47 protein-coding genes (2 of these 47 only partly in view) are annotated in these 56,723 nt (G+C 70.1%); 21 read left to right on the forward strand and 26 right to left on the reverse strand.

Going from position 1 to position 56,723, the window contains the following annotated elements:
* The 5 genes in view from ACF8O7_RS18505 to ACF8O7_RS18525 are tightly spaced (at most 59 nt apart) and all read left to right on the forward strand, a layout consistent with a single transcriptional unit that may run on beyond the window.
* On the forward strand, positions 1-491 hold the 3' portion of the coding sequence (locus ACF8O7_RS18505) for a MaoC family dehydratase (RefSeq protein WP_126311596.1). It extends 403 nt beyond the left edge of the window; the window shows 491 of its 894 coding nt (coding positions 404-894); its start codon lies beyond the left edge, outside the window; the stop codon is at positions 489-491.
* Positions 492-542: 51 nt separating this feature from the next.
* Positions 543-1,340 (forward strand): enoyl-CoA hydratase/isomerase family protein, encoded by a 798-nt coding sequence (locus ACF8O7_RS18510; protein ID WP_012202133.1) that lies wholly within the window; start codon positions 543-545, stop codon positions 1,338-1,340.
* Positions 1,337-2,638, forward strand: coding sequence for an acetyl-CoA hydrolase/transferase family protein (locus tag ACF8O7_RS18515; protein ID WP_061287496.1), 1,302 nt, complete (start codon positions 1,337-1,339; stop codon positions 2,636-2,638). The genes ACF8O7_RS18510 and ACF8O7_RS18515 overlap by 4 nt, the downstream gene beginning before the upstream one ends.
* 59 nt (positions 2,639-2,697) lie before the next feature.
* A complete protein-coding gene (locus ACF8O7_RS18520; protein ID WP_013800084.1) occupies positions 2,698-3,906 on the forward strand; it encodes an acetyl-CoA C-acetyltransferase in 1,209 nt (402 codons plus the stop codon).
* 10 nt (positions 3,907-3,916) lie between these two features.
* The gene (locus ACF8O7_RS18525) at positions 3,917-4,132 is read left to right on the forward strand and encodes a hypothetical protein (RefSeq protein ID WP_047474923.1); all 216 of its coding nucleotides are present in this window, start codon (positions 3,917-3,919) and stop codon (positions 4,130-4,132) included.
* An 11-nt stretch (positions 4,133-4,143) separates the two neighbouring features.
* Here the strand turns inward: ACF8O7_RS18525 and ACF8O7_RS18530 are convergent, their stop codons facing one another.
* The 3 genes from ACF8O7_RS18530 to ACF8O7_RS18540 are packed head-to-tail and all read right to left on the reverse strand — an operon-like array spanning position 4,144 to position 7,423.
* Entirely contained in the window at positions 4,144-5,151 is a 1,008-nt protein-coding gene (locus tag ACF8O7_RS18530) for a tripartite tricarboxylate transporter substrate binding protein (RefSeq protein WP_017406636.1), read from the reverse strand.
* Positions 5,148-6,167, reverse strand: a complete 1,020-nt coding sequence (locus ACF8O7_RS18535) for an NADPH:quinone oxidoreductase family protein (RefSeq protein WP_017406637.1) — start codon at positions 6,165-6,167, stop codon at positions 5,148-5,150. The genes ACF8O7_RS18530 and ACF8O7_RS18535 overlap by 4 nt, the downstream gene beginning before the upstream one ends.
* Before the next feature lie 32 nt (positions 6,168-6,199).
* Positions 6,200-7,423, reverse strand: coding sequence for a CaiB/BaiF CoA-transferase family protein (locus ACF8O7_RS18540; RefSeq protein ID WP_016450251.1), 1,224 nt, complete (start codon positions 7,421-7,423; stop codon positions 6,200-6,202).
* A 99-nt stretch (positions 7,424-7,522) separates the two neighbouring features.
* On the opposite strand from ACF8O7_RS18540, the gene ACF8O7_RS18545 reads away from it, so the two are divergent.
* The 6 genes from ACF8O7_RS18545 (at position 7,523) to ACF8O7_RS18570 (ending at position 14,164) form a co-directional block, all read left to right on the forward strand.
* Positions 7,523-8,554 carry a LysR family transcriptional regulator gene (locus tag ACF8O7_RS18545; RefSeq protein ID WP_016450252.1) on the forward strand — a complete coding sequence of 344 codons (1,032 nt, stop codon included), beginning with the start codon at positions 7,523-7,525 and terminating at the stop codon, positions 8,552-8,554.
* Positions 8,555-8,710: 156 nt separating this feature from the next.
* The gene (locus tag ACF8O7_RS18550; protein WP_070080790.1) at positions 8,711-9,718 is read left to right on the forward strand and encodes a tripartite tricarboxylate transporter substrate binding protein; all 1,008 of its coding nucleotides are present in this window, start codon (positions 8,711-8,713) and stop codon (positions 9,716-9,718) included.
* A gap of 14 nt (positions 9,719-9,732) precedes the next feature.
* Complete coding sequence (locus tag ACF8O7_RS18555; protein WP_392443977.1) at positions 9,733-11,241, forward strand: class I adenylate-forming enzyme family protein; 1,509 nt, start codon at positions 9,733-9,735, stop codon at positions 11,239-11,241.
* A 338-nt stretch (positions 11,242-11,579) separates the two neighbouring features.
* The gene (locus ACF8O7_RS18560) at positions 11,580-12,551 is read left to right on the forward strand and encodes a tripartite tricarboxylate transporter substrate binding protein (RefSeq protein WP_126311593.1); all 972 of its coding nucleotides are present in this window, start codon (positions 11,580-11,582) and stop codon (positions 12,549-12,551) included.
* Positions 12,529-12,789, forward strand: a complete 261-nt coding sequence (locus ACF8O7_RS18565; RefSeq protein ID WP_016450256.1) for a hypothetical protein — start codon at positions 12,529-12,531, stop codon at positions 12,787-12,789. Before ACF8O7_RS18560 ends, ACF8O7_RS18565 begins: the two co-directional genes overlap by 23 nt.
* Complete coding sequence (locus tag ACF8O7_RS18570; protein ID WP_046987214.1) at positions 12,773-14,164, forward strand: amidase; 1,392 nt, start codon at positions 12,773-12,775, stop codon at positions 14,162-14,164. The genes ACF8O7_RS18565 and ACF8O7_RS18570 overlap by 17 nt, the downstream gene beginning before the upstream one ends.
* Positions 14,165-14,232: 68 nt before the next feature.
* On the opposite strand, the gene ACF8O7_RS18575 is transcribed toward ACF8O7_RS18570, so the two are convergent.
* The 5 genes from ACF8O7_RS18575 to fmdA form a co-directional block, all read right to left on the reverse strand.
* Entirely contained in the window at positions 14,233-15,363 is a 1,131-nt protein-coding gene (locus ACF8O7_RS18575; RefSeq protein ID WP_126311592.1) for a zinc-dependent alcohol dehydrogenase family protein, read from the reverse strand.
* Entirely contained in the window at positions 15,360-16,601 is a 1,242-nt protein-coding gene (locus tag ACF8O7_RS18580) for an ABC transporter substrate-binding protein (RefSeq protein WP_126311591.1), read from the reverse strand. Before ACF8O7_RS18580 ends, ACF8O7_RS18575 begins: the two co-directional genes overlap by 4 nt.
* Positions 16,602-16,747: 146 nt before the next feature.
* Positions 16,748-17,773, reverse strand: a complete 1,026-nt coding sequence (locus ACF8O7_RS18585; protein ID WP_016450260.1) for a tripartite tricarboxylate transporter substrate binding protein — start codon at positions 17,771-17,773, stop codon at positions 16,748-16,750.
* A 146-nt stretch (positions 17,774-17,919) separates the two neighbouring features.
* On the reverse strand, positions 17,920-18,267 hold the full coding sequence (locus tag ACF8O7_RS18590) for a zinc ribbon domain-containing protein (RefSeq protein ID WP_126311590.1): 348 nt from the start codon (positions 18,265-18,267) through the stop codon (positions 17,920-17,922).
* A 17-nt stretch (positions 18,268-18,284) separates the two neighbouring features.
* Complete coding sequence (gene fmdA, locus ACF8O7_RS18595; protein ID WP_126311589.1) at positions 18,285-19,517, reverse strand: formamidase; 1,233 nt, start codon at positions 19,515-19,517, stop codon at positions 18,285-18,287.
* A 366-nt stretch (positions 19,518-19,883) separates the two neighbouring features.
* Here fmdA and ACF8O7_RS18600 point away from each other — a divergent pair, with 366 nt between their 5' ends.
* From ACF8O7_RS18600 to ACF8O7_RS18615, 4 genes are read left to right on the forward strand one after another with little or no spacing between them, the layout of a single operon-like run.
* Positions 19,884-20,288, forward strand: a complete 405-nt coding sequence (locus tag ACF8O7_RS18600) for a Zn-ribbon domain-containing OB-fold protein (protein WP_034365598.1) — start codon at positions 19,884-19,886, stop codon at positions 20,286-20,288.
* Complete coding sequence (locus ACF8O7_RS18605) at positions 20,285-21,496, forward strand: thiolase (protein WP_012202116.1); 1,212 nt, start codon at positions 20,285-20,287, stop codon at positions 21,494-21,496. Before ACF8O7_RS18600 ends, ACF8O7_RS18605 begins: the two co-directional genes overlap by 4 nt.
* Positions 21,497-21,518: 22 nt before the next feature.
* The gene (locus ACF8O7_RS18610) at positions 21,519-22,676 is read left to right on the forward strand and encodes an acyl-CoA dehydrogenase family protein (protein WP_013800068.1); all 1,158 of its coding nucleotides are present in this window, start codon (positions 21,519-21,521) and stop codon (positions 22,674-22,676) included.
* Positions 22,677-22,690: 14 nt separating this feature from the next.
* Positions 22,691-23,119: a PaaI family thioesterase gene (locus ACF8O7_RS18615; protein WP_017406618.1), complete on the forward strand. Its 429-nt coding sequence runs from the start codon at positions 22,691-22,693 to the stop codon at positions 23,117-23,119.
* A gap of 36 nt (positions 23,120-23,155) precedes the next feature.
* Here ACF8O7_RS18615 and ACF8O7_RS18620 read toward each other — a convergent pair whose 3' ends face one another.
* Entirely contained in the window at positions 23,156-24,070 is a 915-nt protein-coding gene (locus ACF8O7_RS18620; protein ID WP_012202113.1) for a LysR family transcriptional regulator, read from the reverse strand.
* Positions 24,071-24,230: 160 nt separating this feature from the next.
* On the opposite strand from ACF8O7_RS18620, the gene ACF8O7_RS18625 reads away from it, so the two are divergent.
* Both ACF8O7_RS18625 and ACF8O7_RS18630 read left to right on the forward strand, forming a co-directional pair.
* The gene (locus tag ACF8O7_RS18625) at positions 24,231-25,532 is read left to right on the forward strand and encodes a CaiB/BaiF CoA-transferase family protein (protein ID WP_126311588.1); all 1,302 of its coding nucleotides are present in this window, start codon (positions 24,231-24,233) and stop codon (positions 25,530-25,532) included.
* A 671-nt stretch (positions 25,533-26,203) separates the two neighbouring features.
* Entirely contained in the window at positions 26,204-27,856 is a 1,653-nt protein-coding gene (locus tag ACF8O7_RS18630) for a methyl-accepting chemotaxis protein (protein ID WP_034365601.1), read from the forward strand.
* Here ACF8O7_RS18630 and ACF8O7_RS18635 read toward each other — a convergent pair whose 3' ends face one another.
* From ACF8O7_RS18635 to ACF8O7_RS18675, 9 genes are all read right to left on the reverse strand, one after another.
* On the reverse strand, positions 27,857-28,855 hold the full coding sequence (locus tag ACF8O7_RS18635) for a porin (RefSeq protein ID WP_126311587.1): 999 nt from the start codon (positions 28,853-28,855) through the stop codon (positions 27,857-27,859).
* Positions 28,856-29,153: 298 nt separating this feature from the next.
* The gene (locus ACF8O7_RS18640; protein ID WP_126311586.1) at positions 29,154-30,464 is read right to left on the reverse strand and encodes a Fe-S oxidoreductase; all 1,311 of its coding nucleotides are present in this window, start codon (positions 30,462-30,464) and stop codon (positions 29,154-29,156) included.
* Between the two features lie 22 nt (positions 30,465-30,486).
* On the reverse strand, positions 30,487-31,551 hold the full coding sequence (locus tag ACF8O7_RS18645; protein ID WP_017406622.1) for a homocysteine S-methyltransferase family protein: 1,065 nt from the start codon (positions 31,549-31,551) through the stop codon (positions 30,487-30,489).
* A 248-nt stretch (positions 31,552-31,799) separates the two neighbouring features.
* The gene (locus ACF8O7_RS18650) at positions 31,800-32,495 is read right to left on the reverse strand and encodes a helix-turn-helix domain-containing protein (protein WP_016447398.1); all 696 of its coding nucleotides are present in this window, start codon (positions 32,493-32,495) and stop codon (positions 31,800-31,802) included.
* Between the two features lie 54 nt (positions 32,496-32,549).
* Positions 32,550-33,635, reverse strand: coding sequence for a hypothetical protein (locus ACF8O7_RS18655; protein WP_126311585.1), 1,086 nt, complete (start codon positions 33,633-33,635; stop codon positions 32,550-32,552).
* 59 nt (positions 33,636-33,694) lie between these two features.
* Positions 33,695-34,849: an FAD-binding oxidoreductase gene (locus ACF8O7_RS18660; protein WP_016452211.1), complete on the reverse strand. Its 1,155-nt coding sequence runs from the start codon at positions 34,847-34,849 to the stop codon at positions 33,695-33,697.
* A gap of 152 nt (positions 34,850-35,001) precedes the next feature.
* Positions 35,002-36,435: an efflux transporter outer membrane subunit gene (locus ACF8O7_RS18665; protein WP_017407368.1), complete on the reverse strand. Its 1,434-nt coding sequence runs from the start codon at positions 36,433-36,435 to the stop codon at positions 35,002-35,004.
* Positions 36,428-39,634 carry an efflux RND transporter permease subunit gene (locus tag ACF8O7_RS18670; protein ID WP_016452213.1) on the reverse strand — a complete coding sequence of 1,069 codons (3,207 nt, stop codon included), beginning with the start codon at positions 39,632-39,634 and terminating at the stop codon, positions 36,428-36,430. The genes ACF8O7_RS18665 and ACF8O7_RS18670 overlap by 8 nt, the downstream gene beginning before the upstream one ends.
* Positions 39,635-39,647: 13 nt before the next feature.
* Positions 39,648-40,862 (reverse strand): efflux RND transporter periplasmic adaptor subunit, encoded by a 1,215-nt coding sequence (locus tag ACF8O7_RS18675; protein WP_016447393.1) that lies wholly within the window; start codon positions 40,860-40,862, stop codon positions 39,648-39,650.
* Between the two features lie 397 nt (positions 40,863-41,259).
* Here ACF8O7_RS18675 and ACF8O7_RS18680 point away from each other — a divergent pair, with 397 nt between their 5' ends.
* From ACF8O7_RS18680 to ACF8O7_RS18690, 3 genes are all read left to right on the forward strand, one after another.
* Positions 41,260-44,430: a hypothetical protein gene (locus ACF8O7_RS18680; protein ID WP_392443981.1), complete on the forward strand. Its 3,171-nt coding sequence runs from the start codon at positions 41,260-41,262 to the stop codon at positions 44,428-44,430.
* A 31-nt stretch (positions 44,431-44,461) separates the two neighbouring features.
* Complete coding sequence (locus ACF8O7_RS18685; RefSeq protein WP_126311583.1) at positions 44,462-46,189, forward strand: SWIM zinc finger family protein; 1,728 nt, start codon at positions 44,462-44,464, stop codon at positions 46,187-46,189.
* 307 nt (positions 46,190-46,496) lie between these two features.
* Entirely contained in the window at positions 46,497-48,488 is a 1,992-nt protein-coding gene (locus ACF8O7_RS18690; RefSeq protein WP_392443983.1) for a reverse transcriptase domain-containing protein, read from the forward strand.
* Positions 48,489-48,491: 3 nt separating this feature from the next.
* On the opposite strand, the gene ACF8O7_RS18695 is transcribed toward ACF8O7_RS18690, so the two are convergent.
* Together ACF8O7_RS18695 and ACF8O7_RS18700 are read right to left on the reverse strand one after the other, a co-directional pair.
* Complete coding sequence (locus ACF8O7_RS18695; RefSeq protein WP_016447389.1) at positions 48,492-49,304, reverse strand: helix-turn-helix domain-containing protein; 813 nt, start codon at positions 49,302-49,304, stop codon at positions 48,492-48,494.
* A 31-nt stretch (positions 49,305-49,335) separates the two neighbouring features.
* Positions 49,336-49,719 (reverse strand): hypothetical protein, encoded by a 384-nt coding sequence (locus ACF8O7_RS18700; protein WP_016447388.1) that lies wholly within the window; start codon positions 49,717-49,719, stop codon positions 49,336-49,338.
* Positions 49,720-49,943: 224 nt separating this feature from the next.
* On the opposite strand from ACF8O7_RS18700, the gene soxR reads away from it, so the two are divergent.
* Positions 49,944-50,447, forward strand: a complete 504-nt coding sequence (gene soxR / locus ACF8O7_RS18705; protein WP_012202096.1) for a redox-sensitive transcriptional activator SoxR — start codon at positions 49,944-49,946, stop codon at positions 50,445-50,447.
* Here the strand turns inward: soxR and hutG are convergent, their stop codons facing one another.
* The 6 genes in view from hutG to ACF8O7_RS18735 are tightly spaced (at most 29 nt apart) and all read right to left on the reverse strand, a layout consistent with a single transcriptional unit that may run on beyond the window.
* Positions 50,448-51,311, reverse strand: a complete 864-nt coding sequence (gene hutG / locus ACF8O7_RS18710; RefSeq protein ID WP_126311581.1) for an N-formylglutamate deformylase — start codon at positions 51,309-51,311, stop codon at positions 50,448-50,450.
* Positions 51,312-51,325: 14 nt separating this feature from the next.
* Positions 51,326-52,726, reverse strand: a complete 1,401-nt coding sequence (locus ACF8O7_RS18715; protein WP_126311580.1) for a formimidoylglutamate deiminase — start codon at positions 52,724-52,726, stop codon at positions 51,326-51,328.
* Positions 52,723-53,868: a histidinol-phosphate transaminase gene (locus ACF8O7_RS18720; RefSeq protein ID WP_126311579.1), complete on the reverse strand. Its 1,146-nt coding sequence runs from the start codon at positions 53,866-53,868 to the stop codon at positions 52,723-52,725. The genes ACF8O7_RS18715 and ACF8O7_RS18720 overlap by 4 nt, the downstream gene beginning before the upstream one ends.
* Positions 53,865-55,253 carry an FAD-binding oxidoreductase gene (locus ACF8O7_RS18725; protein ID WP_126311578.1) on the reverse strand — a complete coding sequence of 463 codons (1,389 nt, stop codon included), beginning with the start codon at positions 55,251-55,253 and terminating at the stop codon, positions 53,865-53,867. Before ACF8O7_RS18725 ends, ACF8O7_RS18720 begins: the two co-directional genes overlap by 4 nt.
* Before the next feature lie 11 nt (positions 55,254-55,264).
* On the reverse strand, positions 55,265-56,572 hold the full coding sequence (hutI, locus tag ACF8O7_RS18730; protein WP_126311577.1) for an imidazolonepropionase: 1,308 nt from the start codon (positions 56,570-56,572) through the stop codon (positions 55,265-55,267).
* A gap of 29 nt (positions 56,573-56,601) precedes the next feature.
* Positions 56,602-56,723, reverse strand: partial view of a HutD family protein gene (locus tag ACF8O7_RS18735; protein WP_126311576.1) — the 3' portion only. Its footprint extends 439 nt past the window's final position; 122 of the gene's 561 nt are visible here — the last part of the coding sequence; its start codon lies beyond the right edge, outside the window; the stop codon is at positions 56,602-56,604.

Consider the following 56,723-nt stretch of genomic DNA (forward strand, 5'->3'; position numbering starts at 1 on the left):
AGCTGCTGGCCACCGTGCAGCAGGTCAGCTTTCTGCGCGGCGATGGCGGCTACAGCCTGCTGGACGGCGGCCAGCCCAGCGACGCGCCCCTGGCGCCGCTGCGCCCCACGCCGGAGGACCGCGCGCCCGACTTCACCGACACCCAGGCCATACGCCCCGAGGCCGCGCTGCTGTACCGCCTGATGGGCGACTACAACCCGCTGCATGCCGACCCGGCCGTGGCGCGCAAGGCCGGCTTCGAGCGGCCCATCCTGCATGGCCTGGCCAGCTACGGCCTGGTGGCCCATGCCGTGCTGCGCCAATGCGGCGACCGCAATCCCGCGCGCCTGAAGGCGCTGGATGTGCGCTTCACCTCGCCCGTCTATCCCGGCGAAACCCTGGTCACCGAGATCTGGCGCACGCCCGACCAGCCCTGCCAGCTGCAACTGCGCGCCCGCGTGCTGGAACGCGACAAGATCGTGCTCAGCCACGGCTACGCCGAACTCGCCTGATGCACGGCGGCCTCGCAAGAGGCCGCTCCTTCCCCCTGCCCTGGAGTTCCCATGAACACCTCCCCCGTATTGACCTCCGTCCAGGACGGCATAGGCACGATCACGCTGAACCGGCCCGAGGCCCGCAACGCGCTCAACCAGGCCATGCGCCCGGCCCTGGCCGCCGCCGTGGCGCAGATGCGCGATGACGCGCAGGTGCACACCGTCATCCTCACGGGCGCGGGCGGCGCATTCTGCTCGGGCGGCGACATCAGCCAGATGATGGATGCCAGCCAGGCCGGCCTGCCCTGGCGCCAGCGCATGCGCAGCCTGCACCAGTGGTTTCCCGAGCTGGTCAACCTCGAAAAACCCGTGATCGCCGCCGTGGACGGCCCGGCCTTCGGCGCGGGCCTGAGCCTGGCGCTGGCCGCCGACTTCGTGCTGTGCACGCGGCGCGCGAAGTTCTGCGCCGTGTTCGGCCGCATCGGCCTGGTGCCCGACCTGGGCGCCATGCACATGCTGCCGCGCATCGTGGGCCTGCAAAAGGCCAAGGAGCTGGTCTTCACCGCGCGCACCGTGCAGGCCGAGGAAGCCAGGTCGCTGGGCATGGTCTACGAGATCGTGGAAGACGGCGAGGCCCTGCAGGCCGCCGCCGTGGCACTGGCGCGGCGCTTCGGCGAGGCATCCACGGCCGCCATCGGCATGGCCAAGACGGCCATGAACCAGGCCTTCGAGCTGGACGCACGCGCCATGGCCGAGCTGGAAGCCTATGCCCAGACGATGTGCCGTGGCTCGGACTACCACCAGGAGGCGGTGCAGCGCTTCAAGGACAAGCAGCCCACGCGCTTCGACTGGGACCGCGCGCCATGAGCGTGCTGTCGCCGGACGCCCTGCAAGAAAGGCTGCAGGCCCTGATCCACCCCGGCGACACCCTGTGGTGGGGCCAGGCCACGGCCGAGCCGCTGACGCTCACGCGTGCCGTGGTCGCGCAGCGCCATGCACTGGCCCGGCACGGTGGCCAGGGCCGGCTGCGCGTCTTCGTGGGCATGGGCGCATCAGACACGCTGCAGCCGGCGCATGCCGACGCCATCGACTTCTTCGGCTACGCGGCCGGCGGCCCCCACCGCGCGCTGGCGCAGGCCGGAGTGCTGGACATCCTGCCCAGCCACTACTCCCACCTGCCCGGCCTGATCGACGAGGGCCTGCTGCCTGCCGACGTGGTGCTGCTCCAGGTCTCGCCACCCGATGCACAAGGCCGCTACAGCCTGGGCCTGGTCCATGAATACCTGCCGGCCGCTATACGCAAGGCGCGCGTGCTGATCGGCGAAGTCAACCCCGCCATTCCGTGGACGCACGGCAGCCTGCACCTGCAGGCCGGCGACTTCGCCCTGCTGGTCGATGCCGAACACCCTCCGCTGGACCAGGCGCGCAGCGCGCCCGGCCCTGCCGAGCAGGCCATTGCCGGCCATGTGGCCGCCCTCATCGAAGACGGTGCCACGCTGCAGGTGGGCGTGGGCAACCTGCCCGAGGCCGTGCTCGCCGCCCTGCACGGCCACCGCGACCTGGGCCTGCACAGCGGCGCCGTGGGCGACGGCATTGCAGCCCTGGCCGAAGCCGGCGTGCTGACCCACGCGCGCAAGAGCCAGGACTGCGGCGTGGGCATCGGCGGCATCCTCATGGGCGGCGAATCGCTCAGGCGCTGGGCCCACCGCAACCCCGCCCTGCAGCTGCGCGAGACGCGCTACACGCACGACCCCGAGGTGCTGGCCGCCAGCCACAGGCTGGCCGCCATCAATTCGGCGGTGGAAGTGGACCTCACGGGCCAGATCAATTCCGAAGTGGCAGGCGGCGTCTACGTGGGCGCCGTGGGCGGCGCCGTGGACTTTCTGCGCGGCGCGGCACGCAGCCGCGGCGGCCTGCCCATCATCGCCCTGCCCGCCACGGCCAGGGGGGCCACGCGCATCGTTGCGCGGCTGTCCGGCCCCGTCAGCACGCCGCGCAGCGACGCCGGCCTCATCGTCACCGAACACGGCGTGGCCGACCTGCGCGGCCAGACGCTGTCACGCCGCGTGAAACGGCTGATCGACATCGCGGCGCCGGAGCACCGCGCCGACCTGGAACAACAGGCACATACCCTGCTGCGCCAATGCGGCGCAGCCTTTTCCTGATCCACTGATCCACTGATCCACTGATCCACTGATCCACTGATTCCCAAGGAGACAACACCATGCGCAGAGCCGCCATCGTCACCCCCCTTCGCACGCCCGTGGGCACCTTCGGGGGCAGCCTGCGGCCGGTATCGGTCGAGGAACTGGCCGCCACCACGGTGCGCGCCGTGGTCGAGAAAAGCGGCATCGACCCCGCACGCATCGACGACGTGGTCTTCGCCCAGTCCTACGCCAGCAGCGAGACGCCCTGCGTGGGCCGCTGGGCCGCTCTGCAGGCCGGCCTGCCGGTGACGGTGCCGGGCATGCAGCTGGACCGGCGCTGCGGCGGCGGCCTGCAGGCCGTGGCCACGGCGGCCATGATGGTGCAAAGCGGCGCCGCCGACGTGGTGATCGCAGGCGGCGTGGAGAGCATGAGCAACATCGAGTACTACAGCACCGACATGCGCTGGGGCGCGCGCTCGGGCAATGTGCGCTTCTACGACCGGCTGGACCGCGGCCGCGAGCGCTCCCAGCCCGTGGAGCGCTTCGGCAAGATCTCGGGAATGATCGAGACCGCCGAGAACCTGGCGCGCGACTACGGCATCAGCCGCGAGGCAGCCGACGCCTATGCCGTGCGCAGCCACCAGCGCGCCGCCGCCGCCTGGGAGGCGGGCCGCTTCGCCGACGAGATCGTCCCCGTCAAGGTGCCCCAGCGCAAGGGCGACCCCGTGCTGTTCACGCGCGACGAAGGCTTTCGCGCCGACGCCACCACCGACAGCATGGGCAAGCTGCGCGTGCTCATGCCCAATGGAACGGTCACGGCCGGCAACGCCAGCCAGCAAAACGACGCCAGCGCCGCCTGCCTGATCGTGGCCGAGGACCGGCTGGCCGAACTGGGTCTCACCCCCATGGCCACCCTGGTGGGCTGGGCCGCCGCAGGCTGCGAGCCCTCGCACATGGGCATAGGCCCCGTGCCCGCCGTCAAGAAGCTGCTGGCGCGCCTGAACCTCACGCTGGACCAGATGGACCTGGTGGAACTCAACGAAGCCTTTGCCTGCCAGGTGCTGTCCGTACTCAAGGGCTGGGAGTGGAACGACCAGGGCGCCATAGACCACAAGCTCAACGTCAACGGCTCCGGCATCTCCCTGGGCCACCCCATAGGCGCCACCGGCGTGCGCATCCTGGCCACCCTGCTGCACGAGCTGGAGCGCCGCAAGGGCCGCTATGGGCTGGAGACCATGTGCATAGGCGGCGGCCAGGGGATTGCGGCGGTGTTCGAGCGGGTGTGAGGAACCCGTCATGTCGACACGTCCAGTGAATCTGAGCCAGCAACAACATCGAATCGTTGAAGCTCAGACCCAAGCGACCAAGCTGGAAACGCTACGGCAAGCGGCTATGCGGGGGTGGGCGGATGTCGCCTCGGGTCACTACATTGACGTGCCGGATGAAGACTTTGACCTCTTTATCGCGGATCTGGGAAGGCAGGCAGCCAGCCGAATCAAGGCTGGTGCCTGACGGCGGCCTCCTCAATCCGCCCGCGCCCCCGACGCCTTCACGATCTCTTCCCACTTGCGGGCCTCGGCCTGGATGTAGCGCGCGAACTCGGCGGGCGTGGAGCCCACGGGCTCGGCGCCCAGGCGGCGGTATTGCGCGGCGATCTGGGGTTCGGCAAGCACGCGGCGGGACTCGGTCCACAGTTTCTGCACCACGTCCTGGGGCGTGTTCTTCGGCGCCCACAGTCCGTACCAGGTGCTGGTGCGAAAGCCGGGCATGCCGGCCTCTTCCATGGTGGGCACATCGGGCAGGGAGGGCGAGCGACTGGCCGAGGTGACGGCCAGCGCACGCAGCCGGCCCGAGGCGATGAAGGGCATGGCCGAGGGCATGGAGTCGAACATGAGCTGGATCTGCCCGCCCATCAGGTCGGTCAGGGCCGGCGAGCTGCCCTTGTAGGGCACATGCTGCATCTGCGCGCCGGTCTTCAGGCGGAACAGCTCGCCCGACAGGTGCTGTGACGACGCATTGCCGGCCGAGCCGAAGTTCACCTGTCCCGGATGGGCCTTGGCCCAGGCGATCAGCTCCTGCACATTGCGCACCGGAAGCTGGCTGCCCACGACCAGCACCAGCGGGACATCGACCAGCTGCGTGACCGGCTCGAAATCGCGGAAGGCGTCATAGGGCGCGCTGGCATAGACGTAGGGGTTGATGACGTGGATGGAGGCGTTGACCAGCAGCGTGTAGCCATCGGCCGGCGCCTTGGCCACCAGGGCCGCGCCGACCATGCCGCTGGCGCCGGCCTTGTTGTCCACGACCAGCGGCTGGCCCAGCGCCTCGCCCAGCCGCGTGGTGACCACGCGCCCGACCACGTCGGTAGGCCCGCCCGGTGGATAGGGCACGACGACGCGGATGGGCGCCTTGGGATAGCCCTGGGCCCCGGTGGATGGCTGCGCGCCTGCCGTTCTCCATGCGGCCAGCGCCGCAGCGGCGCCCAGCAGGGTGCGGCGGGAAAGCGCGGAGCCTGTGCGTTGCGTTGTCATACCTTGTCTCCTTGAATGGCGAGTGCGAGCTTGCCGGTCACGTTGCGGCCGTGCAGCGCGTGCAGCGCCTCCGGCAGTTCATGCATGGCGAAGACCTGGCTGACCTGGGGATGGATGCATCCCCGGGCAGCCCAGTCGAGCAGCGTGGCAATGACGGGCTGCAGCTGCGCCGCGAAGGCCTGGCGTTCATCGGCCGGCGTCCAGCCGATGTAGCGGCCGTAGAAGAAGCCGTGCAGCGTGAGGTTCTTGACCAGGGCCAGGTTCATGGGCACGGCGGGAATGGCGCCGCTGGCGAAGCCCACGCTCAGCAGCTGCGCGTTCTGCGCGGCCGCGCGCAGTGCCTGCAGCAAGAGATCGCCCCCCACGGGGTCGAAGACCAGGGAGGCGCCCCGGCCCTGCGTGGCCTGCTTGACCTGGGCGGCCAGGTCCTGCGGGGTGACTGCCTGGTGCGCGCCGCGGCGCAGCGCATCGGCGCGCTTGGCCTCGGTGCTGGCGCAGGCGATGACCTGCACGCCGGGCGTCTGCCGGGCCACTTCCACCGCCGCGGCGCCCACGCCCGAACCGGCGCCCAGCACCAGCACCACATCGCCTTCCTGCAGGCGCGCGCGCCAGTGCAGGGCCGTGTAGGCTGTGCCGTAGGACAGGGCAATGGGCAGGGCCTGCAGCCAGGGCATGCCCGCAGGCAGGCGGTAGACGGTGGATGCATGCACCACCGTTTCCTGCGCAAAGGCACCCCAGTCGGCAATGAAGGCCACGGCATCGCCGGGCTGCAGGTGCTGCACCGCGCTGCCGCATTCCAGCACGCGCCCCACGCCTTCGGTGCCGGGCACGAAGGGCAGCGGCGGGCGCCGCTGGTAGCGGCCCTCGATCAGCAGGCCCGTGGCGTGGCTGACGTTGGCGTAGGCCACGGCAATCCGCGCCTGGTGCGCGCCCAGGGGCTGGCCGGGCCGGTCCATGGACTGCAGGCTGACCACCTCGTGCGGCGCGCCGAATTGATGGCAGACCAGGGCCTGCATGCGGGAGTGCGGGGATGCGGATGCCGGGGCGCTCATGCCATTTCCTCCGCCGCGCACTGGCGCACAACCTCACTGTCTATCAGTTGATCGATCTCCTGCGGCGTGCAGCCGGCCTCGGCCAGGATCTGGCGCGTGTGCTCGCCCGTGCGCGGCGCGGCGCCAAGGGATGCACCGCAGGCTGCTGCGTCTGCCGACCAGGGCGAAGCCGCATACAGCAGCGGCCCGAACCCGGGCTGCGCCAGCGTGGCGAACGATGCGCGGTGCACGGCCTGGGGATGCGCCACCACGTCGGCCAGCGTGCGCACGCCCGCATGCAGGGCGCCCTGCGCTGCCAGGCGCTGCTCCCAGTGGGCGCGCGGCTGCTGCGCCAGCAAGGCCTGCAGCCCGGCATGCAGGACATGGCGGTGGGCCATGCGGCCCGCATTGGAGGCAAAGCGCGCGTCCTGCAGCCAGTGCGGCAGGTCCAGCGCGCGGCACAGCCGCTCGAACTGGTCGTTGTTCAGGGCCAGCACGGTGATGAAGCCATCGGCCGTGGCGAACACGCCGTTGGGGGCGCTCACGCCTTCGGCGGGCAGGCCGCCGCGCAGCGTGTCTTCGGCCAGCACCGTGGATTGCAGGGCGCAGCAGACCTCGAACAGGTTCAGCTCCACATGGCGCCCGCGCCCGCTGCGCGCCTTGCCCAGCAGGGCCGCCGTGCAGGCCTGTGCGGCGTAGACACCGGCCGCGATGTCGGCCAGCAGCAGGCCCACGCGCTGGGGCTGGCCCTGCACGTCGCGGTTGCTGGTCATCAGCCCCGTGTCCGCCTGCATGACGGAGTCGGTGGCGGGCCGGTCGGCATACGGCCCCGTGGGTCCGTAGCCGCTGATGGAGACGTACACCGGGTCCAGGCCGGCCGCGCGCAGGCTGTCGTAGTCCACGCCCATGCGCTGCACGACCTGGGGGCGGAAGTTCTGCACCACGATGTCGGCCTCGCGCGCCAGCCGCAGCAGCAGCGCGCGCCCCTGGGCCTGGCGCGCATCGACGGCAATGCTGCGCTTGCCCGCGTTGTAGGTGGCCGACAGGCTGCTGTGCCCGTTGCGCGAGATGCCCACGTGGCGCGCCCAGTCGCCTTCGGGCGGATCGACCTTGATCACCTCGGCGCCCTGGCGCGACAGCAGGTGGGTGCAGTAGGGGCCGGCCACGCCCTGGCTCAGATCGAGCACACGGTAGTGCGCCAGGGGCGCCGGCGGCGCGGTTTGCAAAGCTTCTTGGTTCACGGTCAGCGGCCTTTCGCCATGGTTTCCTCCATGCTAGGGAGGCAGGGCTGGCGCCACAATCCTCGCCAGCAGGCCAGGCCTGGTGACTCCCGATCAACAATGGCCGGCCCCGGCCCTGCAAAGAATGCCGAGATGGACCTGAACCTGTGCCGCGTCTTCATCGACATCGCCGAGGCCAAGAGCCTCACGCGGGCGGCCGAGCGCGGCGGCATGACGCGCTCCAACGTCTCGCGCCGGCTGCGTGCGCTGGAGACCGAGATGGGCGCGCAGTTGCTGCGCCGCACCACGCGCAATGTGGAGCTCACCCAGGCCGGCCAGCTGCTGTACCGGCGCTGCCTGGCCATGATGGAGGAGCTGCAGCGCGCCCGCGATGCCATCCACCAGTTGCGCTCCACCGTGAGCGGCGAGGTGGGCGTGCGCGTGCCCACCGGCTTCGGGCATTTCTATCTCAAGCCCCTGATCCTGGGCTTTTGCCGCGAGCATCCCGACATCCGCCTGCGCCTGCTGATCAACGACCAGATGGCCGACCTCGTGGCCTCCAAGGTCGATCTGGCGGTGCAGATCACCTCCGCGCCGCTGGACGATCTGGTGGCCACGCGGCTGTGCGATGTGCGCTGGAACTTCGTGGCCACGCCCGCCTGCCTGCAGGCGCTGGAGCAGTCGCTGGGCCGGCCCCTGCGCGCGCCTGCCGACCTGCTGCAGGCCCGCCTCATCCTGCCGCTGGCCATGGGCGGCAGGCTGGCCTGGCTGGCCGGCAGCGGCGACGATGGCGTGGCCGCTGCCCTCGATGTGCTGCCCTCGCTGCAATCGGGCGACTACCGCCTGCTGTACGACGCCGTGCTGGACGGCCTGGGCCTGGCCCTGCTCCCGGACTACGTGACCTCGGCCGCGCTGGCCGGCGGCACGCTGGTGGCCGTGCTGGACCAGGTGGTGTTCTCCGGCCTGGGCAATGCCATGTACCTGGTGCGCATGCCCGACCGCCAGCCCACCATGGCCGCGCGCGCCTTCCAGCAGTTCCTGCGCGAGGCCATCGTCACCGCCGCACCCAGCTGGCAGGCGGGGGCTGAAGAGGGTGGTGAAGAAGGCGGTGAAGAAGGCGGCGGAGGGGGCTGCACGCACCGCTCTTCATAGGATTGCCCTAACAGCCGGCAAACCCTGGCTTTGGCAAAAGCAGATTCCCAAGACGCGCCCGCCTGCGCACCATTGCCTGCATGTCCGGCGCAGACCGGGCGCGCCGCCGTGCAGGCCACGGCAGCGCTTCATTCATCTTTTGCAGGAGACATGCACATGCCCGCCCAACACCGCCGCAAGGCCCTGGCCACCCTGGCCCATGCCCCGCTTCTGGCGTCCCTGGTGACCGCCCTGGCCACCCTGAGCGCCCTCCCCGCCGCCGCGCAGGACGCGCAGCCCGTGCGCCTCATCGTGGGCTACTCGGCCGGAGGCCCCGTGGACCAGGGCGCCCGCCTGCTCAGCGTGGCGCTGACCAAGGAGCTGGGTGCCTCGGTGGTGGTGGAGAACAAGCCCGGCGCCAACGCCACCATGGCCGGCAGCGAGGTCGTGCGCGCCAGGCCCGATGGGCTCACGCTGTGGTTCGCGGCCAGCCCCACCATCACCATCAGCCCCAACGTGATGAGCAAGATGTCCTTCGACCCGGCCCGTGACCTCACGCCCGTGGCGCCCGTGCTCAGCTACTACAACGTGCTGGTGGTCAACAACAACGAGCCCTACAAGACCACGGCCGAGCTCGTGGCCTATGCCAAGGCCCATCCGCAAAAGCTCAACTACGGCTCGGCCGGCGTGGGCGGCTCCAACCACCTGGGCGCGCTGCTGTTCGCGCGGCGCAGCGGCATCGAGATGAACCACATCCCCTACAAGGGCAACGCACCGGCCATGACCGACGTGATCGGCGGCCAGCTGAGCATGATGCTGGACATCATCAGCACCGCCAGCAGCTACATCCAGGGCGGCAAGGTGCGGGCCATCGCCGTCACCTCGCCGCAGCGCAATGCGTCCCTGCCCGATGTGCCCACCTTTGCCGAGTCCGGCATCGAAGGCCTCAAGGGCTTTGACGTGGGCGGCTGGTATGGCGTCTATGGGCCCAAGGGCATGTCGCCCGAACTCGTGGCCCGCCTGAACAAGTCCATCAACGCCGCCCTGGCCCAGCCGGAGCTGCGCAAGCGCCTCAAGGAACTGGGCTACGAAGAGTGGACCGGCGCACCCCAGAAACTGGCCGAGCGCGGTGCCAAGGAGCGCGCCATGTGGGCCACCGTCACGCAAGGCATTGTGGTGGACTGAGGGATACGCGGAGCATGAATCAACGAATACACCATCTGCTGGACCGCTGGCTGGCCGAAGCGCCGCAGCGTCCCTTCATCCACCTGCCCGACGGCAGCAGCCTGAGCTTTGCCGACCTGGGCGCGCTGGCGGACACGGCCGAGGCCGAGCTGCGCGCGCTGCAGGTGCGGCCCGGCGACCGCGTGCTGGTCGTGGCCGAGAACTGCCCCGAGCATGCGGCGCTGATCCTGGCCTGCAGCCGCGTGGGCGCCTGGTCCTGCGGCGTGAACGCACGCATGGCGCCCGGCGAGATCGATGCCTTTGCGGCCAAGGCCGATGCGCGCGTGGTGTATTTCACCTCGGCCGCATCGGACAGCGCCAGCGGCCACGCGCGGCGCTTTGGCGCAGGCGACTCGGCCCTGGCCGGCATGCAGCACAGCCCCGTGCGCGCTGAGGCGGTGGCCGAATCCGGCGCGCTGCAGGACGAGGTGGCGGCGCTGATCTTCACCTCGGGCACCACGGGTACGCCCAAGGGCGTGATGGTCGGGCATGACGCGCTGACGCTGTTCGCGCGCGTCTCGGCCACATCCCGCGGCCTGGGTCCGCAGGACCGCAGCTACGCCTTCGTGCCCATGACCCATATCTTCGGGCTGGGCACGGTGCTGCTGGCCTCGCTGCATGCGGGCGCGCAGATGGTGATGCGCCCGCAGTTCGACCCGGCCGACCTGCTGGATGCGCTGGCGCGCCACGGCATCTCGCAACTGCAGGGGCCGCCTGCGCTGTACGCGCGCTTGCTGGCCCATCTGCAGGAGCAGGGCATTGCACACCCTCAGGCGCCGGCGCTGCGCTATGTCTACACAGGCGCAGGCCCGCTGGACCTGACGCTCAAGAAACGCGTGGAGGCCGCCTTCGGCCAGGCGCTGCACCATGGCTACGGCCTGTCGGAATACGCAGGGTCGGTCCACCTCACGCGACAGGGCGAGCAGCGGCCCGACACCAGCGCCGGCTACGTGGTGGAAGGCGCCGAGGTGCGCGCCGTGGACCCGGCCACGGGCCGGCCCCTGCCGGTGGGCGAGCGCGGCGAGCTGTGGATACGCGGGCGCGGCCTGATGCACGGCTACTTCCGCGATGACCAGGCCACGGCCGCCGTGATGCGCGAGGGCGGCTGGTACGCCAGCGGCGACCTGGGCGAGCTGCATGCCGACGGCGCGCTCTTCGTGGTGGGGCGGCTCAAGGAAATGATCATCCGCTCGGGCTTCAACGTGTATCCGGCCGAGGTGGAACTGGCGCTCAACGAGCTGCCCGGCGTGCAGCGCAGCGCCGTGGTCGGCCGCCCCGAAAACGATGGCAACGAGGAGGTCATCGCCTTCGTCGAACTGCAGCCCGGCGCCACGCTGGACAACGCTGCCGCGCGTGCCCACCTGCGAGAACGGCTGGCGCCCTACAAGCTGCCCGCCCGCATCGTGCCCCTGTCCGAGCTGCCCACCAGCCCCAACGGCAAGGTGCTCAAGCGCCTGCTGCAGGAACAGGCGCTGCGCGTTTGAGCCAACACGCCCGCTGAATCGTTGCGCCGGTGCCACTGCCGGTGCAACCTTTCACCCTCCCTGCCCTGAATCCCGACGCGCGCCAAGGCCATCGCCGTCGGAAACCCTTATCTGCGGCATCGATGCAACACCCCTACGCCAAGCGTGGCGCAGGCCTTGCACCCCTTCTTTCATGATGTAAAACTATGGAACTTAATATCTCGATAGTTTAAAAAGATTCATTAACTGAACGCTTGCCAGGCCCGGGCTGCAGGCAGCCGCAGTGGTGCACATCCCATGTGCCTGCTCACGTCTGCAAAAAGACAAGCCCCATTTCCGCAACCATTTGAATCAAGCGAATGAAAAAAATCCTCAATCTGATTTTCGGAGGTATTTTCCTGATCGCTGCCAGCTTGGTTCATGCGGCCTGGCCAGACCGGCAGATCACGCTGGTTGTACCTTTCCCGGCAGGCGGTGGCACCGATATCGTGGGGCGCATCATCGCCAAGGAGCTTGCACAACGCCTGCGCGTCAACGTGGTGGTGGAAAACCGCCCTGGCGCCTCGGGCAACATCGGTGCGCGCCAGGTCTCCAAGGCCCGTCCCGATGGATATACGCTGCTGATCTGCTCCACGGCCCAGACCATCTCGGGCGCGCTGTACACGCAGGCCGGCTATGACGTGGTCAACGACCTCGAAGCCATCTCCACCATCAACGACGGTCCTCTGGTGCTCATCACACGCCCGGGCCTGAAGCTGGCGTCGGTGCAGGACCTGATCGAGCTGGCGCGGCGCAGCCCCGGCAAGCTGACCTATGCCACGCCGGGCTACGGCAGCGCGGGCCACATGGCAGCCGAGGCCCTGAGCCTGGCCGCCGACATACGCATGCTGCACATCCCCTACCAGGGCGCCGCGCCCATGATGAGCGACCTGGTGAGCGGCCAGGTCGATATCGCCTTCGACCTGCTGATCACGGCCAAGCAGTATGTGCACCAGGGCAAGGTCAATCGCGTGGGCGTGGCCACGCGCGAGCGCTCGCCCCTCATGCCCGACTGGCAGACGCTCAGCGAGCAAAGCCCGGCCCGGCTCGGCAATTTCAACGAGACCTCATGGAATGTGCTCATGGCACCCAAGGGCACGCCGGCCGCGATAGTGAACGCCATCAATGCACAGATGAAAAATATCCTGACCGACGAAAAGGTGCAGAAGAAATTCATGGAGCTTGGCAGCATTCCCCTTTGGAAATCCGTGGACAACACCAAGGCATTCGTATCCGACGACGCCAGAAAATGGAGAAAGGTGGTCAGTGATGCCGGCATCGCGAAAATCTGAAATACCCCCTTCGCCGCAGAAACTGGCAGGGCCCGATGTCAATGCGCTGCACGAATTGCTCAATGCGCTGAAAAAGCACGGCATCGACATCCCCTTCGAGCGGCTGGGACCCATCCTGGCGGAGCACCAGTTGCTGATGGAGCACCGCGGCCTCGTCAACGAACTGGCGCATGAGGCGGGACCCTCGCAGATCCACACCACCATCTCCCGTCAGAGCAAGCATGAGCGGCAGTCCTGAACTTTCGATACGACAGATGGCCAGCGCGCTGCGCGCCGGCAAGACCACTTCGGAGATGCTGACCCGGGCGGCGCTGGGACGCATCCGCGCCATGGACATCGACATCCATGCCTTCACCAATCTCGATGCCAGCGGTGCCATGGAGGCTGCGCGCAACGCAGACATGGCGCGCGGAGAAAGCGCCGATCTGCCGTTGCTCCACGGCATTGCCGTGGCCATCAAGGACGTCTACGACGTGGCCGGCCTGCCGACCACCTGCCAGTCCTGGCTGAGCCTGGACTATGTGCCCGAAGACGATTCCACGCCGGTGCGGCGCCTGCGCGATGCGGGCGCCGTCATCCTGGGCAAGCTGGCCACGCACGAGTTCGCCATCGGCGCGCCCAGCCCCGACCTGCCGTTTCCCGCAGCCCGCAACCCCTGGGACCTGGCCCATATCCCGGGCGGATCGTCGTCGGGCTCGGGCGCCGCCATTGCGGCAGGCTTCACGCGGCTGGCCCTGGGCACCTGCACGGGCGGCTCCATCCTCATACCGGCCGCCTGGTGCGGCGCCGTGGGGCTGAAACCCACCTACGGCCGCGTCTCCAAGCACGGCGTGTTCCCCCTGGCCTGGACGCTGGACCACTGCGGCCCCCTGTCGCGCAGCGTGGAGGATGCGGCCATCGCGCTGCAGGTGCTGGCCGGGCACGACCCGCTGGACCCGGCCAGCTCCACCGAACCCGTGGACGACTACTGCACGGGGCTGGAGCAGGGCGTGAAGGGCCTGACCATCGGCGTGCCGCAGGACCACTTCCAGTCGTCGCCCCAGGCGTCGCCCACGTTCCTGTCGGCCTTCGACCGCACGGCCGCGCTGCTGGCCGAGGCCGGCGCCCGTCCCATCCACGTGAGCCTGCCCCACAGCCAGCAGTTCCTGGCCGCCGGCCGCGTCATCCTCAGTGCCGAGATGTTCACCATCCATGCGCAGGACCTGCGCTCGCGCCCGCTGGACTATGGCGAACTCACGGCGGCGCGGCTGCTGCTGGGCGCCACCGTGTCCTCGGAGGACTACCTGAACGCCCTGCGCGTGCGCCGCATGCTGGCGGCGCGCGTGGACGCTGCGCTGGACCGCTGCGACGTGCTGCTGACCGCCATCACCCTGGATACGGCGCCGCGCTTCGACCCCATGCCGCATTTCCGCCACTGGCCGGTGCAGACCCATGCCTTCAACGTGACCGGGCACCCGGCCGTCAGCGTGCCGGTGGGCCTGTCACCCCAGGGCCTGCCGCTGGCCGTGCAGGTGGTGGGACGCTACTTCGACGAGGCCCGCATCCTGCAGGTGGCCCGGGCCATCGAGCGGCTGACCGGCTGGGAAAACCAGCTGCTGCCCGACGGCACCTGACCGCCGTGCTTGGCTTGGACACAGCCGCAGCAGCAGCCCCGGTCCTCGCTGATCAGCCTGACCTCCTATCAGGCCTCCATGCGGATGATCTGGCGTATGGCCTCGCCACGCGCCAGGCGGTCGAAGCCCTCGTTGATCTGGTCCAGCGTCAGGTGGCCGGTGACCAGGCGGTCCACCGGCAGCCTGCCGGCCGCATGCAGGGCCAGGTACCGGTCGATGTCGCGGCGCGGCACGCAGCTGCCCATGTAGCAGCCCTTGAGCGTGCGCTCCTCGGCCACCAGGTGCCAGACCGGCAGGCTGATGGCCTGGGCGCTGGAGGGCAGGCCCGCCGTCACCGTCTGGCCGCCGCGCCGCGTGATGCGGTAGGCCATCTCCAGGGCCTTGGCCGAGCCCACCATCTCGAAGGCATGGTCCACGCCGCCGCCCGTCAGCGCCCGCACCTGCTTGACGGCATCCTCGTCGCCGGCGTTGACGGTGTCGGTGGCGCCGAAATCGCGCGCCATGGCCAGCTTGTCGGCATTGAGGTCCACGGCCACCACGCGGGCCGCACCCGCCGCCGCCGCGCCCATCACCGAGGACAGGCCCACGCCGCCCAGCCCCACCACGGCCACGCTCTGGCCGGGGCTCACCATGGCGGTATTGGCCACCGCGCCCACGCCGGTCATCACGGCGCAGCCGAACAGCGCAGCCAGCTCCAGCGGCACCGACTTGTCGATGCGGTGCACGCCGCGGCGCGAGAGCACGGCATGCTCGGCAAAGGCCGAGACGCCGACGAAGTGCGAGATGGGCTGGCCATTGCGCGACAGGCGCCTGGCGCCCGACAGCAGGGTGCCCGCCACGCCGGCCTGGCCTGCGGGCTCGCACAGCACGGGCCGGCCCTCGGCGCAGGGCTGGCAGTTGCCGCAGCCGGGCACGAAGAGCATGACCACGTGGTCGCCCACCTCCAGGTCGGTCACGCCCTCGCCGAGGGCCTGGATCACGCCTGCGGCCTCATGGCCGAGCACGATGGGCGTGTCGCGCGGACGGTCGCCGTTGATGATGGACAGGTCGGAGTGGCACACGCCTGCGGCGGCCACCTTGACCAGCACCTCGCCGGGGCCGGGCGGCGCCAGGTCCACCTCCCAGATCTCCAGCGGTCGGCTGTCGGCATAGGGCGCGGCTGCGCCCGTTCTCGTGAGTACGGCGGCGCGTGTCTTCATGATGTCTTCACCAGCTTGCAGCTGCTCCTGGACAGCGGGCGGAAGGCCTCGTCACCGGGGATGGTGGAGAGCACCTTGTAGTAGTCCCAGGGGTATCTGGATTCCTCGGGCTTCTTGATCTGCACCAGGTACATGTCGTGCACCATGCGGCCGTCCTCGCGCACCTTGCCGTTCTGGGCGAAGAAGTCCTCGATGGGCATCTGCTTGAGCTGGCGCGCCACCGCGTTGCCGTCGTCGCCCCTGGTGGCCTGCACGGCCTTGAGGTAGTTGGTGACGGCCGAGTAGGCGCCCGCATGGATCATGGAGGGCATCTTCTTCATCTTCTCGAAGAAGCGCCGCGACCAGGCGCGCGTGGCCTCGGTGCGGTCCCAGTAAAAGCCCGTGGTCAGCACCATGCCCTGGCCGTAGCGCAGGCCCAGCGCATGCACGTCGTTGATGAACAGCAGGCTGGGCACCAGGGTCTGCCTGGGCGCGATGCCGAACTCGTGCGCGGCCTTGATGGCGTTGACCGTGTCGCTGGTGGCATTGGCCAGGTTGATCACCGAGGCCTTGGAGGCCTGGGCCTGCAGCAGGAAGGACGAGAAATCGCTGGCATTGAGCGGATGGAAGGTGGTGCCCACCAGCTTGCCGCCGCCGTCTTTCAGGAAGTCGGTCACATTGGCCGTCATGGCCTTGCCGAAGGCATAGTCCACGCCCAGGATGAACCATTCCTTCTTGCCCTGGGCCAGGATGCCGCGCACCGCGCCGTTGGCCAGCGCATAGCTGTCGTAGGTGTAGTGGATGGCCGTGGGCGCGCAGTGCTCGTTGGTGAGGATGTCCGAGGCGCCGCCGGTGTTGATCACCATCTTGCCGCGCTCGCGCGCCAGGTTGTTGACGGCGATGGCGACGGCCGTGTTGTTGATGTCCACGATCAGGTCCACGCCGTCGCGGTCGAACCAGGTGCGCGCATGGGTGGCGCCCACGTCGGCCTTGTTCTGGTGGTCGGCCCAGACCACCTCGATCTTCCTGCCCAGCACCTGGCCGCCGAAGTCGGCCACGGCCATCTTCGCAGCCTCGACGGAGCCGCGCCCCGCCGTGTCCGCGTACAGGCCCGACATGTCGCTGAGCACGCCGATGCGCACCACGTCGTCCGATATCTGCTGCGCCTGCGCCGCCGCCGTCCACAGCAGGCCGGCGCCCAGCGCGCAGCCGGCAGCGCGCGCCTTGGTCAAGCCGCCTCGCATCAAGCCTTTCCGCATATCCGTCTCCTTGTCTCGGGGTTGTTTTTCTGGATACCGAAGGCAAGCCTAAGCAGGCCATAGCGGCCCGCCTATGCGCGATTGCGAAAGGCGGGGTTGCAGCGCTGCGAAGCCGGGTTTGTCCCGAGTCCGGCCCGCCGCCGTGCTCAGTCCGCCTGGATGCCGGCCACCTTGACCACCTGGGCCCATTTGCGCAGCTCGCTGCTCAGGCGCTCGCGCATCTGCTGCTGGGTGCCGGGGTCGGCCTCGGCGCCGGCCGTCAGCAGGCGCTCGCGCACGGCGGCATCGCGCAGCGCGGTGTTGAAGTCGGCATTGATGCGCGCCAGCACGGCGGGCGGCGTGCGGGCCGGCGCGAACAGCGCGGCCCAGGAATAGGCCTCGTACTCGGGCAGGCCCGACTCGGCAATGGTGGGCACCTCGGGCAGCATGGCCGAGCGCTGGCGGCTGGCCACGCCCAGCACCTTGATGCGGCCCGACTTGATGTGCTGCAGCGCGCTGGGCGCATCGGCAAACATCAGCTGCACCTGGCCACCCAGCAGGTCGTTCATGGCCGGCGCGCTGCCCTTGTAGGGAATGTGCTGCAGCTTGATGCCCGCATGCATGTTGAACAGCTCGCCGGCCAGGTGCGTGCCGCCGCCATTGCCCGAGGAGCCGAAGCTCAGCCCGTTGCCGGACTTGGCCAGCGCGATCAGCTCGCGCACGTTGCGGGCGGGCACCGAGGGATGGGCCACCAGGAAGACCGGGAACATGGCGGCAAAGCTCACGGGCGCGAAGTCACGCTCTATGTCGTAGGTCATCTTCGGCTGCAGCGCCGGGTTGACCGCATGGTGGATGGAGCCCACGAACAGCGTGTAGCCGTCGGCAGGCTCCTTGGCTGCGAGGGCCGCGCCCACCATGCCGCCGGCGCCCGCGCGGTTGTCCACGATGCAGGGCTGCGGCCAGATCTCGCCCAGCTTCTGGGTGAAGGCGCGCGCCGTGGTGTCCACCGGGCCGCCGGGCGGAAAGGGCACGATGAAACGCACGGGCCGCGTGGGCCAGGCATCGGCCGCAAACGCCGGCCGGACTGCAGGCAAGAGGCTGCCGGCCGCCAGCGCGCCACCGGCGGACAGCAGGCGGCGGCGGCGCGAAGAGAAGGAGGAAGTGGCAGAAGGCAGGAAGGAAGACGGGGGCATGGCGAAACTCCGGGCAACGGGCGGCGGCTTGCCGCGCGGCCCATTCTGGGCAAGCCGCCCTGCGCCGTGTTTCGCGAATGTGGAAGGCGCGCTTCCAGGGCTCCCAAGCGGTGGAAACCCTGGGAAGCGGTCCACTCCGATGCAGCCTAGTGGCTGATCATCCAGGGCCGCCGCGAGGGCGCGGACTTCGCGCCGTTGGGCGCCGTCACCGTGGCGCTGCGCCGCCCCGATCCGCAGCAGCCGCAGCCTGCCGGGTGCCTGAGCCGCGCATAGTCATAGTCGCGCGAGCTGGCGGGCTCGTGGCGCGCGCGCTCGTTGGTGGCCATGGCGCGGCGCGTGCCGTCGGCCATCAGCGCCAGCCGGGGCGCGGCGGCCAGCACGCGCCCAGCCGCCGTGCCGCAGCCGGGGCAGGCCGCAGGCTCGTCGCGCAGGCGCAGCGGCCGCAGGGCCTCGAAGCCGCCGCATTGCGCGCAGTCGTAGTCGTAGGTGGGCATGGGTGGGCTCTTTGGCGTCAGCGCAGGTCGGGGGACAGGGGCATGTCCACGCTGCCGTCGAACTGGACGACGGGCCCCGCCGCGTTGGGGTTGATGTCGAAGTCGAAGATGCCCGTGGGCAGCCACAGCGTGGCGCAGGAGTTGGGCACGTCCACCACGCCGCTGATATGGCCCTGCACGGGCGCCGTGCCCAGGATGGAATACGCCTGGGCGCCGCTGTAGCCGAACTTCTTCAGGTATTCGATGGCGTTCAGGCAGGCCTGGCGGTAGGCCACGTTGACATCCAGGTAGTGCTGCCTGCCGCTCTCGTCCACCGAGATGCCCTCGAAGATCAGGTAGTCGTCATAGCGCGGCGTGATGGGGCTGGGCTTGAAGATGGGGTTCTTGATGCCGTACTTGGCCATGCCGCCCTTGATGAGGCTGACCTTCATGTGCACCCAGCCGGCCATCTCGATGGCGCCGCAGAAGGTGATCTCGCCATCGCCCTGGCTGAAGTGCAGGTCGCCCACGCTCAGGCCGGCGCCGTCCACATAGACCGGAAAGAACACCTTGGCGCCGCGCGACAGATCCTTGATGTCGCAGTTGCCGCCATGCTCGCGCGGCGGCACGGTGCGCGCGCCTTCGGCGGCGGCCTTGTCGCGCGCTTCGCCGCGCATCTGGCCCATGTGGGCCGTGCCGGCCGACGGCGGGTTGGCCAGGCCGGGGACACGTTCGGGGTCGGTGGCGATGAGTGCGCGCTCGCGCTCGTTCCACATCTCCAGCATGGGCCGGTCGGGCAGGCAGCCGATGAGGCCGGGATGGATGAGGCCGGGGAAGTTCACGCCTGGTATGTGGCGCGAGCTGGTGAACATGCCCTTGAAGTCCCAGATCGATTTCTGGGCCGAGGGGAAATGGTCGGTCAGGAAGCCGCCGCCATTGTTCTTGGAGAAAAAGCCGTTGAAGCCCCAGAGGCTGTCGGGCTTGGCGCCGATGTCCAGCAGGTCCACCACCAGCAGGTCGCCGGGCTGGGCGCCCTTCACGCCCACGGGTCCGGACAGGTAGTGCACCGTGGTCAGGTCGATGTCGCGCACATCGTCGGCGCTGTCGTTGTTCTTGATGAAGCCGCCGGTCCAGTCGTAGGTCTCCAGGATGAAGTCGTCGCCGGGCTGGACCCAGCAGGCCATGGGAATGTCCGGGTGCCAGCGGTTGTGGACCCTTTCGTTGTCGGTGGGCGGGCGGTTCAGGTCCACCTTGATCAGCGTATCCGTCATGTGCAAAAACCTCCTGGGTGGGTGGGGATCGACAGCGGAGAACGGGCCGGGGTGCGGCACGCCATTGCCGGCCTTCCTGTGGCGCCACGCCGTGCCAAAGCGGCGGCGCGCCCTCGGTGCGCCGGCAGGCGGCGCAGGGCGGGTATGAAGAAAAGGCCGGGAATGCATAAACACCATAGCAGCCGTGCCTGCCGGCCCGCCTAGGCAGCAACCCTGGGTTGACATCCGGACGCCGGCGCTGGTGAAGCCACCCTTCCAGATTGGCGAATTGAAGCGGCCCCGCGATGCGGGCATGCTGGCGGACAGCCGCTGCCCTGCATGCCGCCGGGCGCAGCGCCAAGAACACAAAGAATGGAAACACCGCCCATGCACCTGAGCGCACAGACCCACTACCAGGCCGAACTCGATGCCGGCCGTTTCTGCATACAGCAGTGCCCGCAATGCACGCGCCATGTCTTCACCCCGCGCGAGCTGTGCCCGCACTGCGGCGCCAGCCCGCTGCGCTGGGTGCGCGCCAGCGGCCAGGGCACGGTCTACTCCACCAGCACCGTCGCACGCAAGAGCGATGCCGGCGGCGACTACAACGTGGCCCTGATCGACCTGGACGAAGGCGTGCGCATGATGGGCCGCGTCGAAGGCATTGCGCCAGCCGACGTGCGCATAGGCCAGCGCGTGAGCGCCCATGTGGCGAGCAAGGACGGACGCGGCCTGGTGCTGTTCCAGCCCGCGCTGCAACCGGCTCCACAGGCTTCCCATGGAGGTGCAGCATGAGCGCCCGTATCCCCCAATCCACCCTGGACGCCGCCGCCGTGAACCGCCCGCTGCGCGGGCGCGTGGCCATTGCCGGCGCCGCCACCTATGGCTGCGGCGAGGCACCCGGCATGGACGACATGACCCTGCTGGTGCGCGCCGCCCATGCGGCCGTGGCCGATGCGGGCCTGACCATGCAGGACATCGACGGCCTGGCCACCTGCAGCGTCAACGCCAGCATGTGGACCATGCCCGTGATCGAGCACCTGGGCATCAACCCCACCTACGTGGACGGCACGATGATCGGCGGCAGCAGCTTCATCGCCCACCTGCTGCCCGCCATCCGCGCGCTGGAGGCCGGCCAGTGCAAGGCCGTGCTGGTGTGCTACGGCAGCGCCCAGCGCTCGGCCACCTTCGGCCGCAAGGAAGGCCAGGCGGCGCGGCGTTTCCTGGACCCGCAGCCCTATGAGTTCCCCTACGAGCCCGTGCTGCCCGTGACCGCCTATGCGCTGGCGGCCGCGCGCCACATGCACGAGTTCGGCACCACGCGCGAGCAGCTGGCCGAGGTGGCCGTGGCCGCGCGTGCCTGGGCCCAGCTCAACCCCGAAGCCTTCATGCGCGACCCGCTGACCATCGAGGACGTGCTCTCGGCCCGCCCCATCGCCAGCCCCTTGAGCGTGCGCGACTGCTGCCTGGTGACGGACGGCGCAGGCGCCATCGTGCTGGTGCGCGGCGAGCGCGCCCGCGACCTGCCGCGCCCCCCCGTCTACGTGCTGGGCAATGCCACGGCCATCTGGAACCGCCAGATCTCCTGCATGCCCGACCTGACCACCACGGCTGCCGCGCAGTCGGGCGCCCAGGCCTTTGCCATGGCCGGGCTCACCGCGGCCGACATGGACATGGCCCAGGTCTACGACGCCTTCACCATCAACACCCTGCTGTTCCTGGAGGACCTGGGCTTTTGCGCCAAGGGCGAGGGCGGCGCCTTCGTGTCCAAGGGCGGTATCGCGCCCGGCGGGCGGCTGGCCGTCAACACCAACGGCGGCGGCCTGTCCTGCGTGCACCCGGGCATGTACGGCATCTTTGCGCTGATCGAGGCCGTGCGCCAGCTGCGCGGCGAGGCCGGCCAGCGCCAGCTGGGACGCCACCGCACGGCCGTGGTGCACGGCAACGGCGGCACGCTGTCCAGCCAATCCACGGCGGTGCTGGGAACCGCCGAAACCCTCTGAACCGCACAGGAAGCACACCGCAATGATCCGCGACCAAGAAACCCTCGAAGCCCTGCTGGACAGCGTGCGCCGCTTTGTGCGCGAGCGCCTGGTGCCCGCCGAGAACGAAGTGGCCGAGACCGACGAGATTCCCGAGTCCATCGTGCAGGAGATGCGCAACCTGGGCCTGTTCGGCATGACCATCCCCGAGCAGTTCGGCGGGCTGGAGCTGACCATGGAGGAAGAGGTGCGCGTGCTCTTCGAGCTGTGCCAGACCGCGCCGGCCTTCCGCTCGGTGATCGGCACGACCGTGGGCATAGGCTCGCAGGGCATCCTCATCGACGGCACGCCCGAGCAGCAGGCCGCCTGGCTGCCCAAGCTGGCCACGGGCGAGATCATGGCCTCGTTCGCGCTGACCGAGCCCGAGGCGGGCTCGGATGCGGCCTCGCTGCGCACCACCGCCATCAGGGACGGGGACCACTACGTGGTCAACGGCAACAAGCGCTTCATCACCAATGCGCCGCATGCGGGCATGTTCACGCTGATGGCGCGCACCGACCCGGCCAACAAGGGCGCGGGCGGCGTCTCGGCCTTCATCGTGGATGCGAAGTCGCCGGGCATCAGCTTCGGCAAGAACGACGTGAAGATGGGCCAGAAGGGCGCGCACACCTGCGACGTGTTCTTCGACAACGTGCGCGTGCCGGCGGCCAACCTCATCGGCCTGAAGGAAGGCCAGGGCTTCAAGACCGCCATGAAGGTGCTGGACAAGGGCCGCATCCACATCGCGGCCGTGAGCGTGGGCGTGGCGCAGCGCATCCTGCGCGACGCGCTGAACTATGCGCTCGAGCGCAAGCAGTTCGGCCAGCCCATCTGCGAGTTCCAGCTGGTGCAGGCCATGCTGGCCGACAGCCAGGCCGAGCTGTATGCGGCCGAGTGCATGGTGATCGACGCAGCGCGCCGCCGCGACGAGGGCCGCAACGTCTCCACCGAGGCCTCGTGCTGCAAGATGTTCGCCACCGAGATGGTGGGCCGCGTGGCCGACCGGGCCGTGCAGATCCTGGGCGGCTCGGGCTACCTGGCCGAGTTCGGCATCGAGCGCTTCTACCGCGACGTGCGGCTGTTCCGCCTGTACGAAGGCACGACCCAGATCCAGCAGGTCATCATCGCGCGCAACATGGTGCGCGAGGCGCGCGCCGCATGAGCCACATGAGCCGTATGAGTGCACCGCCCCCCGACCGCAATGCCTTCATGCGGCTGATCGGCGCCTCGCAGGTGCCCGCGCCGCCCGGCAAGGTCCATGTGCGCCTGCCCCACATGCGCGAGGAACTGCTCAACCAGCTGCCCGCCGCGCACGGCGGCGTGCTCATGACGCTGCTGGACTCCGTGATGTCGCGCGCCGCCGGCGAGCTGCCCGGTGCGCCATCGCAGACCGCCGTGACGGTGGAGATGAGCAGCCGCTTCCACCGCCCGGGCAAGGGCGCGCTGCTGGCCGAAGGCTGGGTGGTGCACGCCAGCCGCAGCCTGTGCAGCTGCGCGGCGCAGTTGCTCGATGAAGACGGAAAGCTGGTGGCCACGGCCACCGGCACCTTCAAATACTGGCTGGCACCGACCACGCTGGACCGGGGCACGGCCCAGGCCGACTGAACGGGCGGCGGTCGGCGGGCAGCCGTCGGTGGGCCCCTACTCCAGCGTGAGCCGGCCCTGTGCGTCGGCCACCAGCAGCTCCACCAGCTCCTGGGCGAAGGACGGCAGGGCCTCCAGGCTGCGCACGCAGATCTGCATCTCGCGCACCGACCAGGCATCGGACAGCGGCACGATGGCGATGTCCATGGAATGCGCATGGCGGCTGGCGGCCGACTCGGGCAGCACGCCCACGCCCACGCCGGACTCGATCATGCGGCAGGCCGTCTCGAAGTTGCCCACCTGGATGCGCTGCTTGATGGGCCGGTGCAGCTGGTCGCTGGCCTGGCGCAGGAAGGCGTGGATGGCGCTGGATTCGTGCAGGCCCACATGGTCCAGGTCCAGCGTGTCGGCAAAGGCCATCTGCATCTCGCCATCGAGCGCATGGCCGCGCGGCACCACCAGCACCAGGCGGTCGCGGCGGTAGGGCAGGGTCTCCAGGTTCTCGGTGCGCACCAGGCCGGCGACGATGCCGATGTCGGTCTGCCCCTCGGTCACGGCACGCACGATGTCGTGCGACAGGCGCTCGCGCAGGTCGATGTTCACGTCGGGATTGCGGCGCAGGTAGTGGCGCAGTACGGGCGGCAGGAACTCGCCCAGCGAGGTGGTGTTGGCAAACACCCGCACATGGCCCTTGATGCCGCGCACGTACTCCTGCATGTCGCCGCGCAGGTGCTCGATCTGGCCCAGCACCATGCGCGCATGGGTGACGAAGGCCTGGCCCGGCGGCGTCAGCGTCACGCCCTGGCTGGTGCGGTACAGCAGCTTGGTGCCGATGCTCTCTTCCAGGTTCTTGATGCGGGTGCTGGCCGCCGGCAGGGAGATGAAGGAAAGTTCCGCGCCACGCGTCATGCTGTTGGCGTCGGCGATGTGCACCATGAGGCGCAGATCCACAAGATCGAAATGCATGGCCATCCGGCATTGTAGAAAGCCGCAGCGGCCCCGGCTGAGCCCTGCGCGTCAGTACAAACCGCAGTGCCGGCCGGGCGCGAACGCGCGCTTTCACAAATGCGAAGCCACGGCGGGCCGCCGCGCCGTAGCATGGCCCATCTGCCCGGGATAGCCGCCTCAGCCCATGAACCACACAGCAACCCCCTCCCCCAGCCCCATCCACAACACGGCCACCCAGACCGCAGGAGCGCTGGGCCATCTGCGCGTGCTCGACCTCTCGCGCGTGCTGGCCGGCCCCTGGTGCACCCAGAACCTGGCCGACATGGGGGCCGACGTGATCAAGATCGAAAAGCCCGGCGAGGGCGACGACACGCGCCACTGGGGCCCGCCCTTCTTTCCCGATGCGCAAGGCAATCCCTCGGACAACGCCGTGTACTTCGCGGCCTGCAACCGCAACAAGCGATCGGTCACCGTGGACATGGCCACGGCCGAGGGCCAGCGGCTGATCCGCGAGCTGGCCATGCAAAGCGATGTGGTGGTGGAGAACTTCAAGACCGGGGGCCTCAAGCGCTACGGCCTGGACTACGCCTCGCTGAGCGCGCTGAACCCGCGCCTGATCTATTGCTCGGTCACGGGCTTCGGCCAGACCGGGCCCTATGCGCCGCGCGCCGGCTACGACCTGCTGGTGCAGGCCATGAGCGGCCTCATGAGCATCACGGGCCGCGCCGACAGCGAGCCCGGCGGCGGGCCGCTGCGCGTAGGCGTGGCCGTGATCGACCTGTTCACGGGCATGTATGCCACCACGGCCATCCTGGGCGCACTGGAGGCCCGCCACCGCACGGGACGCGGCCAGCACATCGACATGGCCCTGCTGGACGTGGCCATGGCCGTGCTGGCCAACCAGGGCGCGGGCTTCCTGAACACCGGCCATGTGCCGGGCCGCCAGGGCAACACCCATCCCAGCGTCGTGCCCTACCAGGACTTCCCCACGGCCGACGGCCGCATGCTGCTGGCCATCGGCAACGACGGCCAGTTCGCGCGCTTTTGCGAGGCGGCCGGCACGGACTGGGCGAGCGACGAGCGCTTTGCCACCAATGCCGGCCGCGTCACCCACCGCGACGCGCTGATCCCGCTGATGGCCGAACTCACGCGCGGCCGGCCCACGACCGAGTGGATCGCGCTGCTGGAGGACAAGGCCGTGCCCTGCGGCCCCATCAACCACATCGGCCAGGCCTTCGACGATGCGCAGGTGCGTGCGCGCGGCCTGCGCGTGGAGCAGGAACGCTACCCGGGCGCCACGCCGCCTGCCGGCGAGACCATCAACCGCGTGGTGACCACGGCCAGCCCGCTGCGCCTGTCGGACACGCCCACCACGCTGCGCCATGCGCCGCCGGCCCTGGGCCAGCACACGGACGAAGTGCTGCGCCAGCGCCTGGGCCTGGATGCACAGCAGCTGCAGGCCTTGCGCGACCAGGGCGTGGTCTGAACGACCGGCATCGGCAGGCACCTGGCACACGCTGTCGCGCGGCTGTCTTGACGTCCTGAAGGCTGGGGGCCGGCCCGTCGCACCGGCGCACATGACGGCACAAATGACGGAGCGAAAGCCGGTGCGAAGACGGTTCGAAGACGGTGCGGACGGCCGTGTGGCGCGCCCGCAAACCGCTTTTAGGACACGTCCTATCGAAAATCAGATAGGAAGCATTCTCATCATCTGGCGGTGCGGAAATAATCCCCACCACAGATGCACATAGCCAATTCTTTCCTGTCCGAAATCCCTAGGACACCCATCCGCAGCACCTGGGCGCAGAAGGCGGCAGCCGCCGCCAAGCACCGGGCCGCAGCTGGCGTCCGGGCGCCAAAAGGTGTAGGCGGACGGCTCGGCATCTTCCGCATCCACCGCCCCTGCCCTGCATCAGACCCGCGCATGGCCAGCCGCAGTCCTGCCGCCCTGGAAGGGCCTGCGCCATGAGACCCCGCATCAAGGGCCGCATCTGCCGGACCTCGGGCTGGTTCCCCCCCTGAGCGCACGCGCCGGCCCTCGTCATTGCCTTCGTTGATCCCTTTCCACCTTGCTCTGCACCGCAGGCCAGGTGTGCCCTGCTGCACGCCTTTTTTTGCTCCCTTGCCGTTCAAGGGATACGACTTCAGAACTTCGCCATGCAAGCCTTTCGCAACCTCAAGATCTCCTCCAAGCTGCTGCTGGCCTTCCTGGCCGTGCTGGCGCTGACCACCTTCGTGGGCCTGTATGCCGTGATGCGGCTCAGCCAGATCAACCAGGCGTCCGTCGACATCGCCACACGCTGGATGCCCTCGTCGCGCATGCTGCTCACCATCCGCGCCACCACGGCGCGCTACCGCGCCAACGAGCTTCAGTACCTGATCTCCACCAGCGACCAGGATATCAAGGCCTTCGACGCCATCATGAGCGACCTGTGGAGCAAGATCCAGACGAACTACGACAACTACGCCAGCTTCATCCAAACCGAGCAGGAAAGGGCGTCCTACGACGAGCTGGGCCGGCTGCGCAGCGCATATGCCAGGGAGCACGCCATGATCATGACCCTGGCACGCAACGGCCGAAAGGACGAAGCCTTGGTGCTGGCGCAGGGTGAATCGCTGGAGCTGAGCCGGCGCCTGTACGACCAGATCGACCGCATGGTGCAGATCGACCACGATGCCGGCCAGGAGGCCAACAGGCACGCCAATGATCTGTACCGCAGCGCGCGCGCCTGGGTGGTGGGGCTGCTGGCCGCCAGCATCGCGCTGGGACTGGCGCTGGCGCTGGCGCTGGCGCGCATCGTGGCGCGGCCGCTGATCGAGGCCGTGGGCGTGGCCCAGGCCGTGGCCGAAGGCGACCTGACGCGCCGCATCCAGGCCACTACCACCGACGAAACAGGCCAGCTGCTGCACGCGCTGCACCGCATGGACCAGAGCCTCATCCACATCGTCAGGCAGGTGCGCAACGGCACGGACTCGATCGCCACGGCCTCCAGCCAGATCGCCTCGGGCAACAACGACCTGTCGCTGCGCACCGAGCACCAGGCCAGCTCTTTGCAGGAGACGGCTGCCTCCATGGAGCAGCTCACCGTCACCGTGCGCCAGAACACCGACAACGCGCGCCAGGCCAACCAGCTGGCAGCCTCGGCCTCGACCGTCGCCCAGCAAGGCGGCGAGGTGGTGTCCCAGGTGGTGGACACCATGGACGCCATCCATGCCTCCTCGCGCAAGATCGCCGACATCATCGGCGTGATCGACGCCATCGCCTTCCAGACCAACATCCTCGCGCTCAACGCCGCCGTCGAGGCGGCGCGCGCGGGCGAGCAGGGCCGGGGCTTTGCCGTGGTGGCGGCCGAGGTGCGCGCACTGGCGCGACGCTGCGCCGATGCGGCCAAGGAGATCAAGCTCCTCATCGAGGACTCCAACGGCAAGGTCAGCACCGGATCGGCCCTGGTGGCGCAGGCCGGCCAGACCATGCAGAACATCGTCAGCAGCGTGCGCAACGTGACCGACATCATGGGAGAGATCACCGCTGCCAGCGTGGAGCAGACGGCGGGCCTGGAGCAGATCAACCAGGCCATCTCCCAGATGGACCAGGTCACCCAGCAGAACGCGGCCCTGGTCGAGCAAGCCGCCGCAGCAGCACAGTCCCTGCAGGAACAGGCCTACGGCCTGCAGCAGGCCGTGAGCGTCTTCAAGCTGGAGCGCGGCATGGAACTCACCGCCCTGCCCGCCACCCCTCAGCCCATGCCGGCTCCAGACCTGGCCAGGATCACCAGCGCAGCCCAGTCAGGCCGCTGGGAAGCGCATTGATCAGAACGAATGGGCCATGCCCACGCCGAAGGCCGTGCGCGAGCTCTGGTTCTCGTAGCGCTGGTGTCCCAGGCTGGTGTAGAGCATGGTGCGCTTGGACAGCGCGTACTCGGCGCCCAGCGACAGCATGTTGTTGGTGTCTCGGTCCAGGCGCTGGCGCGCATAGCTGGCCTTGAGCGTGGTCGCGCCCATGCCGTAGGTGGCGCCCAGCGACACCATGCGCGACTTGTCGGGCCCCGTGCCGGGCGTGCCCGACTTGCTGCGGTCATAGGCCAGCATCACCGCTGCCGTGCCGATGCGGTACTTGCCGCCCATGTACAGGTCGGTGTCGCCGCTGCCGTTGCGCTCGTGCGCCACCATGGCCGCCACCGCGCCCTGGTCGTAGTTGACCGATACCGAGCGCGCACGGCCCTGGCGGCCGGGCGCCTGGGTGCGTTCGGGCGAGGCGCTCAGGTGCAGGGAAAAGCCGCCGAACTTGGGCGAGTCGTAGAACACGCCGTTGGACATGCGGCCGTATTCGGGCGAGCCGTTGTTGCTGGCGCGGTCGGTGGGCGTCAGGTAGTGGGCCATGTGCCAGGCCGGCGAGGCGATGCGGTTGAAGTTGCCCCAGGGATCGAACTGCCATTCCTGGCTCCACATGGCGCTGAGCGCGCGGCCCAGGCGCAGGTGGCCCCAGTTGCCCTGCAGGCCCACGGTGGACTCGTCATGCCAGAAGGGCTTCTTCGGATAGTCCTCGGTCAGGCCCGTGTCCAGGTCGAAGCGCGTGCTCAGGCGGAAGGTGGTCTTCAGGCCGCCGCCCAGGTCTTCGAAGCCGGCAATGGCCAGGTTGCTGCGCTGAATCGTTCCCAGCTTGCTGGTCTTGTCGAAATCCCGGAACACACCCGCGTCCAGATAGCCACTGATGGTGACGTTGGAGCCGGCGCCAGATGACTGGGCGGCCACCGGCAGGGCGGCAGCGATGGCGAGAGAGGCAAGGGTCAAGCGGGAGGTACAACGCATCCTGAACGGGTTCCTGAAATGAAAGATGGCACAACACCGGCGCGGCCCGGGGGCATGCGCGAACGGCGACGGGGGCTGCCACAACAGGGGTGGCTGGAAAGGTGCGCGGCGGGCTGGTGGCCAGCCGCGACTTGAAGGCAGCCAGGATGCAGATCGCAGCATGATCGCTGCACATTCGTCAAACATCCCGGCCAAAGACGTCAACCGCACAGGTGGCGGGCAACAGGCGGCATTATGAAAGCAGGGGCCGGCGATGACCACGCCACCGTCAGGCCCGGTCAGTTTCGCAAGGCCGGTCTCAGCGGCTGCGCTCGGTGCGCGACACGTCCCAGAGCCGGTTCATCTCGCTGCAAAAGGGCTGGGCACAGGGCGCGCGGCCCTCGTACTGGCAGCCTTCGGTGGTACAGAAATGCGACTGGTGCTCGAAGGCCCGGCGCTCGCGCGGCAGGGCGCCCGAAGCCTGGGCCGCCGCCATGTGCAGCCAGGGATCGTTGCGCTGCTGCAGCATCTGCTGCACCTCCTGCGCGAACGCGGGCGACAGCGACGCCACCGAGGCCAGCCCGGCCGGCGATGCCATGGCGCCACCGGGCTGGCGCAGCGGCTGCAGCTCCAGCAGCAGCAGGGCGCTGGTGCGCAGCGCATCGGCGCCACGCGGCTGCACCACCACGGCCACCGGCCCCGAGGCCAGCGATTGCAGCGATGCATCCAGCGGCAGGCGCAGGCCCGGCTCCGTGGCCTGCGCGCCCGCCAAGGGCAGCGCAGCGCCCGCAGGCAGGGCCGCCGCCGTGAAAGGGGCCGCACCCGGCGCGCAAGCCGATGCGGCCGCCAGCGCCATGGCCGCGCCCTGCGCCTGGGCCCAGGCCTGGGGCACCTGCAGGCTCAGCGTGAAGCCGCGCTCGCCCTGCGGCGTCAGCAGCGTGCCCTGCTGCACCCACCAGCTTTGCAGGGCGGGCAGGGTCTGTGTGGCCCCCCCGGCAGCGCCGCCTGCAATGCCTGCCCCGGCCTGCGGCACCAGCCCGGATCCGGCCAGCAGCGCATCCATCACCTTGCCCTTGGCAGCCGCCACGGCCAGCGTCACTGCGGCAGCGGCGGGCGGCATGGAGGCCGCAGGCGTTGTCGATGCAGACGGGATGGGCGGTCCGGCCTGGGCCGATGGAGCGCTCCGGGGATCCTGCCCGCCAGGCGCCGTCGTGCCTGCCGCCAGCGCCTGGAGCAATGCCGCCGAGCCCGGCTGGGCCGCCAGCAATTGCAGGGCCTGGCCCTGCTGGGTGCCCACCTGGGCCAGCAGGGCCTGCAGCAGCCGGCCCAGCGCCTCGGACACGCCGCTGGCCGGCCACTGCGGCGCAGGCGCGCCGGGGCTGGCCTGCACCTGGCGCGCCAGCTGGGCCACCAATTGCTCGAAGGCCTGCAGGCGCAGGCTTTGCAGCATCTCGGGCGACCAGCGCACGGCCGTGGCCGCTGGCGGCGTGACGGGAACGGAGGGTGAGGCGGATGACGCGGGTGAAGCCGGCGCCACCGGCGCACCAGCGGCCGGGCCGGGCACAGGCGCCGCCACGGGCTGCGGCAGCCCTGCGGCTGGGGACGGGACGGGCGGCAGCGGCGAACTCATGTCAGAGGCTCCGCCCGCGCGATCAGGCCGATTCCGGGTAGAACAGGCGGCGCGTGGGCGTGCTGCCCACGGCCTTGGCGATGGCGCCGATGTGGTCCGGCGTGGTGCCGCAGCAGCCGCCCACGATGTTGACCAGGCCTTCGGCCGCGAACTCATGCACCAGGCGGCTGGTGACTTCGGGCGTTTCGTCAAAGCCCGTGTCGCTCATGGGATTGGGCAGGCCGGCGTTGGGGTAGCAGCTGATGAAGGTCTCGGGCGCGGCCTTGTTCAGTTCCTGGACGTAGGGGCGCATCAGCGCCGCGCCCAGCGCGCAGTTCAGGCCGATGGACAGCGGGTTGGCATGGCGCACGCTGTGCCAGAAGGCCGTCACCGTCTGCCCGGACAGGATGCGGCCCGAGGCATCGGTCACCGTGCCGCTGATCATGATGGGCAGGCATTCGCCGCTTTGCTCGAAGGCCTCGTCCACCGCGAACAGCGCGGCCTTGGCGTTGAGCGTGTCGAAGATGGTCTCGACCAGGATGACGTCGGCGCCGCCCTCGATGAGCGCCAGCGTCTGCTCCAGGTAGGCCTGGCGCAGCTGCTCGAAATTCACGTTGCGCGCGCCCGGATCGTTCACGTCGGGGCTGATGCTGGCCGTCTTGGGCGTGGGGCCCAGGGCGCCGGCCACGTAGCGCGGATGGCCGGGCGTGCTGTACTTGTCGCAGGCCGCGCGGGCCAGCCGGGCGCTCTCGAGATTCATCTCGCGCGCCAGATCGGCCATGTGGTAGTCGTCCTGCGCAATCGTGGTCGCGCCGAAGGTGTTGGTCTCGATCAGGTCGGCGCCGGCGGCCAGGTACTTCTCATGGATGTCGCGGATCACGTCGGGGCGGGTGAGCGACAGCAGCTCGTTGTTGCCCTTGACGTCATGCGGGAAGTCCTTGAAGCGGTCGCCCACGCTGCCCGGGCCCGTGTAGCCCTGGCCCCGGTACTGGGCCTCTCCCAGCTTGAAGCGCTGGATCATGGTGCCCATGGCGCCGTCAAGAATGACGAGGCGCTTGGCAAGGATGGCGGGAAGCTCTTTGGCGCGGGTGTACTGGGGCAGGCTCATGGGCAGCGATTGTAGGAATTCCGGGGCGGCCGTGCCGGGCACGAGGATTCCCCCAGAAAAACGGCCTGCGCCCCAAACAAGAGGCGCGACCTATGAAACTAGCGCACCCCCACGCCAGAGACACCGAGGAAGGGCCTATGCCGGCCGCGCCGCCCCGCACCGAGGGTGTCGTCCCCCTCCCGCGTAGCGAGAGAGGGCGCCGTGCACACGGGGGAAGCGGCGCAGCCGCTCAGGGGGTGCTAACCATTTCAGCTGCAGACAGAGACGACTTGAGCCGGCTGGCGGCTCAGGCTCACATACACATGGCCCACGCCGCTGTCGAAATACGCGGCCTCATGGCGGCCCAGCTCCACCGATTCGCCGTTCTCGAACAGGATGCGCACCCGGCCCGAGAGCACCATCACGAACTCCTGGCCCGCATGGCGGATGGTCTCCGAGAATTCCCCGGCCTCGCGCGCATTGATCACGGCCACCAGGGGCTGCATCTTCTTGCCCGGGAAGGCGCCGCACAGCACGCTGTAGAGGTACTGGTCGGTCTCGTAGCGCTGCACGTCCTCGAAACGGTCCTTGACCACGGTGGGCGTGTCGCCGGCCGCCTGCTGTGCGTCTCCGACCATGAACAGCCGTGTCATGTCGATGTCCAGCGCATTGCCCAGCATGAGCACCTTCTCGTAGCTCAGCGCGATCTGGCCGCGCTCGGCCTTGGAGATGGTGGACACGGCCAGGCCGCTGCTTTCGGCCACCTGCTGCAGCGTCAGGCCGCGCTCCTTGCGGGCCTTGCGCAGCTTGGCCCCCACTTCGTGCTTGCCTGCGGGCAGGGCGGCGGCCGTGCGGGCGCCCGGCAGCACGGCGGCAAGGACCTGGTCTGCCGTGGGAAGCGGACTGGAACGAGGGCTGGGGCCGGGACCAGGGGCGGGACTGGTGCGAGGACGGGGGCTGGGCATGAAGCGGGCGATCGGGGCTGGCGACCGCCCGATTCTAGGGTCAGGCCCGCCCCCTCAGGTGCCGCGCAGATCGGCCTGGGGCGCCCGCCTGCGGCCCATGCGCAGCCAGCCTGCCAGCGCGCAGGCCATGAGCGCGAAGCCGATGTAGCCATAGACCGGGTACACCATGCCCACCAGCGTGATGAAACCCGCGAAGCTGCCGCCCAGTGCCACCACGCCCGCCACGCCCGTGCCCCAGCGAAAACGCGGCGTGCCGGCCGGCAGGATGCGGGCCACGAAGGCATAGAGCATGCCCACGGCGGTGTTGAGGATCATGCCGAAGATGACCAGCGACATCAGGTGCCCCAGCCAGGGCGAGATCTGCGTGGCCAGCGCCAGCATGGGCATGGACAGGCCGCCCAGCGTGTCCATGCGCCAGACCATGGCGGCCGCGATCAGCAGCATCAGCAGGCCCAGCAGCAGCCCGCCGGCCACGCCGCCCCACAGCGCCACGCGGCGCGAGCTGGCCTGGCCGCCCATGATCACCAGGAAGGGCATGCCCGCCACCACGTTGTAGGAGACATAGAGCAGCGCCGCCACCAGCCAGTGCCCCGCACCCCGGGGCTGGGCGGCGGTGGCGGCCTCCAGCGCGGCCGGCTCGCCCTGGGGCGTCACCAGCACGTAGCCTGCGACCACCACGGTCATGAACACCAGCAGCGGCGTGACCGCGCCGATGAAGGCGATCACCCGGCCCACGTCCAGGCAGACGATGAGCACCGTGGCCACGGTGGCCAGCACGCTGCCCCAGACCTCGGGCAGGCCCAGCCACTGGTGCAGCAGCGAGCCTGCGCCCGCCAGCATGACCACCGTGATGGCGAAGAGGAAGAAGGTGATCAGCACATCGAACACCATGCCCACATGCCGGCCCAGCAGGGCCTGCACCACCTCCTTGTGCGAGCCGGCCTGCAGGCGCTGGCCCATGGTGGAGAACGCCATGGACAGGAAGACGAAGGCCAGGGCCGCCACCAGGCAGCCCGCCAGGCCGATGGCGCCAAAGCCCGCGAAGAACTGCAGTATCTCCTGCCCCGAGGCGAAGCCCGCCCCGACGATGACGCCGACGAAGGCGCCGGCAATCCTGCTCACTTCCTTGAATGCACCCATGCCTGTCTCCTTGGATTGTTGTGTGTTGCGGGGGCTGAAAAAGCGAAAAGGCAGGCGTCTCAGGCCGCGAAGCGCTCCGGACTCAGCCGCCGGGCATCGACGCCCTGGGCCAGCAGCTCGGCGGGCAGCGGCTCGCGCATCAGCAGCGCGGCTGCAGCGGCCGAGGCGCCGGCGGCCGTCTGTATGCCGTAGCCGCCCTGCCCTGCCAGCCAGAAGAATCCTTCACGGCGCGCGTCCCAGCCGATCACGAAGTCGTCGTCGGGCGCAAAGCTGCGCAGCCCGGCCCAGACATGGCGCGGCCGGCGTATGCGCAGGCGGGTCAGTGTCTCGATGCGGTCTATGCCCATGGCCACGTCCAGTTCCTCGGCCACCACGTCATGCGGCGGCACGGGATCGGCATTGGCGGGCGAGCCCAGCAGCTGGCCCGCATCGGGCTTGAAGTAGAAGCTCTCGTCCACACCGATCACGGCAGGCCAGCCGTGGATGTCCTCGCCCTCCGGTGCGGCAAAGGTGAAGGCCGAGCGGCGGCGCGGCTCGATGCCCAGCGGCTGCGCGCCGCACAGCCGGGCCACGGCATCGGCCCAGGCGCCTGCGGCATTGACCACGGCGCGGGCACGGACCTGCGACCCGTCCTGCAGCACCAGGGTCCACAGGCCCTGGCCATCACCATCCACCTCGCGCTCGGCGCCGGACAGTTCGGCGCCGCAGCGCAGCCGCGCACCGGCACGCGCCATGCCGCGCAGAAAGCCCTGGTGCAGTTCGGCCACGTCGATGTCCATGGCGTCCAGGTCATGCACGGCACCCACCAGCTGGCTCTCGTCCAGGCAGGGCACCAGGGTGCAGGCCTGGCGCGCGTCGATGCGCTCGGCGCGCAGCCCGTCGCGGCGGTACATGGCCAGGGCCTCGTCCAGCTGGGGCTCCTGGCCGGCCGTGCCTATGTAGAGCACGCTGCGCGGCTGCAGCAGCGCGTGCTCGCAAAAACCTTCGGGCGGCGCGCTGTAGAAGGCGCGGCTGGCGCGTGTCAGCGCGCGTATCTGCGCGGTGCCGTAGCTTTCCATGAACATGGCGGCCGAGCGGCCCGTGGCGTGGTATCCGGGCTGCGGCTCGCGCTCGAGCACCAGCACCGAGGCGCCCGCACCGGCCAGCCGCCAGGCCACGGAGGCGCCGGCCATGCCGGCACCGATCACGGCGAAATCCAGAACCTGGCTTTCCATCATCCATCGCTCCATTTTTTCCAATGAGAAAATTATCTGATAAGAAAAAAATGAGGCAAGCCCTTCTGACTCCTGGTTTTCACCGGGGGTCCGCACAAGCAAAAAAAAAGGACGGCGCCTGGCCGTCCCTTATTGCAACGCACGCCTTGTGCTCAGGCTGGCGGCAGCTTCCCGTCCCAGCCACCGGCCAGGGCCTGGTACAGCGCCACGGCAGCGCGCAGGCCGCGTGCGCGGCTGTCGGCGGCGGCGTCCTGGGCCGCGTAGAGGTCGCGCTGCGCATCCAGCACTTCGTACAGGCCCACGCTGCCCAGGTGGTAGCGGCGCAGCGCCAGCTGTTCTGCGCGCTGGCGCTGCTCGGCGGCCTGGGCCAGGTGGGCATCCTCGGTGCGCGTGCGCTGCAGGCGCACCAGGGCGTTCTCGGCGTCCTCCAGCGCCAGCAGCACGGTCTGCTGGTACTGGGCCAGCGCGGCCTGGGCGCCGGCCTCGCTGGCCGCGATGCGCGCACGCACGCGGCCCACGTCGAGGAAGGACCAGTCCACGCCCAGGAACACGCTGCTGGTGGCGCTGCCGCCCTCGAACAGCGCGCCGCCGTGCAGCGCCGTGCTGCCCAGCAGCCCGCCCAGCGACAGGCGCGGGAACAGGTCGGCCGTGGCCACGCCGATGCGCGCCGTGGCCGCATGCAGCCGAGCCTCGGCCACGGCCACGTCCGGACGGCGGCGCAGCAGGCCGGCCGGTGTGCCGGGGTCGATGGCCGGCGGCAGCTGCGGCAGGGCGGCAGGCACATCCAGCGCGGCGATCAGCGCCTCGGGCACCTGGCCCGTGAGCACGGCCAGCCGGTGCTGGGCCATGGCGATCTGCGCCTGCAGTGCCGGGATGCGCGAGCGCGTGGCCTCCAGCTGGGCCTGGGCGCGCGCCAGGTCGAACTCGGTGCCGCTGCCGTGTGTGAGGCGCAGCTGCACCAGGCGCAGCGTGTCCTGCTGGTTGGCCGCATTGGCTTGGGCCAGGGCCAGGCGCTGCTGCCAGCCGCGCAGGTCGGCATAGCTGCCCGCGACCTGGGCCGCGATGGCCACCTGCAGCGCCGCGAGATCGGCCGCGTCGGCGCGCAGGTCGGCACGCCGCGCCTCGATGTTGCGCCGCACGCGGCCGAACACGTCGATCTCCCAGCTGGCCGACAGCCCGGCCGTGTAGCTGCGCTGGCTGCGCGGCCCGTAGAAGGCCTCGCTCTCGCTGCGCTTTTGCTGCGTGGCCTGGCCCGACATCGTGACCGTGGGGAACTGGTCGAAGCGGCTTTCGCTCAGCAGCGCCTGGGCGCCGTCCAGCCGTGCCAGCGCCACCTGCAGGTCCTGGTTGCCGCCCAGCGCCTGCTCCACCAGCCGCGTCAGCTGCGGGTCCTGGAACTGGCGCCAGAAGGCGGTATCGGGCTCGGCCTGCGGGGTGGCCGGTGCAGGCTCGGCCCGCGCGAACTGTGCTCCGGCCTGCGGCGCTGCAGGCGCCTTGAAGTCGGGGCCGACCGCGCAGCCGGCCACAAGCCCGGCAGACGCCAGCGCCAGCGCGTGTCGGCTCAGGGATTTGCGGATTTCAGACATGGTGGGGCTCCAGGGGTGCGGCTTTGTCGGAGGGTGGGAAGGCAGGCGCGGCATGTGCAGGCGCATGCCCCGTCAGCGCCCGGCCCGAGAGCCGGCGCAGCGTGACGTAGAACACCGGCGTGAGGAACAGGCCGAACAGGGTCACGCCCAGCATTCCGGAGAACACCGTCACCCCCGTGGCCGCGCGCACCTCGCTGCCCGCGCCGCCGCCGATGAGCAGGGGCACGGCACCGGCGATGAAGGCGATCGAGGTCATGACGATGGGCCGCAGCCGCAGGCGGCAGGCCTGCAGCGCGGCATCGACGATGCCCACGCCGCGCAGCTCCAGCTCGCGCGCGAACTCCACGATCAGGATGGCGTTCTTGCAGGCCAGCCCCATCAGCACCACCAGCCCCACCTGCACGAAGACGTTGTTGTCGCCGCCGGCCAGCCAGACGCCGAACAGCGCCGCGCAGATGCACACGGGCACGATGAGGATGACGGCCAGCGGCAGCGTCCAGCTCTCGTAGAGCGCGGCCAGCACCAGGAAGACCAGCATCACGGCGATGGCGAAGACCACGGCCGCCGCATTGCTCTGCTCCACCTGCTGGTAGCTGAGGTCGGTCCAGGCCAGCTCGATGCCGCGCGGCAGCGTGCGCTGCGCGATCTCCTGGAGCTTGGTCAGCACCTCGCCCGAGGACAGCACGCGCGGGTCGGAGTCGCCGATCAGGTCGGCCGCCGGGAAGCCGTTGTAGCGCAGCACCGGGTCGGGCCCGAAGCTGGGCACCACGGTGACCATGGAGCCTATGGGCACCATCTCGCCGCGCGCATTGCGCGTGCGCAGCCGCGCGATGTCCTCCACGGCCTGGCGGTGGTCGGCATCGGCCTGCAGCATCACGCGCCAGACGCGGCCGAAGGCGTTGAAGTCGTTGACGTAGACCGAGCCCAGGTAGGCCTGCAGCGTCTGGAACAGGTCGGTCAGCGCCACACCCTGCGCCTTGGCCTTGGTGCGGTCCACCTTGACTTCGAGCTGCGGGATGTTGGACTGGTAGCTGCTGACCGGATAGGTCATGCCCGGCGTTTTGGCGATCTCGGCCTGGAAGGCCTGCAGCGCCTGCTGCAGCGCGGCGTAGCCCAGGCCCGCGCGATCCTGCAGGAACAGCGAGTAGCCCGAGCCGTTGCCCAGGCCCTGGATGGGCGGCGGCATCAGCGCGTAGGCGAAGCCGCCCTCGATCTGCGCGAACTTGGCGCCCAGCTCGGCATTGATCTCCTCGGCGCTGCGCGTGCGCTCGCCGAAGGGCTTGAGCATGATGTAGGAGCTGGTCAGGTTGGGCGTGGTCGTGGTCTGCAGCGCATTGAAGCCCGCGAAGGCAGCGACTTTGTCCACGCCCTCCACGCTGTGGGCCAGCTCCACGATCTGGCGCGTCACCTCGGAGGTGCGGCCCAGCGAGGCGCCCTCGGGCAGCTTGGCGCCGCCGAACAGGTACAGCTTGTCCTGCAGCGGGATGAAGCCGCCCGGCACGGCCTGGAACAGCACGGCCGTGCCCGCCAGCAGCGCCGCGTAGACCGCAAACACCAGGCCGCGGCGGCGCAGCGACTGCCCCACGGAGTTCTGGTAGCCGTGCGCGCTGCGGTCGAAGAAGCGGTTGAAGGGGCGGAAGAACCAGCCCAGGCTGCGGTCCAGCCCGCGCGACAGCAGATCGCGCGGCGCGCCGCGCGGCTGCAGCAGCTTGGCCGCCAGTGCAGGCGACAGCGTCAGCGAGTTGATGGCCGAGATCACCGTGGAGATGGCGATCGTCACGGCGAACTGCTTGTAGAACTGGCCCGTCACGCCGCTGAGGAAGGCCATGGGCACGAAGACCGCGCACAGCACCAGGGCGATGGCGATGATGGGGCCCGAGACCTCCTTCATCGCCAGGTGCGCCGCCTCCAGGGGCGTGTGGCCCTCCTCGATGTAGCGCTCCACGTTCTCCACCACGACGATGGCATCGTCCACCACGATGCCGATGGCCAGCACCAGGCCGAACAGGGTCAGCGTGTTGATGGAGTAGCCCAGCAGGTACAGCCCCGCGAAGGTTCCGACGATGGACACGGGCACGGCCAGCAGCGGAATGATGGAAGCACGCCAGGTCTGCAGGAAGACGATGACCACCAGCACCACGAGGATCACCGCCTCGATCAGCGTGCTCTGCACCGCCTTGATGGAGTCGCGCACGAAGACCGTGGGGTCCCAGACGGTCTCGAAGTTCACGCCTTCGGGCAGATCCCTGGACAGGCGCTCCATGGTGGCGTAGACCTCCCGCGCCACGCCCAGCGCATTGGCGCCCGGCGACAGGAAGATGCCCACGGCCGCCATCTGCCGCGTGTCGCTGAGCGAGCGCATGCTGTAGTCGCTGGCGCCCAGTTCGATGCGCGCCACGTCGGACAGGCGCACGACCTGGCCGTCGGCACCACCCTTGAGCACGATGGAGCCGAACTCCTCGGCCGTCTTCAGGCGGCCGCGCACATTGATGGACAGCAGCTTGTCCGAGCCCTTGGGGCTGGGCTCGGCGCCCAGCTGGCCGGCCGATACCTGCACGTTCTGCTCGCGGATGGCGGCGATCACCTCGGCAGCGGTGAGCTGTCGTGCGGCCACCTTGCTGGGATCCAGCCAGACGCGCATCGCATAGTCGCCTGCGCCGTACAGCGCCACCTCGCCGATGCCGGGGATGCGCGCCAGCTCGTCCTTGATCTTGAGCGTGGCATGGTTGCGCAGGTACAGCGCATCATGGTTGCCGTCGCTGGAGGTCAGGCCCGCATACATCAGCGGCGTGGACGAGCGCTTTTGCGTGGTCACGCCGTACTGGCGCACTTCCTCGGGAAGGCGGCTCTGCGCCTGGCTCACGCGGTTTTGCACGCGCACGGCTGCCGTGTCGGGGTCCACGTCGGCGCGGAAGGTGGCCACCACCTGCAGGCTGCCGTCCGAGGCCGCGACCGACTTCAGGTAGATCAGGCCTTCGACGCCATTGATCGCCTCCTCCAGCGGCACGGCCACCGACTCGGCGATCTCCTTGGGATTGGCGCCCGGATAGGTGGCGCGCACCACCACGCTGGGCGGCACGACCTCGGGATACTCGCCCACGGGCAGCTGCGGAATCGCAACCAGGCCCACGGCGAACAGGATGATGGAGAGCACGACCGCGAAGATCGGGCGGTCTATGAAGAATTTGGAGAAATCCATGGTGCGTCCCGGTTCACTGCGCGGCCACGGCCGACGCCTGGGCCACCGCCGCCTGCCCATCGCCGGGCGCAGGCTTGGGGCTGACCGGCATGCCGGGGTAGTAGATGCGCTGCAGGCCGCCGACCACGAGGCGGTCGCCCGCCGCCAGGCCCTTTTGCACCACGCGCCGGCCATCGACCATGCGGCCCAGCTCCAGGTCGCGGCGCTCGGCCTTGTTGCCCTCGCCCACCACATACACGTACTTGCGGTCCTGGTCGGTGAGCACGGCCTTGTCGTCGATCAGCAGCGCCTGCTGCCCGCCGCCGCCCTGCTCGGACTGCCCTGACTGCAACTGCACGCGCGCGAACAGGCCCGGCGTCAGCAGGCGGTCGGGATTGGGCATGCGGGCGCGCATGCGCACCGTGCCCGTGCCGGCGTTGAGCTGGTTGTCGGTGAAATCCAGCGTGCCCTTGTGCGGGAAGCCCTCATCGCTGGCCAGGCCCATGCGCACGGGCCGGCCCTTGCCGCCGTTGGCGGCGTTGGCGGCCTGCTGGTGGCGCAGGAAGCTGTGCTCGTCCGCATCGAAATACACATACACCGGGTCCTGCGAGACCACGGTGGTCAGCACGCTCTGGTCGGCCTGGGCCAGGTTGCCCACGGTGAGCAGGGCGCGGCCCGCGCGGCCGGAGACCGGCGCGCGCACCTCGGTGAAGTCCAGGTTGAGCCGCGCGGCCGCCAGCGCGGCCTCGGCGGCACGCACCTGGGCGGCGCTCTGGGCCATGGCGCCGGCACGCGTGTCGGCTTCCTCGCGCGAGACGGCATGCTCGGCCACCAGCTGGCGGGCACGCTGGTCCTGGGTGCGCGCCAGGGCGGCGCCGGCACGCGTGCGCTCCAGCTCGGCCTCGGCGCTGGCCAGGGCCGCGCGGTAGGGCCGCTGGTCGATCACGAACAGCAGCTGGCCCTTCCGGACCTCCTGCCCCTCGCTGAAGGCAATGCGCTCGATATAGCCCGACACGCGCGGGCGCAGCTGCACGGAGTCCACGGCATCGATGCGGCCGTTGAACTCGTCCCAGACACGCACGCTGGCCGGCACGACCTCGCTCACCAGCACCTCGGGCGCAGGCGGCGGGCCGTCGCTGGCATGGGCATCGCCCACGGCCTGCGGGCGGCAGCCGGCAAGCAGGGCCAGCGCCGCCAGGGCGCCTCCGAACAGGGCACGCCGCAACGGCGGCGGGGGAAGAACTGGCATGGATCGACTCTCCTTGAGGGGGATGGGCAAGGCCCTGCTGCCGGGGTCGGTGCAGGGCCGGAAAAAGGGGGGCTGTACCGCAGGCTCTGAAGGCCTTGCCGGCGGCTGCTCACAATGGGTTGCATTCTTCAAGTTCAAGTGAACTTGAAGTCAAGATCCAGCCACAAAGACACCACGAAAATTGAGGACGGTTTGCCAGGGGAATCAATGGCCGGATCGGACAAGCGCAGCGGCCATCGGCACTGCGGCGGGCGGCGCCCGCAGGGCATCGAGGCACTACACTGCGATGCCATCTGACCCTGCGTTGGCCAGCGGGAAACGACGGCCGCGAACACTTTGCGGCCCCGGTTGTTCCCGCCAGCCAACCCCATATGGAAAAGCACTGGATGCCTGCCGCATGAACCTGCTTGCTCAAGCCGTACTGTCCCGCCCGCAGGGACGCAATGAACGCATCAGCACCGTGACGTTGGTGGCCCTGGACCCGCAGGGGCGCGACGCGGCGGCGCGCCATGTCGTGACCTTGCAGGTCACGCAATGGAAGGCCGGCGTCGTCGCGCAGGTCGATGACAGCACGCTGACCCCGTTGCCGCTGGCACTGGAGCCTGCACGCCAGCGCGCACTGGCCTATCTGCGCCAGCGCCTGGCGGCCGGCGATGTGCTGCAGTCCCAGCAAGGTTTTGCCGAGCTGGATGGCGTGCAAGCCTTGCCCTTGGCTGGCCACGCCCAGGAACCGGCACCGCAGCCGCCACAGCTGCCGGAGTCGCCCGTGCAGGCCGCCGCCATACCGGCCCTGTGCCGGCGCCTGGACGGCAATGCCTGGCGGCTGAGGCCCGCAGGCCAGCAGGCGCGCCTGGTGTGGCGCCTGGCGGAATATGCGGATGCCGCGCGCGGCGGCGGCGCCCAGCGCCTGCTGCATGCGCAGGTGCCGCGCCTGGTGGCCCTGCTGGGCACGGGCGACGACCTGCTCGACTACTGCCTGGCCTATCTGGTGGGCCGCCTGGGCGATGGCGGCGCGGCGGTGGCCATGCAGGCGCTGTCGCAGCGCGGCGCCAGCGAGGCCACGCGCGACCTGGCGCACCAGGCCTGGCTGGCGCTGCTCGCGCCGCAGGAGCGCCAGGCGGCGCTGCAGGAGCACCGGGATCAGTGGGAGCAGTGGGAGCAGTGGGTACAAGGGGAGCAAGGGGCACAGGGGGAACAAGAGACACGCACCGCCCCGCCGGAGGACGGCCCGCAGGCGCAGCAGGCCGTGTTCAACGCCCTCACGCCCCAGGCGCTGCTGGCGGCCGATACGCTGGGCGCGCACGATGGCGCCGTCCACCGGCAGCTGCTGGCCTGGATGGAGCGCATCCCTTTCACACGCCCCTGGTGGCCTGCCATACGGCGCATCCACAAGCGTGCCGAGTGGCGGCGCGACCACGCCCTGCTGGCCGTGCTGCATGCCCGCTTCGATGGCCCGCGCGACGAGGGTGCCGTCTTCAGCCGCGACACCTCCCTGTACCTGCGCCTGCGCGGCTGGCGCCAGCTGCGGCGCATGGTCTCGGCCGGGCACAGCGAAGGCGCCGCGCAGGCCACGGCCCTGCTCCAGGCCATGGACCGCCGCTGCGCGGGCCAGGCTGCCTCGCGCTCCGGCCGCCTGCCCGAATCGCGCTGGCTGCTTGCCGCCCGGCTGCTGCTGCCGCGCTGGCCGCAGCTGCATGCCTCGGCACGCGCCCATGGCTGGTACACCGACGAGCCCCTGGACCTGCAGCAGCTGCCCGCGCAGCGCGTGGAAGGGCTCTCGCCCCTGTGGGACGCCCACCCCGAGCGGCTGCTGCAGCTGGTGGGCCGCTCGCAGTCCACGCTGCTGCTGTGGTCGCTCACGCGCGCCCTGCAGGACCAGAAGGCCTTTCTGGACAGCCTGGATGCGGCGGCCGCCGCGCCGCTGCTGCACCAAACCTATGCGCCCGCCGCGGCCTTGGGCCTGGAGATTGCCCAGCAGCGCATGGTCGCTCTGACCGACGATGCGGCGCGCCGCCCCTGGCTGCTGGCGCTTGCGCAATGCGGCGAGGGGCCGGCCGCCCGCTACCTGGGCGCCTGGCTGTCGCGCGACCGCGCAGCCGCCGCGCGCGATGCCGAGCTGGTGGCGGCCCTGCTGCTGTCGCCCGCCGCCAGCTCGCGCACGCAGGCACTGGCCCTGCTGCTCTATGCCGATGGCGCCGCCGTGGCCCTGGCCCTGCTGGCGGCGCTGCCCACGCTGGATGCGGACGGCGCTGCGCTGGCCGACATCCGCGATGCGGTGCAGGCCCTCTTCGCGGACAAGGCACCGCTGGTCGCGCACGCGCCCGGCGTTCCGGCCCCGCCGCTGCACCACCTGCTGGCGCATTCGGTGACGGCACTGGTGGAGATGGCGACCGCCTGGCTGCTGGCGCACCCGCAAGGCCTGCGCACCCTGCCTGCGGCGGCGCTGCGCGGGCTGCTGGAATCCGAGGAACCTGCGCGCATGGCCTGCGGCATACGGCTCATGGGCAGCCTGGCCGACGATCTGCTGTGCGAGCAGGCCGACATGCTGGCCGGGTTCGCGGTATCGCCCCATGCCGCCTTGCGCGCAGCGGCCGCGCCCCTGGTCGAGCGCCTGGCCGGCACCCCTCTGTACAACGCGCGCTGCAACGCCCAGATCGCCGAACGCCTGCACGAGGTGCTGTTCCGTGCGGAAAAGGCCGAAGGCGTCCACGACGCGGCGCTGCGCCTGCTCACCGGCCCGCTGGCCGCCGTGGCCCCGGCCCGCGATGCCTCGGGCATCTGGCGCGCCCTGCAGGCCCAGGCCACGGGTGCGCAACGCTACGGCGCCTGGGGCCTGAAGGCGCTGAACATCCAGGCCTACACCCTGCGCCAGTGGTCCACGCTGGCGCGGCATGCCGATGCCGATGTGCGCGCACTGAGCCGCCAGAGCATCGACACGCGCCTCACGCCCATGGAACAGACCCGGCCCGAGCAGGCGGAACAGCTGCTGCCGCTGGCCGACGCCCTGTTCGCCGACACCCAGCAGTACGCACGCGAGATGTTCGGCCAGCGGCTGCCGGCCAATGCGCTCACGCCCGATCTGCTGATCGGCTGGGTGGACCATCCCCAGTCCTGGGTACAGGCCCTGGGCCGCCAGCGGCTCGAGCAGCACATGAGCGCGCCCGAGGCCAGCCTCTACCTCGCGCGCCTGGCCCAGCACCCGGCCCCCGGCGTGCAGCTGTTCGTCACGCAATGGCTACTGGCCCTGCCCGACGAGCCCGCGCCCCAGCGCGCCACGCGCCTGCAGGAGCTGCAGCCCTACTTCCTGGCCGTGCTCAGCCAGGTGCACCGCGCGCGCGCCAGCAAGACGCGCGTGCTGCATTTCCTGCGCGGCCAGGTCGATGCGCCCGAGACCGCGGCCGTGGTCGCGGCCATCTTCGCGCGGCAGGTGGTCAGCGCCAGCCAGGCCGACCAGCCCGACTATGTGGCCGGGCTGCGCGACATCGTGCAGCGCCATCCCCATCTGGCGCAAAGCTTCATGCAGCCCCTGGCGGCGGAGCGGCGCGGCCAGGCCCCGTCTTCCACCTGAGCGCCTGTTCACAGCACGGAGTCGAACGGACATGGAATTTCGCTATCAGTACTACGGCAGCACGCAGGTCAGCGACACGGCCACGCAACAGGCGTTTTCCTTCGCGCCCGACCTGCTGCGGCCTCCCACGCGCTTCGACGGCCTGCTCAGGCGCGACGGCCCGGCCTTCCTGCAGGTGCGCGAAGGCCTCAGCGCGCTGCACAGCGTGGTGGTCAGCGACATGCGCACGCGCGGCCGCGACAAGACGGCCTACCGCGAATGGCTGCAGGAGCATGAGTCCCAGCTGCTGGCCGGCTTCATGGCCGACACCGGCGGCGCCCAGGCGCGCGCCAGGGAAATCAGCGCCGAACTCAAGGACCTGCGCGAGACCCGCAACCAGGTGCTCGCGCCCTTCTACAAGGCGCAGCGCAAATACTTCGACTGGCTGTACCAGGCCAACCGCGATGCCTGGTACGTGCTCGACCCCGTGATCACCGTGCACCCGGACCGGCTGCTGTTCGAGGCCTTCAGCCAGGACGAGTCCAGCTACTGCGCGGTCAGCATCCGGCACGAGGCCTTCGAGCATGCGGGCGAGCGCATCTGCGGCACCACCAACATCGACTACTCGGCCAGCCTCTACGAAGAATTCCAGAAGATCCGCAGCTACCGGGACACGCGGCTGACGCTGGACCCGGCGGGCTTTGCCGTGCAGGTGGGCGCCGATCCGGCACTGCGCGAGGAAAAGATCGACCTGCCCGACAGCTGGCTGCGCGGCTTCGTGCAGGTCTCCAGCGCCATGGCCCTGCCCGCCACCGTGGTGGAACTGCACCCCATGGACCTGTTCAACATCTGCGCGCGGCTGCGTGCCCGGCGCGAGCGCCATGGCCCGCGCGCGCTGCGCTTCGAGCTGACGCCGGGGCAGCCGCCCGCCGTGGTGTTCGAGCCCTGGGAGGAACGCCTGGCCACCCGGCGCTCGCACGTCGTCAGCGATGCCTTGGGCACGGGCGGCGGCACCATCCGCCTGTGGGGGCGCCGGCGCCTGCTCACGCTGGAACGGCTGATCCCGCAGGCCACGCGCGTGCGCGTGCACCTGCTGGGCAGCGGCATGCCCAGCTTCTGGGTGGTGGAGCTGGGCCAGGTCACGGTCACGCTGGGCCTGTCGGGCTGGAGCGCCAACGACTGGGCCGCCAGCGCGCGCTTTCACCTGATGGCGCCGCAGGCCGAGGTCACGCCCGCCCAGGTCGAGGCCGTAGGCCGGCAACTGCAGTCGTGCTGGCAGGCCGGCGCGCAGGAACTGGCCCAGGCCACGGGCCTGGCACAGGCCCAGGTGCACACGGCCATGACGCGCTGGATGCAGGCCGGGCGTGCCGTCTACGACCTGGACGCCGGGCGCTACGCCTGGCGCGAGCTGCTGCGCGAGCCGCTGACGGCGCAGCAATTGCAGCCCGCCAACCCCGAGGAGGACAGGGCGCTGGCCCTGGTGCGCGGCAAGGCCATTGCCCCGCCGCGCATTGACCGCAAGGACGGCTTCAGCCGCATCACCGGCCAGATCCCGCGCGCCGACGGCAAGCGCCTGTTCGACACCCAGCTCGAACTCAACGCGGACGAGCGCCTGACCGATGCGCGCTGCAGCTGCAACCACTACCAGCAGCACCGGCTGCGCCAGGGGCCCTGCGAGCACATGATTGCGCTGCGCCTGGTGGCGCAGCCCCAGCTCGATGCCGCCCGCCAGCCGACCGGCCCGCAGATGAAGGCCGCAGGACAAGGAGAAATCGCGTGAACCGCTTCAATTGCTCTACACTGCCACGCGGAGCGACGCGCAGGCTCTTGCAATCCGGGTGGTGTTTCGCCACCCTTGTGAACTGCCGTTTCATGCACCACGGGCGCCGTTTTCACTGTGCCACCCCAGCGACGGTATGCGTTTTCCTGAGTGGCTTGCCACAAGCGAAACACGCATACCGTCGCGGGGTGGCGTCGAGCGAACAGCTCCCGTCCCGTGAGCCCTGCGGGCTCTTCGACGAGAAGCGCGTCGCTCCATTTCTTTGCCCGCCGCACAGCGGCCGGGCCCGCCTTGCCGGGGTGGCCGCATGAGCCAGCCGCAACCCACACGCGCCGAGATCTACGAGCGCATCAAGGCCTCCAGCAAACAGGAAGTCATCCTCGACGAGATGCAGCGCCTGGGCTTCTGGCCCAAGGGCGAGGGACAGCCGCAGCTGGCCGCCGCCCACATCCAGCGCGAAGGCGAGCTGCAGCGCGAGCTGGCCGAGCTGCGCCAGCAGATCGCCGTGCGCCAGAACCCCGAGCGCGCACTGCGCCAGATGCGCAAGGAGCGCATGCAAAAGGCGCTGGCCCAGCGCGAGGAAACCAAACGCCGCCAGGCCCAGGAACGCCATGACAAGGCGCTGGCCTGGCATGCCAGGCGGTCCACGCACGTGGGCTATCTGGGCCCCGGCGTCTCCGCGGCCCTGCAGGATGCCGCCCGGGATGGCACGGAGCGCAGGCAGGCCGATCCGCAGCGGCTCGCCCGGCACGGCCTGCCGCAGCTGGCCGATGCCGCCCAGCTGGCGCAGGCCATGGGCATCACGGTGGCCGAGCTGCGCTTCCTGGGCTTTCACCGCGAGGTGGCCCGCACCCACCACTACCACTCGTTCACCCTGCCCAAGAAGACCGGCGGCGAGCGGCTGATCTCCGCGCCCATGCCGCGCCTCAAGCGCGCGCAGTACTGGGTGCTGGACAACATCCTCGCCAAGGTGCCCGCGCATGGCGCCGCCCACGGCTTCCTGGCCGGCCGCTCCATCGTGAGCAATGCCGCGCCGCATGCGGGCCACGACGTGGTCATCAACCTGGACGTGAAGGACTTCTTTCCCAGCATTGCCTTCGGCCGCATCAAGGGCGTGTTCCGGCATCTGGGCTATGGCGAGGCCATGGCCACCCTCCTGGCCCTGCTGTGCAGCGAAAACCGCGCCCAGGCCTGGCAGGTGGATGGCGAGAAGCTCTTCGTTGGCGGCAAGGCGCGCGAGCGCGTGCTGCCCCAGGGCGCGCCCACCAGCCCCATGCTCACCAACCTGCTGTGCCGCCGCCTGGACCGCCGCCTGCTGGGCCTGGCCAGGCAGCTGGGCTTTGTGTACACGCGCTATGCGGACGACCTGACCTTCTCGGCCTCGGGCGAGGCCGCGCGCGACAACGTGGGGCGGCTGCTGGGCCGCGTGCGCTGGATACTGCGCGACGAAGGCTTCACGCCCCACCCCGACAAGGAGCGCGTGATGCGCAAGGGCCGCCGCCAGGAGGTCACGGGGCTGGTGGTGAACGCGGACAAGCCCGGCGTATCGCGCCAGACGCGCAGGCGCCTGCGCGCCGCCCTGCACCGCGCCACGCAGGCCGGGACAGGCCTGCCAGGCCAATCTGTCCAGCCTGCCCAGGCGCCCCACTGGCAAGGCCAGCCGGCCCATGCCTCGCAGTTGCTGGGAATGGCGCAGTTCGTCCACCAGATCGATCCCGTGCAGGGCGGGCCGCTGCTGGCACAGGCCCGGCAGCTCACGCGCAGCCCTGTGGACCGGGCGAACGACGCCCTGCTCGAGGCCAGCCGGCAGGACCGCGCCGCCGCGCGCGCCAAGCCCCCCGCAAACGCCACGTTCCGGCGCCTGGCAGCCGGCGGGCAGCCACCTGCGCTGGCCAGCGGCAAGCCATGGTGGCAGCCGGCCGCACCCGCAGCGCCCGTGCTGGAGAAGACCGACCAGCAGCGGCGCGAGCAGCGCCAGGAGGAACGGCAGGTCGCCCGGCAGGCGGCTGGCCCTGCCCCCGGCGCCGCAAGCGCCCTGCCCGCGGCATCGCCATCACCGGCCGCACCGGACCCGAATCCGCCCGCATCGAAAAGGCCGCCGATGGCCGGCCTGCTCACCTACTGGGCGCAGATCGTGATCTGCTTCCTGCTGGGCACCGTGTTCCAGGCCCGGCTGATCACGCTGATCGGCATCGTCCTGGTCGTCATCCTCAGGTACCGGCGCATCCAGCGCTGGGATGTCTTCGGGGCGGCGATGGTGGTGGCCGTGCTGGTCGGCCTGGGATTGCGGCTTTCGTAGCGATCAGCGCACCGCGCTGCGCAGTGCCAGAAAGCGGCGCGGCGAGGTGCCCACGGCCTTGCGGAACATGGTCACGAAGGCCGGTGCGCTTTCGTATCCCAGGGCATCGGCCACGGTCTGGATGCGCAGCCCCTGGGACAGCTGCTGCAGCGCGGTGAGCACATGCAGCTGGCGGCGCCACTGGTTGACGGTGAGGCCGGTCTCGGCCAGGAACAGCCGCGTCATGCTGCGCTCGCTCATGCCGATGCGCTGGGCCCAGTCGGCCAGCCGCGCCTGCAGCTGGGGCTGCTCGCACAGGGCGCCGGTCATGCGGCGCAGGCGGCGGTCGCGCGGCAGGGGCAGGTGCAGGCCCTCGGGCTGCGCGTTCTGGATTTCATCGAGCAGGACCTGCATGAGCCGGCCATCGCCGCTGTCGGGCTCGTAGTCCTGCGGCAGGCCCTGCACGCGCTCCAGCAGGGCATGCAGAAAGGGCGAGACGGCCAGCGCATGGCAGGGGCCGGGCGCGGGGCGCGCCGCGCCGGATTCCACAAAGACGATATGGCCGCTGGCCGCACCGCTGCAGCTGACGCGGTGCAGCGTGCCGCCCGGAATCCAGGCGGCGCTGCGCGGCGGCACCACGCAGACGCCGGCCTCGGTCTCCAGCGTGATCAGGCCCGCATTGGTGACCATGAGCTGGCTCTTGCGGTGGGCATGGAAGTCCATTGCCCAGTCACCCGGGCCCGAGCGCATCGGCAGGACGATCACGGGACGGTCCACATGGTCGGGATCCCACCTCTCGGGCAGGACTTTGAGCAGGGCGGAATCCACGGCATTCATGGTGTTTCTCTCAGTTCATGTCAATCGGTCATCAATCGGACCCGAGCAGCTCCCGTGCACGCTGCTGCGCCTCCTCGGGGGAGGCCACCAGCAGCATGGGATAGCCCCAGGCCTTGCCGAACATCTGTGCGAAGGCCTCGGCCTCGGCGCGCTTGTGCGCATCGGGCTCGGCGTGGACCAGGGCGCGCACCAGGCTTTTGAGCTCGGGGCGGCGGGCCTTCATCCACAGCACGACCTGCTTGCGCTCCTCGGGCGAGCGCTCCTCCTGGGACATGTCGCCGTCGCTGAAGAAGACAAAGGCCTGGCCGCGGGCCAGCAGGGCCGAGAAGTCCTCCAGCAAGCGGTCCACGGGCACGGCCTTGTCGCGCTCGTAGCCCATGCGGACCAGGGGAAAGCTGCTGCTGTCGATGTACATGGAAACCTCCGGCCGATGCCATTCAATACAAATGAGACCCATTACTGTATGAATGAACGGCAGCTGCGTCATTGCAGCACTCGGCCAAAGAATTTCGCAGTCCGGCCAGGACGCCTGCAGGGGCGGTACAAGCCCCGGTTGCCCTGTTCCTGCGCTTTCGCTCAGAATGGCCGCATTCTTCGAGTTCAAGTGAACTTGAAGTCAAGCCACGAAGGAAAGCCACCATGAAAACCGAGGATGATCCGCTGCTCAGCATCGGCGACGTGGCGCAGCGCAGCGGGGTCAAGGCCTCGGCGCTGCGCTTTTACGAGTCGCTGAACCTGATCGAGTCCGTGCGCAGCGCCAGCGGCCACCGGCGCTACCACCGCTCGTCGCTGCGGCGCATCGCCTTCGTGGTGTTCGCCCAGCGCATAGGCTTCACGCTGGAGGAGATCGCCGAGCAGCTGGCCAAGCTACCCAGCCGCCATGTCCCCACGGGCGGGGACTGGCAGAAGATGTCGCGGGTCTGGAAGCAGCGGCTGGACGACCGCATAGGCGAGCTGCAGCGGCTCAGCGAGAGCCTGGACCAGTGCATTGGCTGCGGCTGCCTGTCGCTGCGCCACTGCGTGCTGCACAACCCCGGCGACCTGTGCGCACAGAACGGCCCCGGGCCGCGCCGCTGGCTGGGCGACCCGCCGCCCGTGGCCATGGGCGGGCCCTGCCCGGGCCACTGCCACGACGAAGGCTGATCAGGACACGCGCCGTGTCGTGACGAAGTCCAGCACGGCCTGCAGCATGCGCTGCAGCGTGGGCTGGATCTGTTCGGCGCGCTCGGGAAGGTAGTCGAAGGGCAGCGCTTCCTGCATGTAGCTGCACTGCGTCATCTCCAGCTGCACGGCGTGGATGCCGGCCTCGGGCTGGCCGTAGTGGCGCGTGATGTAGCCGCCCGTGAAGCGGCCGTTGAGTATGGCGGTGTGGCCCGGCGCGGTCTGCGCAATGGCCAGCAGATGCTCGGCCAGTTCCAGCGCGCAGCTCGTGCCCTTGCCGGTGCCCAGGTTCAGGTCGGGCAGCTTGCCTTCGAAGAAACGCGGCAGCACCGAGCGGATGGAGTGCGCGTCCCACAGCGCCACGGTGCCGTGCACGGCCTTGAGGCGGTCGAGCTCGGCGCGCAGCTGTGCGTGGTACGGGCCCCAGATGGCTTCGCGGCGCGCGGCGATTTCGGCGTCCGCGGGCACATCGGCCGGGTCGGCGTACAGCGGCGTGTCGTCGAAGGTGTCCACGGGGCACAGGCCGGTGACGCTCTGGCCCGGGTAGAGGCTGGCGCCATCGGGCGGACGGTTCAGGTCCACCACATAGCGCGAATGCGTGGCCACGAGGATGGAGGCGCCCATGGCCCTGGCGAACTCGTACAGGCGCGGCAGGTGCCAGTCGGTGTCGGGCACGTGGCGGGCTTCCTCGGTCAGGCGCGCGGCGATGTCGGGCGGCACATGGGTGCCCGCATGCGGCATGGAGATCAGCAGCGGCGCCGTGCCCTGGTGGAAGACGAAGGGAGGGGGAGCGGTATCGGTCATGGCGTGATTCTGGAACGTTTCTGGCGGGTTTCGCGGGCCCATGGCATGCGGGGGCCTCAGGATTGCAGGGTGGCCGCGCGGGCCGCGACAAAGCCGCGGGCTGCCGCCTCGTGCAGCGCATGCCGGCCGGCCTGCACGCGGCGCTCTCCGCCCACCCACAGGCTGTGCAGGGCGCTGCTGCGGTGGCTGCCGAAGACATGGGCCGAGACCATGGCCTGCACCGGCAGGCCGGCCAGCGCCACATGGTCTGCGTCCAGCGCCAGGAAGTCGGCCTGCTGGCCCACGGCCAGCCCGGCCACGGGGCGGCCTGCGGCCTGGGCACCGCCCTGCACGGCGGCGGTCCACAGCGCGGTGCCCACCTGCGGGTCGGGGCCGGCCAGCACGTTGCGCTGGCGCAGCGACAGGCGCTGGCTGTATTCGAGCATCAGCAGTTCCTCGGCCGCGTTGACGCAGGCATGGCTGTCCGAGCCCACGCCCCAGGCACCGCCGTGACCCAGCCATTGCGGCATGTCGAAGATGCCATCGCCCAGGTTGGCCTCGGTGGTGGGGCAGATGCCGGCCACGGCGCCGCTGCGCGCGGCGCCCGCGTATTCGCCGGGCGTCATGTGGGTGGCGTGGACCAGGCACCAGCGTGCGTCCACGGGGGCGTGCTCCAGCAGCCATTGCACGGGGCGCTGGCCGCTCCAGGCCAGGCAGTCGTCCACCTCCTGGGTCTGCTCGGCAATGTGGATGTGGAGGGGCGCGCGCGCGTCCAGCGCCGTCAGGCCCTCCACGGCCACGCGCAGGCTGTCGGGCGGCACGGCGCGCAGCGAGTGGGGCGCCAGGCCCAGGGCCGCGCCTTGTGCGCGCGCCTCGGGCAGCAGGCGCTGCAGCAGGGCCAGCATGCTGTCGGTGCTGCGGATGAAGCGCGCCTGGTCGGCGCGCGGCGGCTTGCCGCCGAAGCCGCTGGTCTGGTAGAGCACGGGCAGCAGGGTGATGCCCATGCCGGCCTTGCGCGCGGCGCGCAGCAGGGCCAGGGACAGCGTGGCGTCGTCGGCGTAGGGCCGGCCATCCCGGTCGTGGTGCACGTAGTGGAATTCGCAGACCGAGGTGTAGCCGGCCTCCAGCATCTCCACGTACAGCCAGGTGGCGATGGCCTCCAGCGACTCGGGCGTGATGCGCGCGGCAAAGCGGTACATGAGGTCGCGCCAGCTCCAGAAGCTGTCCTGGGCCTCGGCGCGGTATTCGGTCAGGCCCGCAAAGGCGCGCTGGAAGGCATGCGAGTGCAGGTTGGGCATGCCGGGCAGCACGGGGCCGGGCGCGCGCGGCGCGCTGCCGGACGGGGCGTCGGCCTGTACGGCCAGCAGGCGCCCTGCGCCATCCCAGCGCAGCAGCACATTGCGCGCCCAGCCCGTGGGCAGCAGCGCATGCTCGGCGAACAGCGTGCGGCTGTCGTGTGTCGGGTCGATGCCGCTCATTGCCCGGCCTCCAGGATGTCGGCCAGCGCGCGCACGAAGCGTTCGTTGTCGGCCTCGGTGCCCACGGAGACGCGGATGAAGTGCTCGAAGCCCGGCTCCTTCCAGGGCTTGACGATCAGGCCCCGGGCCAGCAGCGCCTCGTTCACGGGGCCGTTGGGGCGGCCGATGTCGATGAACAGGAAGTTGGCGGCCGAAGGCGCTATCCGAAGTGCGGGCAGGGCAGGCAGGGCGGCCAGCCGCTGCGCCAGCACATCGCGCAGGCGCACGGTCTCGGCCACGCCGCGCTGCATGAAGCCCTCGTCGCCCCAGGCCGCCAGCGCCGCCGCCTGGGCGGCCTGGTTGACGTTGAAGGGCGTGCGCACGCGGTCCAGCAGTTGCACCAGGGCCGCGTCGCTGGCCAGTCCGTAGCCCACGCGCAGGCCCGCCAGGCCCCAGGCCTTGGAGAAGGTGCGCAGCACGATCCAGGGCATGGCGCGGCCGCGCAGCAGGGCCAGCACGTCTGGGTAGCCGTCGGCGTGCAGGGCGTACTCGTAGTAGGCCTCGTCCACCACCAGCAGGGTCTGCGGCGGCGTGGCGTCCAGCAGGCGCGCGAAATCGCGGGCGCTGAACATGCAGCCCACGGGATTGGAGGGATTGGCCAGCATGGCGATCTTGGGGCCGCGCGCCAGCGCCTGGCACCAGGCATCGACATCGAAGCCCAGCGCGGGCGTCAGCTCCAGCAGCTCGACGCGGGCGCCCATCATGCGCGGGTAGATCTCGTGCAGGCCGAAGGCCGGGCGCTGGGTGAGCACGCGGTCGCCGGGCGAGAGAAACGCCTGGCACAGCATCTGCAGGATGTCCTCGGAGCCGTTGCCCACGGCAATGGCCTCGGCCGGCACGCCGGTACGCGCTGCGATGGCCGCGCGCAGTGCCGTGCATTGCGCATCGGGATAGGTGCCCACATGCAGGGCCAGGTCGGCCAGGGCGCGGGCCACGGCGGGGCTGGCGCCAAAGGGGTTCTCGTTGCTCGCCAGCCGCGCGATCTCGGTGACGCCGTAGCGCGCCCGCACGGCCTCGGAGGACAGGCCTGCGTTGTAGGGCGGCAGCGGCGGCACTTCGGGGCGTGCCAGGGTGTGGATCGCGTGGAGGGCGGGAGCGTTCATAGGTCGAATACCTTGCCGGGGTTGAACAGATGCAGGGGGTCCAGCGCCTGCTTGATGGCGCGCATCACGGCCAGTTCGGCCGGCGTGCGGCTGGCGCCGAGATAGGGCTTCTTGTGCAGGCCGATGCCGTGCTCGGCCGAGACGCTGCCGCCGAACTCGCCGACCAGGTGGTACAGCGCGGCCTCGACGCCTTCGCAGTCGCCGTTGGCGGTGGCACCGTCCACCGAGACATGCAGGTTGCCGTCGCCCACATGGCCGAAGAACAGCGTGTGGTGGCCGGGCCAGCGCGCGTCGAACGCGGCGCGGCAGGCATCGGCAAAGCGGCCGATGTCGGCCTGGGGCAGGCTGACGTCGAAGTTCACGGGCGGATGCATGTTCGTGTTGAGCTCGGCCGGCGCCTCGCGCAGCTTCCACAGCTGGCGCGCCTGTGCCACGGATTGGGCGATGACGGCATCGGCCACCTCGCCGGCCTCCATGGCCTCGCCCAGGGCCTCTTCCACGTCGGCGCGCAGCGTGGCCTCGTCCTTGCCGTCCACATCGATCAGGGCCAGCAGCGCATGCGCCTGGCCAAACGGCGGCTGCAGCTTCTGCCAGCGGATGGAGGCCTGGATGAAGCTGTCCCACATCAGCTCGAAGGCCGCCACGCCGTTGCCAAAGCGCGACTGCATGCGCGAGAGCACGGACAGCGCCGCATCGAAGTCCGGCACGGCCACCAGGGCCGTGGCGCGGGCCTGGGGCGCGGGGCGCAGGCGCAGCAGCACGCGCGTGACGATGCCCAGCGTGCCCTCCGAGCCGATGAAGAACTGCTTGAGGTCGTAGCCCGTGTTGTTCTTGAGCATGGGGCGCAGCATGGGCAGCACCGTGCCGTCGGCCAGCACCACCTCCAGGCCCAGCACCTGCTCGCGCATCATGCCGTGCTGCAGCACGCCGTTGCCGCCCGCATTGGTGGCCACGTTGCCGCCGATCTGGCAGCTGCCGCGCGCGCCCAGGTCCACGCCGAAGACCATGCCTGCGGCCACGGCCGCCTCCTGCCCGGCCTGCAGCGTGGCGCCGGCCTGCACGGTCATCAGCGCGGTGCGCGCGTTCACGTCCTCGATGGCATTCATGCGCTCCATGGAGACGGCCACGGCACCCGCCACGGGCACGGCCGCACCGGCCAGGCCCGTGAGCCCGCCCTGGGGCACGACAGGCACGCGGTGGGCCGTGCACAGGCGCATGAGCGCGCTGACCTCGTCGGTGCTGCGCGGGCGCACCAGGGCCAGCGGGCGCTGGGGCGGCGTGCCGCTCCAGTCGGTGTGGTAGCGCGCGGGCACATCGTCGCCGCGCTGCGCCACTTCGGCGCCCAGGGTGGAAATCAATTCATCGAGAAACAGTGCATGGGGCATGGGACAGGCTTTCAGTGGCTCCCCTGCCCGCGGGTCCGCACGATGCGGCCCTGGCGCACGATGGTGCAGTCAGGCTTGCTGCCGAACCAGTAGGCCAGCTCGGCCGCATGGCGCACGGGCCAGAGCACGAAGTGGGCAGGACGGCCGGCCGCGATCAGGCCATGCTCGTCCTGCAGGCCCAGGGCGCGCGCGGCATGGCGGGTGATGCCCGCCAGGGCCTCGGGCACGGTGAGCCGGAACAGGGTGCAGGCCATGTTGGCCATGAGCAAAAGGCTCAGGCAGGGGGAGGTGCCCGGATTGTGATCGGTAGAGACGGCCATGGGAACGCCCGCGGCACGCAGGCCCGCGATGGGCGGCATGTGGGTGTCACGCAGCGTGTAATAGGCGCCGGGCAGCAGCACGGCCACGGAACCCGCGCCGCGCATGGCGGCGATGCCTGTTTCCGACAGGTGCTCGATGTGGTCGCACGACAGCGCGCCATAGCGGGCCGCGAGGGCCGCCCCCTCCATGTTCGACAGCTGCTCGGCATGCAGCTTGACGGGCAGGCCCAGGCCGCGTGCGGCCTGGAAGACCTGCTCGGTCTCGGCCAACGAGAAGGCGATGCGCTCGCAGAACACATCGACCGCATCGACCAGGCCCTCGGCCGCCAGCGCGGGCAGCATGGTGCCGGCGACCAGGTCGATGTAGTCCTGGCTGCGCCCTGCGTACTCGGGCGGCAGCGCATGCGCGCCCAGGAAGGTGGTGCGCACGGTCACGCCCAGGGCCTGGCCCAGGCGCCGGGCCACGCGCAGCTGCTTGCGCTCGTGTTCCAGCGCCAGGCCGTAGCCCGACTTGATCTCGATGGCGCAGACGCCCTCGTCCAGCAGCTGCTGCAGGCGCGGCAGGGCCTGGGCGAACAGCTCGTCCTCGCTGGCCTCGCGCGTGGCACGCACGCTGGAGACGATGCCGCCGCCGGCGCGTGCCACTTCCTCGTAGCTGGCGCCGTCCAGGCGCATGGCGAATTCGTTGGCGCGCTCGCCGCCATAGACCAGGTGGGTGTGGCAATCGACCAGGCCCGGCGTGGCCAGCATGCCCTGGCCGTCATGGCGCGGCAGGGACGCATATGCGGGCGGCAGGGCCTGCTGCGGCCCCACCCAGGCCACGCGGCCCTGCTGCACCACGATGCAGGCATCCTCGCCATCACCCACGGCCTGGCCGGCCTCGAACATGTCAGGCGCCAGGCGCAGGTTCTGCCAGCAGCCGTCGGCCGAGGAGGATGGAGCGAGTGCGGAAGCAGGTGCAGAAGCGGATGCAGAAGCGGGTGCGTGGGGCTCGGTCATGGGGGGGATTCCTTGGATGTCGTGGGTCGTCAGCAGGCTTGCAGCAGCACCTGCACCAGCCGCGCGTCGTCGGTCTGCGGCACCAGCTGCTGCGGGTCGGGCTGCTGCGCGCTCCACCACAGGCCCTGGCCGGGGATGAGCGCAGCGCCAT

It is taken from the genome of Delftia sp. WSY_16, assembly GCF_043104415.1.
Lineage (GTDB): Bacteria > Pseudomonadota > Gammaproteobacteria > Burkholderiales > Burkholderiaceae_C > Comamonas > Comamonas tsuruhatensis.

Bases quoted from the DNA above. Each gene is read 5' to 3' on its own strand.
- ACF8O7_RS18510 (WP_012202133.1), top strand. From the start codon at position 543: ATGAACACCTCCCCCGTATTGACCTCCGTCCAGGACGGCATAGGCACG.
- ACF8O7_RS18515 (WP_061287496.1), top strand. From the start codon at position 1,337: ATGAGCGTGCTGTCGCCGGACGCCCTGCAAGAAAGGCTGCAGGCCCTG.
- ACF8O7_RS18520 (WP_013800084.1), top strand. From the start codon at position 2,698: ATGCGCAGAGCCGCCATCGTCACCCCCCTTCGCACGCCCGTGGGCACC.
- ACF8O7_RS18525 (WP_047474923.1), top strand. From the start codon at position 3,917: ATGTCGACACGTCCAGTGAATCTGAGCCAGCAACAACATCGAATCGTT.
- ACF8O7_RS18530 (WP_017406636.1), bottom strand. From the start codon at position 5,151: ATGACAACGCAACGCACAGGCTCCGCGCTTTCCCGCCGCACCCTGCTG.
- ACF8O7_RS18535 (WP_017406637.1), bottom strand. From the start codon at position 6,167: ATGCAGGCCCTGGTCTGCCATCAATTCGGCGCGCCGCACGAGGTGGTC.
- ACF8O7_RS18545 (WP_016450252.1), top strand. From the start codon at position 7,523: ATGGCCGGCCCCGGCCCTGCAAAGAATGCCGAGATGGACCTGAACCTG.
- ACF8O7_RS18550 (WP_070080790.1), top strand. From the start codon at position 8,711: ATGCCCGCCCAACACCGCCGCAAGGCCCTGGCCACCCTGGCCCATGCC.
- ACF8O7_RS18555 (WP_392443977.1), top strand. From the start codon at position 9,733: ATGAATCAACGAATACACCATCTGCTGGACCGCTGGCTGGCCGAAGCG.
- ACF8O7_RS18560 (WP_126311593.1), top strand. From the start codon at position 11,580: ATGAAAAAAATCCTCAATCTGATTTTCGGAGGTATTTTCCTGATCGCT.
- ACF8O7_RS18565 (WP_016450256.1), top strand. From the start codon at position 12,529: ATGCCGGCATCGCGAAAATCTGAAATACCCCCTTCGCCGCAGAAACTG.
- ACF8O7_RS18570 (WP_046987214.1), top strand. From the start codon at position 12,773: ATGAGCGGCAGTCCTGAACTTTCGATACGACAGATGGCCAGCGCGCTG.
- ACF8O7_RS18575 (WP_126311592.1), bottom strand. From the start codon at position 15,363: ATGAAGACACGCGCCGCCGTACTCACGAGAACGGGCGCAGCCGCGCCC.
- ACF8O7_RS18580 (WP_126311591.1), bottom strand. From the start codon at position 16,601: ATGCGGAAAGGCTTGATGCGAGGCGGCTTGACCAAGGCGCGCGCTGCC.
- ACF8O7_RS18585 (WP_016450260.1), bottom strand. From the start codon at position 17,773: ATGCCCCCGTCTTCCTTCCTGCCTTCTGCCACTTCCTCCTTCTCTTCG.
- ACF8O7_RS18590 (WP_126311590.1), bottom strand. From the start codon at position 18,267: ATGCCCACCTACGACTACGACTGCGCGCAATGCGGCGGCTTCGAGGCC.
- fmdA (WP_126311589.1), bottom strand. From the start codon at position 19,517: ATGACGGATACGCTGATCAAGGTGGACCTGAACCGCCCGCCCACCGAC.
- ACF8O7_RS18600 (WP_034365598.1), top strand. From the start codon at position 19,884: ATGCACCTGAGCGCACAGACCCACTACCAGGCCGAACTCGATGCCGGC.
- ACF8O7_RS18605 (WP_012202116.1), top strand. From the start codon at position 20,285: ATGAGCGCCCGTATCCCCCAATCCACCCTGGACGCCGCCGCCGTGAAC.
- ACF8O7_RS18610 (WP_013800068.1), top strand. From the start codon at position 21,519: ATGATCCGCGACCAAGAAACCCTCGAAGCCCTGCTGGACAGCGTGCGC.
- ACF8O7_RS18615 (WP_017406618.1), top strand. From the start codon at position 22,691: ATGAGTGCACCGCCCCCCGACCGCAATGCCTTCATGCGGCTGATCGGC.
- ACF8O7_RS18620 (WP_012202113.1), bottom strand. From the start codon at position 24,070: ATGGCCATGCATTTCGATCTTGTGGATCTGCGCCTCATGGTGCACATC.
- ACF8O7_RS18625 (WP_126311588.1), top strand. From the start codon at position 24,231: ATGAACCACACAGCAACCCCCTCCCCCAGCCCCATCCACAACACGGCC.
- ACF8O7_RS18630 (WP_034365601.1), top strand. From the start codon at position 26,204: ATGCAAGCCTTTCGCAACCTCAAGATCTCCTCCAAGCTGCTGCTGGCC.
- ACF8O7_RS18635 (WP_126311587.1), bottom strand. From the start codon at position 28,855: ATGCGTTGTACCTCCCGCTTGACCCTTGCCTCTCTCGCCATCGCTGCC.
- ACF8O7_RS18640 (WP_126311586.1), bottom strand. From the start codon at position 30,464: ATGAGTTCGCCGCTGCCGCCCGTCCCGTCCCCAGCCGCAGGGCTGCCG.
- ACF8O7_RS18645 (WP_017406622.1), bottom strand. From the start codon at position 31,551: ATGAGCCTGCCCCAGTACACCCGCGCCAAAGAGCTTCCCGCCATCCTT.
- ACF8O7_RS18650 (WP_016447398.1), bottom strand. From the start codon at position 32,495: ATGCCCAGCCCCCGTCCTCGCACCAGTCCCGCCCCTGGTCCCGGCCCC.
- ACF8O7_RS18655 (WP_126311585.1), bottom strand. From the start codon at position 33,635: ATGGGTGCATTCAAGGAAGTGAGCAGGATTGCCGGCGCCTTCGTCGGC.
- ACF8O7_RS18660 (WP_016452211.1), bottom strand. From the start codon at position 34,849: ATGGAAAGCCAGGTTCTGGATTTCGCCGTGATCGGTGCCGGCATGGCC.
- ACF8O7_RS18665 (WP_017407368.1), bottom strand. From the start codon at position 36,435: ATGTCTGAAATCCGCAAATCCCTGAGCCGACACGCGCTGGCGCTGGCG.
- ACF8O7_RS18670 (WP_016452213.1), bottom strand. From the start codon at position 39,634: ATGGATTTCTCCAAATTCTTCATAGACCGCCCGATCTTCGCGGTCGTG.
- ACF8O7_RS18675 (WP_016447393.1), bottom strand. From the start codon at position 40,862: ATGCCAGTTCTTCCCCCGCCGCCGTTGCGGCGTGCCCTGTTCGGAGGC.
- ACF8O7_RS18680 (WP_392443981.1), top strand. From the start codon at position 41,260: ATGAACCTGCTTGCTCAAGCCGTACTGTCCCGCCCGCAGGGACGCAAT.
- ACF8O7_RS18685 (WP_126311583.1), top strand. From the start codon at position 44,462: ATGGAATTTCGCTATCAGTACTACGGCAGCACGCAGGTCAGCGACACG.
- ACF8O7_RS18690 (WP_392443983.1), top strand. From the start codon at position 46,497: ATGAGCCAGCCGCAACCCACACGCGCCGAGATCTACGAGCGCATCAAG.
- ACF8O7_RS18695 (WP_016447389.1), bottom strand. From the start codon at position 49,304: ATGAATGCCGTGGATTCCGCCCTGCTCAAAGTCCTGCCCGAGAGGTGG.
- ACF8O7_RS18700 (WP_016447388.1), bottom strand. From the start codon at position 49,719: ATGTACATCGACAGCAGCAGCTTTCCCCTGGTCCGCATGGGCTACGAG.
- soxR (WP_012202096.1), top strand. From the start codon at position 49,944: ATGAAAACCGAGGATGATCCGCTGCTCAGCATCGGCGACGTGGCGCAG.
- hutG (WP_126311581.1), bottom strand. From the start codon at position 51,311: ATGGGCCCGCGAAACCCGCCAGAAACGTTCCAGAATCACGCCATGACC.
- ACF8O7_RS18715 (WP_126311580.1), bottom strand. From the start codon at position 52,726: ATGAGCGGCATCGACCCGACACACGACAGCCGCACGCTGTTCGCCGAG.
- ACF8O7_RS18720 (WP_126311579.1), bottom strand. From the start codon at position 53,868: ATGAACGCTCCCGCCCTCCACGCGATCCACACCCTGGCACGCCCCGAA.
- ACF8O7_RS18725 (WP_126311578.1), bottom strand. From the start codon at position 55,253: ATGCCCCATGCACTGTTTCTCGATGAATTGATTTCCACCCTGGGCGCC.
- hutI (WP_126311577.1), bottom strand. From the start codon at position 56,572: ATGACCGAGCCCCACGCACCCGCTTCTGCATCCGCTTCTGCACCTGCT.